General features: G+C 35.8%; 53 protein-coding genes and 1 pseudogene (1 of these 54 only partly in view). 40 read left to right on the top strand and 14 right to left on the bottom strand.

Going from position 1 to position 57671, the window contains the following annotated elements; translation table 11 throughout:
• Positions 1–44 precede the first annotated feature (44 nt).
• Entirely contained in the window at positions 45–2573 is a 2529-nt protein-coding gene (locus ACP5Q2_RS07540) for an ATP-binding protein (RefSeq protein WP_428098812.1), read from the bottom strand.
• Between the two features lie 164 nt (positions 2574–2737).
• On the opposite strand from ACP5Q2_RS07540, the gene ACP5Q2_RS07535 reads away from it, so the two are divergent.
• From ACP5Q2_RS07535 to ftsZ, 15 genes are read left to right on the top strand one after another with little or no spacing between them, the layout of a single operon-like run.
• Positions 2738–3205 carry a division/cell wall cluster transcriptional repressor MraZ gene (locus tag ACP5Q2_RS07535; RefSeq protein ID WP_424606079.1) on the top strand — a complete coding sequence of 156 codons (468 nt, stop codon included), beginning with the start codon at positions 2738–2740 and terminating at the stop codon, positions 3203–3205.
• 23 nt (positions 3206–3228) lie between these two features.
• Entirely contained in the window at positions 3229–4155 is a 927-nt protein-coding gene (gene rsmH, locus ACP5Q2_RS07530) for a 16S rRNA (cytosine(1402)-N(4))-methyltransferase RsmH (protein WP_428098817.1), read from the top strand.
• Positions 4152–4451 (top strand): hypothetical protein, encoded by a 300-nt coding sequence (locus tag ACP5Q2_RS07525; RefSeq protein WP_424606080.1) that lies wholly within the window; start codon positions 4152–4154, stop codon positions 4449–4451. Before rsmH ends, ACP5Q2_RS07525 begins: the two co-directional genes overlap by 4 nt.
• A 37-nt stretch (positions 4452–4488) precedes the next feature.
• The gene (locus ACP5Q2_RS07520; protein WP_428098809.1) at positions 4489–6102 is read left to right on the top strand and encodes a peptidoglycan D,D-transpeptidase FtsI family protein; all 1614 of its coding nucleotides are present in this window, start codon (positions 4489–4491) and stop codon (positions 6100–6102) included.
• Positions 6092–7546, top strand: a complete 1455-nt coding sequence (locus ACP5Q2_RS07515) for a UDP-N-acetylmuramoyl-L-alanyl-D-glutamate--2,6-diaminopimelate ligase (protein WP_428098806.1) — start codon at positions 6092–6094, stop codon at positions 7544–7546. Before ACP5Q2_RS07520 ends, ACP5Q2_RS07515 begins: the two co-directional genes overlap by 11 nt.
• A complete protein-coding gene (locus ACP5Q2_RS07510; RefSeq protein WP_428098804.1) occupies positions 7533–8873 on the top strand; it encodes a UDP-N-acetylmuramoyl-tripeptide--D-alanyl-D-alanine ligase in 1341 nt (446 codons plus the stop codon). Before ACP5Q2_RS07515 ends, ACP5Q2_RS07510 begins: the two co-directional genes overlap by 14 nt.
• A complete protein-coding gene (gene mraY / locus ACP5Q2_RS07505; RefSeq protein WP_424606084.1) occupies positions 8863–9948 on the top strand; it encodes a phospho-N-acetylmuramoyl-pentapeptide-transferase in 1086 nt (361 codons plus the stop codon). Before ACP5Q2_RS07510 ends, mraY begins: the two co-directional genes overlap by 11 nt.
• A gap of 2 nt (positions 9949–9950) precedes the next feature.
• Positions 9951–11201: a Mur ligase family protein gene (gene murD / locus ACP5Q2_RS07500; protein WP_428098801.1), complete on the top strand. Its 1251-nt coding sequence runs from the start codon at positions 9951–9953 to the stop codon at positions 11199–11201.
• The gene (gene ftsW, locus ACP5Q2_RS07495; RefSeq protein ID WP_428098798.1) at positions 11195–12280 is read left to right on the top strand and encodes a putative lipid II flippase FtsW; all 1086 of its coding nucleotides are present in this window, start codon (positions 11195–11197) and stop codon (positions 12278–12280) included. Before murD ends, ftsW begins: the two co-directional genes overlap by 7 nt.
• Positions 12277–13320, top strand: a complete 1044-nt coding sequence (locus ACP5Q2_RS07490; RefSeq protein ID WP_428098795.1) for a UDP-N-acetylglucosamine--N-acetylmuramyl-(pentapeptide) pyrophosphoryl-undecaprenol N-acetylglucosamine transferase — start codon at positions 12277–12279, stop codon at positions 13318–13320. The genes ftsW and ACP5Q2_RS07490 overlap by 4 nt, the downstream gene beginning before the upstream one ends.
• Positions 13313–14695: a UDP-N-acetylmuramate--L-alanine ligase gene (gene murC, locus ACP5Q2_RS07485; protein WP_428098792.1), complete on the top strand. Its 1383-nt coding sequence runs from the start codon at positions 13313–13315 to the stop codon at positions 14693–14695. The genes ACP5Q2_RS07490 and murC overlap by 8 nt, the downstream gene beginning before the upstream one ends.
• Positions 14688–15584 carry a D-alanine--D-alanine ligase gene (locus tag ACP5Q2_RS07480; RefSeq protein WP_424606089.1) on the top strand — a complete coding sequence of 299 codons (897 nt, stop codon included), beginning with the start codon at positions 14688–14690 and terminating at the stop codon, positions 15582–15584. The genes murC and ACP5Q2_RS07480 overlap by 8 nt, the downstream gene beginning before the upstream one ends.
• The gene (locus ACP5Q2_RS07475) at positions 15577–16251 is read left to right on the top strand and encodes a cell division protein FtsQ/DivIB (protein ID WP_428098790.1); all 675 of its coding nucleotides are present in this window, start codon (positions 15577–15579) and stop codon (positions 16249–16251) included. Before ACP5Q2_RS07480 ends, ACP5Q2_RS07475 begins: the two co-directional genes overlap by 8 nt.
• Entirely contained in the window at positions 16241–17476 is a 1236-nt protein-coding gene (gene ftsA, locus ACP5Q2_RS07470; protein WP_428098787.1) for a cell division protein FtsA, read from the top strand. The genes ACP5Q2_RS07475 and ftsA overlap by 11 nt, the downstream gene beginning before the upstream one ends.
• 20 nt (positions 17477–17496) lie before the next feature.
• Positions 17497–18627 (top strand): cell division protein FtsZ, encoded by a 1131-nt coding sequence (gene ftsZ / locus ACP5Q2_RS07465; RefSeq protein ID WP_428098784.1) that lies wholly within the window; start codon positions 17497–17499, stop codon positions 18625–18627.
• A 34-nt stretch (positions 18628–18661) separates the two neighbouring features.
• Here the strand turns inward: ftsZ and ACP5Q2_RS07460 are convergent, their stop codons facing one another.
• The 8 genes from ACP5Q2_RS07460 to ACP5Q2_RS07425 all read right to left on the bottom strand — a co-directional run bounded on the left by ACP5Q2_RS07460 (position 18662) and on the right by ACP5Q2_RS07425 (position 25798).
• Positions 18662–18964, bottom strand: coding sequence for a hypothetical protein (locus ACP5Q2_RS07460; RefSeq protein ID WP_424606093.1), 303 nt, complete (start codon positions 18962–18964; stop codon positions 18662–18664).
• A complete protein-coding gene (locus ACP5Q2_RS07455) occupies positions 18961–19782 on the bottom strand; it encodes a sulfite exporter TauE/SafE family protein (protein ID WP_428098780.1) in 822 nt (273 codons plus the stop codon). Before ACP5Q2_RS07455 ends, ACP5Q2_RS07460 begins: the two co-directional genes overlap by 4 nt.
• Positions 19783–19789: 7 nt before the next feature.
• Complete coding sequence (locus tag ACP5Q2_RS07450; RefSeq protein WP_428098777.1) at positions 19790–20626, bottom strand: zinc dependent phospholipase C family protein; 837 nt, start codon at positions 20624–20626, stop codon at positions 19790–19792.
• 67 nt (positions 20627–20693) lie between these two features.
• Positions 20694–21395, bottom strand: a complete 702-nt coding sequence (gene mtgA / locus ACP5Q2_RS07445) for a monofunctional biosynthetic peptidoglycan transglycosylase (protein WP_428098774.1) — start codon at positions 21393–21395, stop codon at positions 20694–20696.
• Between the two features lie 68 nt (positions 21396–21463).
• The gene (gene mscL, locus ACP5Q2_RS07440; RefSeq protein WP_428098772.1) at positions 21464–21853 is read right to left on the bottom strand and encodes an MscL family protein; all 390 of its coding nucleotides are present in this window, start codon (positions 21851–21853) and stop codon (positions 21464–21466) included.
• Positions 21854–21907: 54 nt separating this feature from the next.
• Positions 21908–23107: an OmpA family protein gene (locus tag ACP5Q2_RS07435; protein ID WP_428098769.1), complete on the bottom strand. Its 1200-nt coding sequence runs from the start codon at positions 23105–23107 to the stop codon at positions 21908–21910.
• An 85-nt stretch (positions 23108–23192) separates the two neighbouring features.
• Positions 23193–25313 (bottom strand): L-lactate dehydrogenase (quinone) large subunit LdhH, encoded by a 2121-nt coding sequence (gene ldhH, locus ACP5Q2_RS07430; RefSeq protein ID WP_424606100.1) that lies wholly within the window; start codon positions 25311–25313, stop codon positions 23193–23195.
• A gap of 2 nt (positions 25314–25315) precedes the next feature.
• Positions 25316–25798 carry an LUD domain-containing protein gene (locus tag ACP5Q2_RS07425; protein ID WP_428098766.1) on the bottom strand — a complete coding sequence of 161 codons (483 nt, stop codon included), beginning with the start codon at positions 25796–25798 and terminating at the stop codon, positions 25316–25318.
• A 141-nt stretch (positions 25799–25939) separates the two neighbouring features.
• On the opposite strand from ACP5Q2_RS07425, the gene ACP5Q2_RS07420 reads away from it, so the two are divergent.
• The 8 genes from ACP5Q2_RS07420 to ACP5Q2_RS07385 all read left to right on the top strand — a co-directional run bounded on the left by ACP5Q2_RS07420 (position 25940) and on the right by ACP5Q2_RS07385 (position 34117).
• The gene (locus tag ACP5Q2_RS07420; RefSeq protein WP_424606102.1) at positions 25940–26647 is read left to right on the top strand and encodes a FadR/GntR family transcriptional regulator; all 708 of its coding nucleotides are present in this window, start codon (positions 25940–25942) and stop codon (positions 26645–26647) included.
• Positions 26648–26717: 70 nt separating this feature from the next.
• Positions 26718–27506, top strand: a complete 789-nt coding sequence (locus ACP5Q2_RS07415; protein ID WP_424606103.1) for an IclR family transcriptional regulator — start codon at positions 26718–26720, stop codon at positions 27504–27506.
• A 167-nt stretch (positions 27507–27673) separates the two neighbouring features.
• Positions 27674–27943, top strand: a complete 270-nt coding sequence (rpsT, locus tag ACP5Q2_RS07410) for a 30S ribosomal protein S20 (RefSeq protein WP_424606104.1) — start codon at positions 27674–27676, stop codon at positions 27941–27943.
• A 170-nt stretch (positions 27944–28113) separates the two neighbouring features.
• The gene (locus ACP5Q2_RS07405) at positions 28114–29574 is read left to right on the top strand and encodes a glycogen synthase (RefSeq protein WP_424606105.1); all 1461 of its coding nucleotides are present in this window, start codon (positions 28114–28116) and stop codon (positions 29572–29574) included.
• Between the two features lie 8 nt (positions 29575–29582).
• Entirely contained in the window at positions 29583–30953 is a 1371-nt protein-coding gene (locus ACP5Q2_RS07400; protein WP_428098761.1) for a diguanylate cyclase domain-containing protein, read from the top strand.
• Positions 30954–31257: 304 nt separating this feature from the next.
• Positions 31258–32241, top strand: coding sequence for a TRAP transporter substrate-binding protein (locus ACP5Q2_RS07395; RefSeq protein ID WP_428098759.1), 984 nt, complete (start codon positions 31258–31260; stop codon positions 32239–32241).
• Positions 32242–32310: 69 nt separating this feature from the next.
• Positions 32311–32832, top strand: coding sequence for a TRAP transporter small permease (locus tag ACP5Q2_RS07390; RefSeq protein WP_428098757.1), 522 nt, complete (start codon positions 32311–32313; stop codon positions 32830–32832).
• Position 32833: 1 nt separating this feature from the next.
• A complete protein-coding gene (locus ACP5Q2_RS07385; protein WP_424606109.1) occupies positions 32834–34117 on the top strand; it encodes a TRAP transporter large permease in 1284 nt (427 codons plus the stop codon).
• Positions 34118–34143: 26 nt separating this feature from the next.
• On the opposite strand, the gene ACP5Q2_RS07380 is transcribed toward ACP5Q2_RS07385, so the two are convergent.
• The 3 genes from ACP5Q2_RS07380 to ACP5Q2_RS07370 form a co-directional block, all read right to left on the bottom strand.
• Positions 34144–35346: a hypothetical protein gene (locus ACP5Q2_RS07380; RefSeq protein WP_428098753.1), complete on the bottom strand. Its 1203-nt coding sequence runs from the start codon at positions 35344–35346 to the stop codon at positions 34144–34146.
• 295 nt (positions 35347–35641) lie between these two features.
• Positions 35642–36619, bottom strand: coding sequence for a TRAP transporter substrate-binding protein (locus tag ACP5Q2_RS07375; RefSeq protein WP_424606111.1), 978 nt, complete (start codon positions 36617–36619; stop codon positions 35642–35644).
• Positions 36612–37955 (bottom strand): sigma-54-dependent transcriptional regulator, encoded by a 1344-nt coding sequence (locus ACP5Q2_RS07370; RefSeq protein ID WP_424606112.1) that lies wholly within the window; start codon positions 37953–37955, stop codon positions 36612–36614. The genes ACP5Q2_RS07375 and ACP5Q2_RS07370 overlap by 8 nt, the downstream gene beginning before the upstream one ends.
• Positions 37956–38093: 138 nt before the next feature.
• Here ACP5Q2_RS07370 and ACP5Q2_RS07365 point away from each other — a divergent pair, with 138 nt between their 5' ends.
• From ACP5Q2_RS07365 to ACP5Q2_RS07315, 11 genes are all read left to right on the top strand, one after another.
• A complete protein-coding gene (locus ACP5Q2_RS07365; protein WP_428098748.1) occupies positions 38094–38357 on the top strand; it encodes an ArsR/SmtB family transcription factor in 264 nt (87 codons plus the stop codon).
• On the top strand, positions 38358–39665 hold the full coding sequence (locus tag ACP5Q2_RS07360; protein WP_424606114.1) for a TolC family protein: 1308 nt from the start codon (positions 38358–38360) through the stop codon (positions 39663–39665). It abuts the gene before it with no gap.
• A gap of 37 nt (positions 39666–39702) precedes the next feature.
• Entirely contained in the window at positions 39703–40875 is a 1173-nt protein-coding gene (locus tag ACP5Q2_RS07355) for an efflux RND transporter periplasmic adaptor subunit (RefSeq protein ID WP_428098745.1), read from the top strand.
• Entirely contained in the window at positions 40876–44112 is a 3237-nt protein-coding gene (locus tag ACP5Q2_RS07350; protein WP_428098742.1) for an efflux RND transporter permease subunit, read from the top strand.
• A 17-nt stretch (positions 44113–44129) separates the two neighbouring features.
• Positions 44130–44321, top strand: coding sequence for a YgaP family membrane protein (locus tag ACP5Q2_RS07345; protein ID WP_013451814.1), 192 nt, complete (start codon positions 44130–44132; stop codon positions 44319–44321).
• A 284-nt stretch (positions 44322–44605) separates the two neighbouring features.
• Entirely contained in the window at positions 44606–45517 is a 912-nt protein-coding gene (locus tag ACP5Q2_RS07340) for a selenium metabolism-associated LysR family transcriptional regulator (RefSeq protein ID WP_428098738.1), read from the top strand.
• 357 nt (positions 45518–45874) lie between these two features.
• A complete protein-coding gene (locus ACP5Q2_RS07335) occupies positions 45875–46969 on the top strand; it encodes a hypothetical protein (RefSeq protein WP_428098736.1) in 1095 nt (364 codons plus the stop codon).
• Positions 46970–47275: 306 nt separating this feature from the next.
• Positions 47276–48298: a hypothetical protein gene (locus ACP5Q2_RS07330; RefSeq protein WP_428098734.1), complete on the top strand. Its 1023-nt coding sequence runs from the start codon at positions 47276–47278 to the stop codon at positions 48296–48298.
• Positions 48299–48447: 149 nt separating this feature from the next.
• Positions 48448–50103, top strand: coding sequence for an FG-GAP-like repeat-containing protein (locus tag ACP5Q2_RS07325; RefSeq protein ID WP_428098731.1), 1656 nt, complete (start codon positions 48448–48450; stop codon positions 50101–50103).
• Between the two features lie 399 nt (positions 50104–50502).
• A complete protein-coding gene (locus ACP5Q2_RS07320) occupies positions 50503–51891 on the top strand; it encodes a nicotinate phosphoribosyltransferase (RefSeq protein ID WP_428098728.1) in 1389 nt (462 codons plus the stop codon).
• Entirely contained in the window at positions 51869–52405 is a 537-nt protein-coding gene (locus ACP5Q2_RS07315; RefSeq protein ID WP_424606122.1) for a nicotinamidase, read from the top strand. The genes ACP5Q2_RS07320 and ACP5Q2_RS07315 overlap by 23 nt, the downstream gene beginning before the upstream one ends.
• Here the strand turns inward: ACP5Q2_RS07315 and ACP5Q2_RS07310 are convergent.
• Entirely contained in the window at positions 52400–52834 is a 435-nt protein-coding gene (locus ACP5Q2_RS07310) for a DUF721 domain-containing protein (protein ID WP_424606123.1), read from the bottom strand. The two genes, ACP5Q2_RS07315 and ACP5Q2_RS07310, sit on opposite strands and share 6 nt — an antisense overlap.
• Before the next feature lie 196 nt (positions 52835–53030).
• Here ACP5Q2_RS07310 and ACP5Q2_RS07305 point away from each other — a divergent pair, with 196 nt between their 5' ends.
• Genes ACP5Q2_RS07305 through ACP5Q2_RS07280 form a run of 6 tightly spaced genes read left to right on the top strand, consistent with a single transcriptional unit; the run spans position 53031 to position 57559 of the window.
• A complete protein-coding gene (locus tag ACP5Q2_RS07305) occupies positions 53031–53438 on the top strand; it encodes a cytochrome c maturation protein CcmE (protein WP_428098724.1) in 408 nt (135 codons plus the stop codon).
• A gap of 12 nt (positions 53439–53450) precedes the next feature.
• Positions 53451–55349 carry a heme lyase CcmF/NrfE family subunit gene (locus ACP5Q2_RS07300; protein WP_428098722.1) on the top strand — a complete coding sequence of 633 codons (1899 nt, stop codon included), beginning with the start codon at positions 53451–53453 and terminating at the stop codon, positions 55347–55349.
• Positions 55342–56049, top strand: coding sequence for an ABC transporter ATP-binding protein (locus tag ACP5Q2_RS07295; protein ID WP_428098719.1), 708 nt, complete (start codon positions 55342–55344; stop codon positions 56047–56049). The genes ACP5Q2_RS07300 and ACP5Q2_RS07295 overlap by 8 nt, the downstream gene beginning before the upstream one ends.
• Before the next feature lie 2 nt (positions 56050–56051).
• On the top strand, positions 56052–56732 hold the full coding sequence (locus ACP5Q2_RS07290; RefSeq protein ID WP_424606127.1) for a heme exporter protein CcmB: 681 nt from the start codon (positions 56052–56054) through the stop codon (positions 56730–56732).
• Positions 56733–56735: 3 nt separating this feature from the next.
• A complete protein-coding gene (locus tag ACP5Q2_RS07285) occupies positions 56736–57395 on the top strand; it encodes a cytochrome c biogenesis protein (protein ID WP_428098716.1) in 660 nt (219 codons plus the stop codon).
• 14 nt (positions 57396–57409) lie between these two features.
• The gene (locus ACP5Q2_RS07280) at positions 57410–57559 is read left to right on the top strand and encodes a CcmD family protein (RefSeq protein ID WP_428098713.1); all 150 of its coding nucleotides are present in this window, start codon (positions 57410–57412) and stop codon (positions 57557–57559) included.
• A 10-nt stretch (positions 57560–57569) separates the two neighbouring features.
• Here the strand turns inward: ACP5Q2_RS07280 and ACP5Q2_RS07275 are convergent.
• Positions 57570–57671 (bottom strand): annotated as a pseudogene (locus ACP5Q2_RS07275) (PD-(D/E)XK nuclease domain-containing protein); its annotated part runs 552 nt beyond the window's last position; the annotation flags it as partial.

The following is a 57671-nucleotide window of genomic DNA, read 5'->3' as shown; positions in this document are numbered from 1 at the left end:
GGAACCAGCTAATAGTAAAAAGATATTATTAAAAAAGGCCAATCTTATTTTAAACATTCCTTTATGGCTCTTGATAGATCATCCAATCCATAAGGCTTTTTTAATGCAGAACAGAATCCATAATCTATATATTGGGAGAAAACGGGGGCATCAGAATAGCCACTAGAAACAATTGCTTTTATTTTTTTATCGATTTTTAAAAGTTCTTTTATTGTGTCCAGTCCTCCCATACCCCCAACTATTGTTATATCCAAGATAATTATATCTACATTAATACCGCTACTTTTTAATTCCTTATACTTTTGCAGTACCTCTTCCCCTTTTTTACATTGATAGACAGTATGTCCTAAAGATTCAAGCATAATTGATGTGGAATCAAGAATGAGTTCCTCATCATCCATCAAAATTATCTTGAGGTTCCCATCAGCATTCATTGGTTTGATATCTGATACACTTTTATCTATCTTTTCTTTGGTGGCAGGTAGGTAGATTATTACGGTAGTGCCTTTGTTTAATTCTGATAGAATCTCTATATCTCCGTTGTGCTTTTTTACAATATTGTAACATATGGCAAGTCCAAGGCCTTTCCCCTTCTTTTTTGTGGTAAAAAATGGCTCAAAGACCTTCTTCAGATGATCTTTGGGGATACCGTGTCCTGTATCTTTTATCGATATCTTTATGTAATCCCCTTCCGGGATTAACAAATTGCTATTTGCATCTTTGTGATGTTTATAGTTTTCGGCTTTTATGAAAAGCTCTCCTTTATCGGACATGGCCTGTCTTGCATTTATCACCAGATTTTCTATTACCTGAGATATCTGATGTTCATCAGCAAAGCAATTTAGCAAATCGTCGTTGATATCTAAATTTAGCTTCACAGAGGAACCGGTTAAAGAGAAACTTGCGACTGTTTTAATAATATTTTTGATGTCCACGACTTTAATTAGAGGATCTCCACCTTTTGAAAATGTCAAAAGTTGATTGGCGAGTGCTTTTGCTCTATCCAGGGCATTCAAGGTTTTTTCCAAACAGGAATCAAGTATGGTTGGATCGTTTGTGATTCTAATAAGTTCGATATAGTTTTTTATCCCGGCTAAAATATTGTTAAAATCGTGGGCTATACCACCCGCCAGGATACCTATTGATTCAATTCTCTGGGCATTCTGGACAGCTTCTTCGTATTTGATTATCGGTGTTATATCCTTCATTGTGCCTATGATATGTTTTTCTCCATCTATGGTGATGTATACCCCCTGGTCACTGATAAAAAGGTATGTGCCGTCATCCTTTCGCAATCTGTATTTCACATCAAATCTGATATTATCTCCCTGATATGATTTAATGATGGAATAGGTTTTTGCCGTATCTTCCGGATGAAGACGGGCGACAAAATCTGTGATATCCGTTTCCTGGAATCTTTGGGAGCTTATACCAAGCATCTTTTCAATAGCCCCACTTCTTTTTACTTTTCCCGTCGTCATATTGTAATCATATGCTATCTGATTGCTATTTTCCAATATGATATCATAGAGTCGATTTATTTCAGATAGTTTTTTTGAATTCTGTTCATTTTCTATCAACTCTTTCTTTAAGATCTCATTCTTTCTGTCTATTATTATAAAAAATATTACTACAGTAAGAGTTAGAAGAGAAAAAAGGATCGTGATGATAATTCTAAATCTTTTATTGGTTGATAAAAAAGTATCTTTTTCAACCTTAATTGCATACCCTAAAAAATTATTATCAAAAGTGTATATCGGCAGTAGTATCATTGATAGATTGTTTGGTAAATTGTAAACCTTGTTTTGGGGAGGTAGTAGAACAATGTTATTTAATATCTTAATAACATTATGATTAAATTTTGGAGATTCTGTGCTTATATAAAAATTACCATTTGGCAACAATTTTTTATATTTCCTTTTTAGATACTCATCTTTCATACTCTTTACTGAGCTACTTTGTATTATGTAATAATATTCACTATTGAGCTCTTTATTCATGTAATCTAAAATAAAGTCATAATTTAATGCCAAATCTAATAGACCTAAAAAAACACCTTTATGAAATATCGGGTAGATTGCTCTGTAGGCTATCTCATGTCTTCCCACTTCCAAACCGATTATTTTTCTTTTTTCATTTAGTGCTTTTACGATTAGACTTCTAAAAGGTTTAATATCATCGCTATGAATATCGGGCAGATGAAGTCTCAGGAAACTAAATCCCCTATGGTCAATTATATGTATCTGGCTGTAACCTTTTAGTATGGTTTTTTGAAATATTGGTAAAAGCTTTGAATATATTTCGTTTCTGTTTTCATCAGTTTTTTTATTTTCTACTACAGCTTCATATAGTTTGTCTAATATTTCGGGTTTATTGTATAGATATGCATCCACTATGAAATCTGATAGATTGTAGAAATCTTTAACGATCGTATTAAATTCCAGTAGAAATTTACCTGACAGATCATCGTTGTGATAGTTCAGCTCTTTTTCGGAGGTGTGGAGTATTACCAAATAAAACGAAAAATTAAAGATCAAAAAGAAGAGAATGTATAAAACTACTTTTTTCCTCATGATTAATTATAGAGAAAAAAAATAAAATTTGCAAATGTAAATATTTTTGCAACTGTCTGATTTTCAAGATTATTTTCTTTTTTAGAAAAGAATAATTTTTATTGACATTTTATGGAAAAGTTGTGTATAATTTGCTATGAAATGGTATAAAATGGTATAAAAATATGGGTAGCCAATTTTTGAGTTTCAAAGGTAAGAGTTATCACACAATTAACGATGCCGGTCGTGTCAGTATCCCTGCGAAATTTAGAGATGTATTAAAGAGTAAGTACAATGATGAGTCTCTTATCCTTGTAACACTTGGTAGCCATATCGTTGCTTACCCATATTTAGAGTGGAGTAAGCTTGAGGAATTATGGGAGAGGGAAAGATTAAACGATCCCAAAGTGAATGATTTTCTCAGGTATTTATATTCCACAGCAGAGGATTGTGTTATAGATAAACAGGGTAGGATCCTTATACCACCTCATCTGAGGGAAAGCATCCATCTTAAAAACGAATGTGTAATTATCGGACTTAGAAACAAGATAGAGATATGGCCTAAAGAAAAATGGGAGGAAAAGTACGAAAAGATAGCGGTAGAAGAGCTTTTTTCAGAGCTGAGTTCTAAGTTTCCTGAAATTAATTTATAATAGGGGCAATTATGGCACACAAGGTGGAGATGGCACACATCCCTGTTTTATTGGAAGAAGCTCTACATTATCTTAATGTCGTTAGTGGTGGTGTGTACGTCGATTGCACCGGTGGAGGTGGTGGACATTCAGCTGCCATACTTGAAAGGCTTAATGGTGGTAGATTGATCATATTGGATAGAGATCCGGATGCATGCGAAAGACTTTTTGATAGATTTAAAGGTGTACCAAATGTTGATATTATAAATGAAAATTTTTCAAATATAGAAAAGATTTTAAACAGCATTGGGCTTAAAGCAAACGGTATAATTGCGGATTTTGGGATATCTACATTTCAGATATCCAATACCGGCAGGGGCTTCTCCTTTAGATATGAAGAACCTCTTGATATGAGGATGGATAAAAAAACAGATCTATCAGCATACGATGTGGTAAACAACCTTTCTCAGGAAACACTTGAAAATATAATCAAAAAATATGGAGAGGATCCTTTTGCTAAGAGGATTGCTTATAGTATCGTCAAATATAGAAATTTGAAAAAGATTACCAACACTAAAGAGTTGGCTGAGATAATTGCCAATGCTGTTCCGGCTAAATTCCATAAAAAGGGTATTCATCCAGCCACCAGAACGTTTCAGTCGATAAGAATTTTTGTGAATAAAGAGCTTGAAGCCATTGAATCCCTTCTGAAATCACTTGAAAATATTTTAGTTTCTAAAGGGAGGGGTGTATTTATATCTTTTCATTCCCTTGAAGATAGGATGGTAAAAGATTTTCTAAATTACTACGCAAAGCAGTGCGTATGTCCACCGGGGCAGCCCATCTGTTCATGTGGTAAAAAGCAGACATTTAAGGTATTGACCAAAAAACCTGTCTTACCTTCAAAGGATGAGGTTATAAAAAACCCATATAGCAGAAGTGCAAAACTGAGGGCAGGGGAAAGGATATGATAAACATATCTATACAAAGGATCAAGCCACTTAATTTCGCAATAGATGTTTTTTTTATCCTTGAACTGTTAGTTGCATTGATAGTGGTATTTTTGATTGTTACGATAAAAATGGAATGTGTGAAAATAGGTTATGAAATATACAACCTTTCGCAGGATATAGAGGTGAAAAAACTCAAAATGCAGGAGCTTGTGGAGCTGAGAGACTCTATGATGCAGCCGGAGAAGTTGTCTCAATATTCAAATAGTTTGGAGCTTTATCCACCAAAGCCTGATAGGGTATTTTATGTGGAGTGAGAAAAATAGATTAAGATTAACACTTCTTGTCATTTTTTTGTTTGTTCTAGGTATAATTGCTCGTCTTGTTTATCTGCAAATTGTAAAATATGATTTTTATTATAATATTTCTTTAAATCAATCATCAAAAGAGTTTACAATTGTCCAAAACAGGGCTGTAGTTACCGATAGAAACGGTGTGGTGATTGCCAAAAATAAAAAGGTTGCATCCCTTTATACATTTTCAAAGCAGATTGATGACCCAAAAAGTCTTATAGCAGAAATGAGAAGTAAAGGGATATTGTTAAGTAAAAAAACTACCCAGAAGATATTGAATCAAGAAGGGTTTGTGTGGATTAAACGGGGCGTTGATATCGATACGGCGGAGTATTTTTCCAAGAAGTACAAATCTGTCGGGTATATCGTTGATGAAGGAAGGTACTATCCTTATAATAACCTTTTTTCCCAGATTGTTGGTTTTGTAGGGGTGGATAATCAGGGGTTGTATGGTGTGGAAAAATTGTACGATGAAGATCTAAAAGGGGAAGAGATTTCAATTATAGCTTTAAAGGATAGCACAGGGAAGTATATTCTTTTTCATGATAAAGAAGAGATTATTGCAAAGGAACGGAGCTTTTCTATTACGATAGATAAGAATATGCAGATGATAGCAGAGCTAAGTCTTATGGAAGGTGTTCAGGAATTTGGTGCAGACAAGGGGATAGCTATTGGTATGGATGTGAAAAATGGCGATATTCTTTTTGCCGTGACATATCCGGGTTTTGATGCAAACAGATTCAGCAATTACTCCCAGGATTTATGGAAGAATTACTCAACCTTTTACCTTTTTGAGCCTGGTTCCATCATGAAGCCTTTTACGTTTATTTATCTGTTAGAACATGACATGATAAATTTAGATGAAAAAATATTCTGTGAAAATGGAAAATATGATATATACAATCATACCATAAAAGATGTTCATCCTTACGGAACACTTACTGCGGCAGATGTTTTAGTAAAGTCAAGCAATATTGGTACTATTAAGCTTAATTCTAGAATACAGGCAAAAGATTTTTATGAATATTTAAAAAGCTTAGGCTTTGGTAGTGCCACACAAGTTTTGGGAAGTGGTGAGGAGAGTGGACTATTGAGGATTTATAAAAAATGGTCTGGTCTTTCACAACCGTCGATATCGATTGGACAGGAGATCCTTGTTACACCTATTCAGATTGTAAGATTGTATGCTGCAATTGCCAATGGTGGGTATCTTTTTGTCCCTAAATTTGTCAAGAGTAATGAAAAACCTCTTGCCACAAAGGTGTTTGGTGAAAAAAGTCTTTCAGTAGTGAGACCGCTACTGAGGGAAGTAGTGGAAAGAGGTACCGCCACGACTGCAAAGAGTGAATATGTCCCGATTGCCGGGAAGACTGGAACTGCGCAGAAGTTTGACAAGCGTTTGGGGAGGTATTCCAATACTGAATATACGGCAAGTTTTGCAGGATACTTCCCTTATGACGACCCAAAGGTGTCTATGGTGGTAATTTACGAAAATCCTAAAAAGTCTATCTATGGTGGTACTACTGCGGCAGTTACTTTTAAAAAAATTGCCGAGCAGGTTGCCGTATTGTTGGGATATAAAATAAAACATTTGAGGATAAAGAATGTTGGTTAGGGAACTTCTTAAAGGGATATCAGTTAAAAGGATATCTGATGATAATTTATACGATATCAACGTTGAAAATATATCTTTCAATACAAAGGATATCAAACCGAATTCTGCTTTTGTCCTTGTAAAAGGGATCAACTTTGATCCATATGAAAAGGTAGATGAGATTTTTAATTCGAAAAATGTTAGATTATTCATTACGGAAAAACCATTACCTGAAAAACCATATGTATTAGTGGAAAATACGAGAAAAACATTTGGTATTATATGCAGGAATTTTTTCAATATCGATTTTATTAAAATGAAATTTATTGGTATCACAGGTACAAATGGCAAGACCACCACAAACTATCTAATCGACAGCATATTGAAGGTTAGCGGACATAAGACCATAAGAATCGGTACTACAGAGTATATGATCGTGGATGAAAAGATTGAGGCAAACAATACTACACCAGGGATTTACGATATTTTTGAAATGATTGCAAAAGGTGTAAAAAAAGGAGCTACTGCTGTATGTATGGAGGTTTCCTCACATGCCCTTGATCAGGATAGGGTTTATGGGCTGAACTTCGATGTGGCAATCTTCACAAACCTCACCGGAGATCATCTGGATTACCACAAAACCATGGAACATTATTATCAGTCAAAGAAAAAGTTGTTTACAAAAGAGTACTCTAAGAATGCTGCAATCAATATCGATTACGATTATGGCAAGAGACTTTATAATGAGGTGGAAATAGCTAAATATTCTTTTTCGAAAGGGAAAGGGGACGTTGGTGTAATAGACGTTTTGTATTCCCTCGATGGTATTAACTTTAAGGTAAATATTGGTGATGAAATTATTTCGTTAAATTCTCACCTTGTGGGGAGACATAATCTAGAAAACATACTTGGTGCTATAACAGCTTGTCATATTTTGGGTATCAGTAAAGAGGAGATAATAAGAGGGGTGGAACAGTTTAAAAATGTTCCGGGAAGGCTTGAAAAATTTGAGAAGAATGGTGCCTATTTTTTTGTGGACTATGCCCATACTGATGACGCCTTAAAAAATGTTTTGGAAGCTTTAAAGGGGTTCAAAAAGGGGAGACTTATTACAGTTTTTGGTTGTGGTGGAGATAGAGATCGCACCAAAAGACCAAGGATGGCGAAGGTTGCGGAAGTTTATTCAGATATTGTGATTGTGACAAGTGATAACCCCAGAACTGAAGACCCAAATGCCATTATAGATGAGATATTAACAGGTTTTGAAGACAGGAGTAAAGTGTTAGTGGAGCCAGACAGGAGAATAGCCATCAAAAAAGCCTGTGATGAAGCAAAAGCCGGGGATATTGTTTTGATAGCTGGCAAAGGGCATGAGGACTACCAGATAATTGGTAAAACTAAATATCATTTTGACGACAGGGAAGAGGTTGCAAAAAATCTGGGGGTTACCTTTGAAAAGATTTAGTATTATAGAGCTTTTTAAAGATGTAGTAAAATCCAATGTTGAATACATAGACTACAACAGTATTACTATAGATAGTAGAGATGTGAAAGAAGGTAGTATATTTTTTGCTTTCAAAGGTGCAAAGACGGATGGACATTTATACATCGATCAGGCTCTTTCAAAAGGTGCTGTTTGCTGTGTGATTACCGATGGAAACTATTATGATATAAACAAACCTATAGTGCTTGTGAAAGATACTTTATCCGCCATGAAAGAATTGGGACGATGGAATCTCAATCAATATAAAGGTAAAAAGATCGTAATTACAGGTAGCGTGGGGAAAACCTCCACCAAGGCTATTTTGTCTCTTGTTTTATCCCAAAAATTAAAGATTTATGAAGCTTTTAAAAATTTCAATAACGAATTGGGCGTATCCATAGTTACTTCCAATATGGATCTGGATGCTCAATATGCAATTTTCGAAATAGGTACAAATAACCCTGGTGAGATTAAGAGTTTAGCAGAATTTCTAAAGCCCGATGTGGGGATAGTTACCGGTGTGGGGCATTCCCACATAGGAAGGTTTGGAAGTATTAAAGAGATAACAAAAGAGAAGCTTTCGATCTCTGAAGGGGTTAAAAAAGGTGGTGTATTGTGGATAAATGATGGGGTGGATACTTCAGATTATAAGTTTCCTGAAGGGATTGTCATAAAGAAATTTGGATTTTCAAAAGATTCCGATATATACATCGAAGAGTTGAATGTGGAAAAAGACCTGAATTTTATCGTCAATTTTAACAATTTTAAATATTGTTTTAAGATAAATCATCCATTTTCACATTTTGCAATAAACGCATTACCCGCAATAGCCATAGCCTTTGAAAACCAATTCCACTACGAAGAGATATACAGAGGATTGGATAAGTTTGTTCCTGTGGAAGGTAGAGGGGAGATCATAAGGACTAATAATAAAATTATCATAAATGACACTTATAATGCTGGTTTCGAGGCGGTTTTAAGTGCGGTGGAGAATCTAAGTAGAATTGATGCAACTAAAAAAATCGCAATTTTAGGGGAGATGGCTGAGATTGATGGATTTGAGGAGAAACTATATCCCAGATTGAAAAAAGAAGTGGAAAAAAGAAAGGATATTCATTTCTACCTTGTGGGGGAAAGTTTTGAAGATTTTAATTCGCTTGAAAATGTGTCTTACTTTAAGGATAAGTCGGATCTTATCAATGCTGGTATCTTAAAAGGTGATGGGGTCTATTTAGTCAAAGCTTCCCGTAGTAAAAGATTCGAGGAACTGGTGGAGTATCTGAAAAAAGGAGAAGACAATGCTATATAATTTATTGTACCCTCTGAGTAAGTATTTTAGCTTATTCAATGTTTTCAAATATATCACTTTTCGTACTGCCTATGCTATAATTACCGCTCTTATAATAAGTCTTTTTATCACACCTCTTTTAATAAAATTACTCAAACAGCTTCAGCTTTCCCAGAAGACAAAAGGGTATGAGCCAGAAAGACACAAAGAAAAAGAGGGGACACCAACAATGGGGGGGCTGGGGATACTTATGAGCGCTCTTATATCAACGCTGTTGTGGGCGGATATTACAAATAGCTATATATGGATAATAATATTTGTAATGGTTGGTACCGGTATTTTGGGTTTCATGGACGACTATATAAAGACGATCAAAAAGAACCCAGAAGGATTGCATCCTAAGGCAAAGTTTTATGGACAATTAGTTGTGGGGACGATAACAGTATTATTGATAAATTATGTTGATAGCTCAAATGTATCAAGCAAATTAGCACTGCCATTTTTCAAAAATCTTGTGGTCGATTTAGGGTATTTTTACATAATCCTTGGGGTATTTATAATTGTGGGGACATCCAATGCGGTAAATTTGACGGATGGTCTGGATGGACTTGCCATTATGCCAACTGTGATAGCGTTTGGGACATTTATCATATTTGCCTATGTATCCGGACATGCAAAAATTGCAAACTATTTGCAGATTTTAAATGTGAAGGGGGCAGGTGAAATCTCTGTATTCTGCGGTGCGATGGTTGGATCAGGTCTTGGATTTTTGTGGTTTAATGCATATCCCGCATCACTTTTTATGGGGGATGTGGGCAGTCTCCCTCTGGGGGCAACGTTGGGAACAGTGGCTGTAATCGTTAAACAGGAGATCGTTTTAGCGATTGTGGGGGGGGTATTTGTACTCGAAACAATCTCTGTAATACTTCAGGTGGGTTTTTTCAAAGTGACAAAAGGGAAGAGGCTTTTCAGGATGGCACCGATACACCACCATTTTGAGTTGAAAGGCTGGAGTGAGCCAAAGATTATAGTAAGATTCTGGATTATCTCATTTATTCTGGCACTTTTAGCGCTGAGTACATTGAAGCTGAGGTAAAAATGAAAGTAGCAATATTAGGATATGGAAAAAGCGGACAAACCGCCAAAAGATTGTTGGAAATTAAGGGCGTACAAGCAATAGAAATATTTGATGATAAGATGGATGGCTTTGAAGGGATAAAAGATTTTAATTATGCAGAATTCGATACCGTAGTGGTAAGTCCGGGGATAGATTTGACAAATCTGGAGATACCTATAGAGAGGATAACGAGTGAACTTGAGATTGCTTTTGAATTTATAAAGGATAGAAAAATAATAGGTATTACAGGGACTAATGGTAAATCCACTGTAACATTTTTAACCTCACAGATATTGAAAAATATCGGTGTAAATGCAGAGTTTTGTGGGAATATAGGCGTTACGGTGGGGGATACCTACCTTTCAAAAAATCCAGATGTTTACGTTGTGGAGGTAAGCTCATTTCAACTGGATTTACTTAAAAAATTTAGATTTGATACATCTGCAATTACCAATATTACTCCTGATCATCTTGATAGATACAAATCTATGGATAGATACATTTTGTCCAAAAGCAGAATTGTGGAGTTTACAGAAGGGGTAAGTTTTCTTGAGAAAGGGGACTGGAATGGAATTTTTATGAAATATGAGAGTGTCAAATATGTTGATGGCAAGCTAAAAAACTATCCTTTACTCAATGGGAATCTACTTAAATTTGAAGATTTTCATGTTGATATAGATAGATATAAGTTATTTGGATTTCATAATATCGTAAATCTGAGTTTTGCACTTTTACTTACAGATCAGATATTTAGACTAAAAGGAGATGTGACAAAACTTGTGGAGAATCTTACTCCGCTTGAGCATAGATGTGAATTTGTGACAGAGATAAATGGTGTAAGGTATATAAATGATTCAAAGGGGACAAACGTGGATTCCACTTTGACTGCACTAAAAAGCTCATCTTACCCCACCACCCTTATCCTTGGGGGAAAAGACAAAGATGGTGATTTTACAGCTCTTGCTGATGAAATAAACAGAAAAGCCAAACTGGTTATCTGTTGTGGTGCCGCCGGAGAGAAAATCTATAATGCTCTCAAAGATATTATAAAGGTGGAAATTGTCAGGGTTGACCTGCTTAAAGATGCAATATCCCTCGCTTACAGAGAAACAAAAGAGGGAACGGTACTATTTTCTCCTGCCTGTGCAAGTTTCGATGAATTTAACAACTTTGAAGAAAGAGGGAGATTTTTTAAAAATTATGTTAACAATCTAAAGGTGAATGGATGTTGACTTTTCGGGATGAAAGGATTCAAATTATTTTTGTGTCATTTGCACTTATAGTTTTAGGTTTTGTTTATATCTATTCTATAGGTGCACTCCAGGCGAACCGTATAGGCAAAATGGAGTATTTCTTTCTTTTCAAACAGTTAACATCTGCTATGGTAGGTATCTTTATTATGTATATAGGTTATAGAATACCACTTGATAGGTATAGAAGCTGGATTCCATTTTTATATTTACTTACATTGATATTACTTGTTTTAGTATTTTTCTTTAAGCCGGTAAATGGGGCAAATAGGTGGATCCCTTTCCCAATATTCAGTTTTCAACCATCTGAACTGGCTAAAATTGTTATGGTAATATATTTTGCCCATTATCTTGATAAAAAAGAGGACAAAATTCAACTATTCAGTAAAGGCATATTTCCTGCCTCAGTGATGCTTGGAGTAATGATTTCATTAATACTATTAGAGCCTGATTTTGGAACAACTATTTTGATTATTACGGTTAGCTTCATACTTCTATTCATAGGTGGCATGGATAAGAAATATATAATTGTGGGTGTTTTGATAGTGATACCTGTGGCATTAACGTTTATTCTTATGGCAGGATACAGAAAAGCAAGACTGGTGAGTTTCCTGAATCCATGGGAGTATAAAAACACATTTGGATATCAGCTTATTCAGTCCCTTGTGGCGATAGGAAGTGGTGGAGTGACTGGCAAAGGACTTGGTAATAGTTCACAGAAACTGTTCTTTTTACCTGAAGCCCACACAGATTTCGTTTTTGCCATTATAAGTGAAGAGCTAGGGTTTATTGGATCGTTATTTTTTATAATTCTTATTTTATATCTATTTATACTTATATATAGAATTGCTATGAGACATTACGATAAATATAAAAGATTTTTAACACTGGGTTTTGGATTTATGATATTGATACAATCTTTTATACATATTGGTGTTACCGTTGGGATTCTCCCCACCAAAGGGATAACATTACCTTTTGTTAGCTATGGTGGAAGTGCATTGATAGCTCAGATGTTCATTGTGGGGATTCTGATGAGAAGTGCTGAGGAGACGAAATGAAGATAGTTATAGCTGGTGGTGGAACAGGTGGACACCTTTATCCCGGAATAGCAATTGCGGAGAAATTAAAAGATAAGGGGATAGAACTGCTATTTATGGTTTCAAACAGAGGGATAGAAAAAAGGATACTTACTCCATTGGGTTATAAATTTATAGAGCAGGAAGAGACACCTTTAAAGGGGGTATCTTTTGGTAGAAGGATTAAAAGTGTAGGAAAGATAATTGAAAATATAAAGATTGCTATGAATAACGTTGATAAAAGTGATAAGGTTCTGCTGTTGGGAGGTTTTGCCTCTTTCAGCGCTGGAATGGCAGGTATGATGAAATCGGCGGAGATATATATTCACGAACAAAATTCGGTAATGGGTTTGAGCAATCGTTTTTTTGCTAAGAGAGCAAAAAAGGTTTTTACTAGCTTTGAAAAGACTCTCAGGGCACCTGAAAATAGCATTGTGGTGGGTAATCCGGTTAGATCTGTTTTTGCTTTATCGAAATCTAAAATATCACCTGAAAAGAATATCCTGGTTGTGGGGGGTAGTCAGGGGAGTAGATTTTTGAATAATCTTATCATATCCGCTGCAGAGGAGCTTATATCAAATGGATTTGATATTATGCATCAAACGGGGGAAAGATTATATGATGAAGTAATTGAAGCTTATAGAAATAGTGGTATAGATACAAACAGATTGAATATTGTGAGATATATAGATGATATAGCATCTGCTTATAATTGGGCGGATTTGGTGCTGTCAAGGGCTGGTTCTGGCTCTGTTTTTGAGATAATCTATTCCAGGCGTTTTGGAATTTTTGTGCCCTTTCCGGATGCCACCGATAACCATCAGTACTACAACGCACTTTTTGCCGAAGCAAAGGGGGTTGGGGTGGTTATAGAGGAAAAGGATGCAAAAAAAGAGGTTTTTATTAAGGCTGTAAATGACTACTATGAAAATTTTGAGAAATATAGAGAAAATATAGAGAAGATTACATATGTTGACAGTGCTGAGTTAATTTTAAGAGAAATGGAGATGGAATATGTTTAGAAAATTTAAAAAGATTCACTTCGTAGGGATTGGTGGTATCGGTATGAGCGGTATAGCGGAGATATTGCATAATCTCGAATATAAAATAACTGGTTCGGATATATCTGAGAATGCAAATGTTCAGCGTCTTAAATCCCTTGGTATAAAGATATTTTTAGGACATTCCGAAGAGAATGTAAAAGATGTGGATCTTGTGGTTTACTCCTCAGCGGTAAAACAGGACAATCCAGAATTGAAGTATGCCTTAGAGAATTACATCCCTGTTATACAGAGAGGTGAGATGCTGGCGGAGCTAATGAGGATGAAATATTCTGTGGTTGTTGCCGGAAGCCATGGCAAAACTACTACATCTTCAATGATAGCTGAGATTTTTAACGCTGGTGGACTCAATCCAACGGTGGTTATCGGCGGTAGGTTAAATAGGAATGAAAATAATGCGATTGTTGGAAAAAGTGATATTATGGTGGCGGAAGCTGACGAGAGCGATAGATCTTTTCTGATGCTCTATCCTACTGTTAGTGTTATCACAAATATCGATTTTGAACATATGGAAAGTTATAAAGATTTTGACGATGTGAAGCAATCATTTGCGGAATTTGCGAATAAGGTACCTTTTTATGGTGCAAATATTATCTGTCTGGATGATCCAAACGTTGCAGATATAATTCCCCTTTTAAAGAAAAAATTTGTTACTTATGGGTTTAGTGCAAGGGCTGATATAAGGGGAACGGATGTTAAAATGGAAGGGTTTGGAAGTAGTTTCAATGTTTCTGTTCATGGTAAGCCCTGGGGTAGGATAAAACTTTCGGTACCAGGGGAGCATAATGTGCTAAATGCGCTTGGGGCTATAGGAGCTGGTCTTGAATTTGACATCCCTTACGAAGATATCAAAAAAGGATTAGAGGATTTTAGTGGTGTCCAGAGGAGACTCACCGTCAGGTATGATAAAGATGAGATAAAGGTGATAGACGATTATGGTCACCATCCAACTGAGATTATTGCCACATTAAAAGCAATAAGGGATGCATACGACGATCATAAGTTAATAGTGATTTTTCAGCCCCATCGCTACAGCAGAACAAAGCTTTTGATGAATGAATTTTCAAAAGCATTTTTTGATGCGGATGAGCTTTTTATCACAGATATCTATGCGGCGAGTGAGAAACCAATAGACGGAGTAACGTCGGATGCTTTGGTGGGGGAAATTAGAAAAAGAGGATTTAAAAGCGCATATCATATAAATAAACCGGATGATTTTTTAAGTTTTGTGGATGACAAACTTGAAAGAAAAACGATTTTTCTGACGCTTGGGGCTGGAAATATTACAAATCTTTCCAGAGAGATAGCAGATTATCTGGAGAAAAAATATGCTTAGTGATAAAATAGCTGTTCTCTACGGCGGATTGTCAAGTGAAAGGGATGTATCCATAAAAACAGGTAATGGGATATATAATGCCCTGTTAAGGAAAGGGTTTAAGAATAGCTTTTTGCTTGATGCCGATTGGTCATTACCTGAAAAATTGATCAAGCATAAGCCAGATTTTTGCTATATAGCCCTACATGGTCGATATGGAGAAGATGGAACAGTTCAGGGTTTACTTGAATATATGAGAATCCCCTATAATGGTCCTGGAGTAACTGCAAGTGCCATATCTTTTGATAAAGTAATTACCAAAAAGATACTTAAATCGGCAAACATACCAACGGCTGATTATTTTGTATATAAAAATGAACAGTCTTCACCTTTTTATCCCTGTGTGGTCAAACCTGCCAGAGAAGGCTCCACCATAGGGGTAACGATAGTGTATGAAGATAAAGAGTTTTTGCAGGCTATAGATGATGCAAAAAAGTACGACAACAAAATAATAGTAGAAAGATTTGTAAAAGGGAAAGAGCTCACCATCTCAATCATAGATGACTTAGTATTACCGATTATATGGATAAGACCTAAAAAAGGATTTTACGACTATACATCGAAATATACCAAGGGGATGACAGAATATTTTTTTGAAACGGGGCTTACTCCAAAAGAAGAAGAGATGGTGAAAAAAGTAGCAAAAGATGCTTATGACGTTGTTGGTTGTGAAGGGGCTTCAAGGGTTGATATAATTTATGACGGTGAAATTCCAAATGTATTGGAGATCAATACATTACCAGGAATGACAGAAACGAGCCTGCTGCCAAATGCTGCTGCTAAATATGGGATAGCTTATGATGAGCTGGTGGAAATGCTCTATCTTAAGGGTAAAAATAGATATGAGTGAAGTATTAAAAATATTTTTGAGGATGATGGTTGTGTTGTCTGTATTATCATTTATATTTGGAGTTTGTTATAGTATTAAACTGTTTAAAGAATCGAAATTTTTTACAGTTAATACTGTGCAGATAAATGGTGTTGTGAATGCAAACATAAAAAAAATAATGCCCCAGACGAAGGATTTTAAAGGTAAGCATATATTTCAAATAGACAGTGGTCTGGAAGGGGTACTGGATGACCCATGGATAAAAAAAGCAAGTATTAAGAAGATATATCCAGATAAATTAGAGATTGATATATATGAGAGAAAAACTGTAATGAAAATTAAATCGAAAAACAATTGCTACTTTTATTCTATAGAAGGTGATCTTATTGGAACTGATTGTGGGAATGTAAAAGTATATGATAATACAAATCTTAATAATGATAAGCTTTTTGTTGTGGCGGAGATTGTAAAATATCTCAATTATAGGTTTACAAGTATAGTTATCAATAATTCTCATTTTGTTATAAATAGAGATGATCATCAGATTCTTGTTTCATACGATATGGATGAGTTTAAAAAAAGTTTAAGATATGCCGAGGGGTTGGCAACATTATATAAAAAAATAAATTATATAGATTTGAGAGTGCCAGGAAAAATATTTATAAACGGAGTTAAAAATGAAGCATGACAATATTTTCGTTGGGCTTGATATTGGTACAACAAAAACCTGTGCAACTGTTGTTAGAAAAAATGAAAACGAAGAATTGGAGCTTATCGGTGTTGGCTTAGCCCCCAGCACTGGGATTCGAAAGGGTGTGGTTATCAATATTGAGGCTACAGTAAATTCCATTAAAGAGGCTATTGCGAATGCTGAAAGGATGGCTGGTGTGTCGATACACAATGTTACCGTTGGAATCGCTGGTGGACACATTAAAAGCTTCAATTCCAAAGGTATAATTGCTGTAAAGAATCGTGAAGTGACGGATAAAGATATAGAAAGGGTTATTGAATCAGCCTCTGCCGTAGATATTCCAATAGGAAGTGAAGTACTCCATGTAATACCTCAGCAGTACACTTTAGACGGCCAGAGTGATATTAGAAATCCGAGGGGTATGAGTGGTGTAAGGCTGGAAGTGGATGTACATATTATAACTGGTGCGGTTTCAAGTGCCCAGAATATTATAAAAAGTTGCGAAAGGGCAGGGCTTTTAGTGGATGATATAGTTTTGGAACAGCTGGCTTCAGCCGAAGCAGTCTTAAGTGAAGATGAAAAGGAACTGGGTGTTTGTCTCATTGATGGTGGTGGGGGAACCACAGATATGATAATCTTGAAAAAAGGCACCGTATACCATACTGCAGTATTACAGCTAGGTGGACAAAGCTGTACATCCGATCTTGCCATAGGGATAAATGCCCCTGAGGTAGAGGCTGAAAAGATTAAAAAGAGTTATGGCTGTGTATGGATGCCGTATGTTTCTGATGATGAAACAATCGATGTCCCATCGGTGGGTGGTAGACCACCGAGAAAGATTTCCCGAACTGTGTTGACACAGATATTGCATGCAAGATGTGAGGAGATTTTACAGATGTTTTTGGGGGAGCTGTATAAAAAGAAATTCTACGATATGATTGGTGCAGGGATAGTTTTTACTGGGGGTATGTCAAATATAAAAGGGTTGGAAGAGCTTGCCTATTCTATATTTAACTTACCTGTAAGGATAGCAAAACCTGACAAGATAACAAGAGGTCTGGTGGATACGATAAATGACCCTATGTATTCCACCTCTGTGGGGCTTGCCCTTATTGCAGCAAAAAAAGGACACCCAAAAGTAATTATGTCTAAAGGTACAGATGAAACGAAGCTAAACAAAATTATGGAAAAAATGAAAAGTATGATAAAAGAGTTTTTTTAAAAAAATATAAGGGGTGTTAAATGTTTGAATTTGATGAAATTATGACTGGAGCAGTTATCAAAGTAGTTGGCGTTGGTGGAGCAGGTGGAAACGCCATCAATAACATGATCAATGCTGGTATTACAAATGTTGAGTTTATCGCTGCAAACACAGATGCTCAGGCTCTTGCAGCTAATCTTGCCCCAATAAAAATTCAATTGGGCAGCAAGCTCACAAGAGGTCTTGGAGCAGGTGGTAACCCTGAAGTGGGAAGAAAAGCTGCCATAGAAGAGCAGGAGGCTATCGAAGATGCCTTAAGAGGCGCAGATCTTGTCTTCATAACTGCTGGTATGGGAGGTGGTACCGGAACAGGTGCTGCTCCGGTAATTGCAAGTATTGCAAAGGATCTTGGCGCTCTTACGGTTGCAGTAGTATCAAAACCGTTTTATTGGGAAGGGAAAAGAAGAACGGAATATGCAGAGCAGGGATTGAAATTCCTCAAGGAGCATGTGGATACTTACATAGTGGTTCCAAATGATAAGCTTCTGGATGTGATTGACAAAAATACACCATTCAAGGAGGCTTTCAGAATAGCGGATGATGTATTAAGACAGGGCGTTCAGGGGATATCAGATACGATAAATAGCAATGGATACGTAAACGTAGACTTTGCAGATATCAGGACGATCCTTTCCTCAAAGGGGATGGCTCTTATGGGCATTGGGGTTGCTTCCGGAGATAATAGGGATCAGGATGCAGCCAGAAAGGCATTGTCCAGCCCATTGTTGGTGGATTCAAGTATCAAAGGTGCTGATGCTATATTGCTTAATATTACAGGTGGAAATGATATCACTATGACAGAGGTTTCAAATATTGCAGGAATTGTTTATGAATCGGCAGGTGAAGATGCCGCCATTTACAAAGGCGTTGTAATAGATCCTGATATGGAAGGATATATAAAAGTTACCGTTGTTGCTACAGGTTTGGGTAAGGTTAAAGAGGCAAAAGCTGTAAATATAAATGAGTACATTCAACCCAAAGCCCAAGCAATTGATAATACAGTGAAAAAAATTCAGCAGATAAAAAAGAGGGATTTGGGTCTTAAAACACTCGATGATTATGATGATGAAGAGATAAACATCCCTACGTACATAAGAAATCAGGCGGATTAACACCCCAAAAGAAAGTGAAGGGCTATATATTCGATTATGATATATAGCCCTTTATTAAAACAGCTGTTATAAAAATGATGATCCCCAGGGCTGATAGTAAGATGCGGGTGTTTTTATGTGTGTAATAATAAAAGATAGCCACAATGATACCCAAGAAAGGGGTGGCAATGAGCATTGATAGGATTATCCATTCTAATTTTGTAATAACGCTTAATTTTATGTCAAAGATATCTAATATAAATGATACAATAGTTATCAATACCGCTGCATAGATGGTAATTTTTGTGGCAAAACGATATATCTTTGAAATTTTTTGTTTTAATTCATAGCCTTTCATCTCATTAGCCCCTTATAAAGCATATTTAATGAAACAAAAATTAAAAATAAACCGAATAAAATTTTCAGCTTTTTATCTTTTATTTTATTAAATTTTATAAGGGCAACCTTAGAACCAAAAATAACACCCACAATCATATAGATCGAAGCAGCAGGGGATATCTTGCCGTGGATAATATATGGAATAGAGCCGGATGCTGCAGTAATACCTATCATATAGTTACTTGTGGCGATGGCTACTTTTATCGGTATCTTTGATAAGAGATTCATTGCGGGGACTTTTAAGATACCACCCCCAATACCAAGCATTCCGGAGAAGGTACCTGCCATAATTGATACTATCATGGTTTTTATGATATTTATTGGAGAGTAACCTACATATTTTTTCAGATCAAAATCGTAGTATTCATCATAAAAAAAGCTATTTTTGTCTTTAATTATATTACTTTCTATTTTTGGTCGGATACTTTCTTTGATATAGATGAGGGATATTATACTTAAGATGATTCCAAAAATTATTTGCAGTGTATTGTTGTCAAGTTTGTTGCCGATGAAGCCTCCAACTATTGAAGCGATAACAGTAAGAAACTCCAAAATAAGACTTAATTCTAAATTTACTAATCCCTTAAGGATGTTAACATGGGCAACAGATACACTGGTGGCCACAATTGTTAAAAGTCCTATTGCCACAGCAGTATGCATCGGATAGTGTAGAAATGTAACAAGTATAGGAACGATGATGGAACCACCACCTATCCCCAGAAGTGCCCCCAAAAAGCCTGCAATAATACCTATAGCAACAAGTAAGATTATTTCCATAAATATATCATTTTATTTTATCCGGATTGAAGTTTGTCAAACTTATATTTTCTTTATGATGCTTTTTTAGCTTTTTTTTACCAAAAGATGCAATTAGCTCTTTTCTCATATTTCTTGCCTTAGCAATACTATTTTTACCGCTGGGGTCGTATTTAATTAGATCAGAAAAACCAGAATCTATAGTTTTTTTTGCCATTTCAATAGATTTTTCTTCATAAATGGATGATTTAATGTGAAAAGTAGAATCGTTCGATGTTTTTATTAAATTGACTATTTCGGGAATTTTAGCAAAATTCTGCAATCGAATCCCATTCTTTATCAAAAAGATCTCTTTTTTAAAAAATTTTTCATCGATATTAAATGTTTTTAAAAAAATATTTCCATAAATATTTGCTTTCTCGAGTAGTTCTATTAGTGTATATCTAAACCTCTTGTCATTGGTGGCGGTGGCTAATTCCAACATGAAATGGGACAAAAACCTTGATTTACTCACAAGCAGAGTTTGTTGTGGTACAAATTGATTGTGAGCTATTATATCTGCGGCAAGATGTGCTGAATAACCATAAGCAAAAGCCCTTTCTGAGTCTAAAGTTGCGGCATCAAAGATCCTCGATACTGTATTCCATGAGTGAGTGGGAAGCGATTTCTTAAATCTTGAAATATCTTTAAACAGATTAAAAAGATCTGGAAATATATTGCCAGCCAGGAAAAAAGCCTGATATGATTTAATTAGAGAAAAGTTTGTGGTATTTAGAATTTCAAATGCAATTTTAATGTGGGTTTCTGGCCCCCATGCAAAAAGATTTATCGGTAAAAATATGAAAAAAACTGAGATTATCCACATAACAATTAATATACTTTAAATAAAAAAATTTCAATGGCAAATTTATTATAAAATCGTACGAATTATATCATTTTTTGTAGCTTTCAATTTTTGCAATTCTACTCGCTATTATCCTGGTGCGATTAGTGACAAATTTTTGATCGCTGTTAGGATGATATTTTATAGGATTAGGGAGTATTGCTGCAAGTTTTGCAGCTTCATTTACAGTAAGTGCTGATGCTGGTTTGCCAAAATAATATTTTGCAGCTTCTTGTACACCAAAGATTCCATCCCCCATTTCGATAATATTTAGATATATTTCAAGGATCCTTTTTTTAGATACCACCTGCTCCATCCTGTAGGTTAATATTGCCTCTTTAATTTTTCTCAATGGATTTTTTGTGGGGGAAAGGTATACATTTTTGATAACCTGTTGTGAGATCGTGCTTGCACCATACTTAAATCGGCCGGATCGAAAGTTTTCCACAAAGGCATCCTGTATCGCTTCAAAGTCAAAACCATCATGTTTCCAGAATTTGGCATCTTCAGATACAATTACTGCAAGTCTCATATTCCTTGAAATTTGTGATAATGGAACCCAGGTATGTCTGATCTTTTTGTTTATACCATCCCTCTTCCATTGATCCATTCGGTACTTCATAAAAGAGGTAGGGATGGGATTGTTTTTATTTAGCTTATTAACGTCATAAAAAAAAGCTGGTATTATGTATAAAACGGAACCCATAAAAAGTAGTATTGCTGATACAATGACTATTTTCTTTAAATTCATAGAAGCGTGAATATACATCTTATCATTATAAAGTCAATGGGTTCCGATAAATTAATTTGAAATTTTATTTAAACTTTTTGTTTTTTCAGCTCTTCAAGAATTTCTCTTAATAGTTTAACATCTTCTGGAATAGTTGGCTGCTGTTCTGTTTGTTGTTTGGCAGCTTCTTTCTTAGCAGCTATTTCGTTTAGTTTTTTCATAGGTTTTATAATTCCAAAAAAGACCACTGATGAAACTATAAGAAAATTTAAAACAGCATTGATAAATTTTCCAATACCTACAGGACCTATTTTAATACCAGAAAAATCGTGGCTACCGCCTATTAATCCTACCAGAGGGGTTATTACATCTGACACCATTGAATTTACTATCTGATTGAAGGCTGCACCAATGATAACTGCCACTGCCAGATCTACCACATTTCCTCTTAAAATAAATTTTTTAAATTCTTCAAACATATTTTCTCCCTTCTTAAAATTAGGAAGCTGGACTAAACCAGCTTCCCTTAAAGTTTATTTTATTATTACAGCTTCTACTCTTCTATTTTTTTGTCTGCCTTCTTCAGTATCATTATTATCTATGGGTTTGTCTGGACCATAACCTTTAGCAGTTACTCTGTCTTTTGATATACCAAATTTTTCAATCAATATATTTGCCACTGACTCTGCACGAGCCTGCGATAGATGTATATTCTTTTGTCTGTCACCTCTGTTGTCTGTATGTCCGGCTATCTCTATTTTTATGCTTGGATATTGTTTCATGAAGGTGGCAACTTTTTCGATCTCTGCAAGATACTGATCTTTAACCTCTGATCTATTTGTGTCAAAAAAGACCATGAGACTTATTGATATTTCGCAACCATCTTTATCAACTTTTGATCCTGCCGGAGAGTTAGGACATTTATCCAGTCCATCGTAAACGCCGTCTTTGTCAGAATCAAGTGGACATCCGTTTGCATCTACCTTAACACCTTCCGGAGTGTTTGGGCATTTGTCAAGATAGTCATAAACGCCATCTTTGTCAGAATCAAGAGGACATCCGTTTGCATCTACCTTAACACCTTCCGGAGTGTTTGGGCATTTGTCAAGATAGTCATAAACGCCATCTTTGTCAGAATCAAGTGGACATCCACTTGCATCTACCTTAATACCTTTTGGAGTATTAGGGCATTTATCTAAATTGTCGTTTACACCATCTCCATCTGAATCAAGGATCGGTTTACTCTTTTTACCAACGTAAAAGTTCAGTCCAGCAGATATTATAACATCATTTCCATCACCAAAAAGGTAATTGTCTCTAACTTCTGCAAATAAACCAATATTCTCTTTTATGTTATATTTTGTACCAAGTGCAAAAGATGGACCTATATTCAATCCGTAAGTGATGTCACCAGAAAGACCACCAGATAGATATGGTTCGAAACCACTATAGTTCCCAATATAGTATTTTAAATGTGTTTGATAATTGAAAAGATCGACATCTTTGCCATTCTTTTCTCTTTCCGTAGGTACATAGCCAAGACCTACTTCAAATCCTAAATTTTCTTTTAAAAATCTTTCCACTTTTAGGCCAAGCTCAGGTCTGTCTTTTTTGTCTCTGTCATCACCAAAATAGTGGTACCCAAGATATGGGCTGATGGAATACTTGTAATCGTTTGCAAATAAGGGTGAAACAGTTAAAAGAAACATTGCCAAAAAAATAGCTCTTTTCATAGGCACCTCACTAATATTTGTTTTGAATATCTATTTGATGAATATAAGTCAATAAAATAAATTTAGCAAGGTGTTATATTTTATTTTAGATATAACTATCCAGAAATGTGGATATATGCATTACTTTTATATCCAAATTTTTTTTAAGTAAACCGCCTTCTATCTGCATCACACAACCAGGGCAATCGGTGAGGACAATATCTGCACCTGTTTGGATGATGTTTTCTATTTTTTTGTCTAAAATACCTTTAGAAATACCTGCAAATTCGATGGAATAGCTTCCTCCAAATCCGCAACATACATCACTATCTTTAAGTGGAATAAAGTTTTCACCTAAAATAGCTTTGAGATAGCTTTCGGCTGAGCTTCCCAGACCTCTTCCCTGATGGCAGGGGGTATGGTATGTTACCTTTACATTATTATTTATCTTCAAATCAATTCCCAGCTTCTCTAAATATTCTCTGAAAGAGATTATTTTTTCTGATAATTTGTTTGATAGATTTAATTTTGTATAGTCTTCTTTCATATGTTTTGGAAAATCTTCCTTTATGGCCATACCACAGCTTGGACATAATACGATAATAGCATCATAATTTGACGGATCTGGCATGTAGTCAAGATTTTTTGATATCGTAGCTTTACCTGCATTACCGTCCCCCGCATGAATGGCTGGTAAACCGCAGCAGACCTGTTTTGTGGGTATATCCACCTTAACACCAAATCTATTTAATACTTTTACAAGTGCCTTCCCCATATATGGATAGAAGTATTCCACTGCACACCCGGGGTAAAAAAATATTTTTTTATTCATGCTGTTTTTATTTGTATCTATCTTAGGATAGATCTTGGAAAATGTTTCTCTGGAGATGGAAGGTAGTACTCTGAAATCTTTATCTTTTGGTAGAGGGGATTTCGAAAGATGGATTTTATCTTTTGAAATAATAGGTATCTGGAGGAAGGAACCAATCTTCATCGTTGTTTTAAAGATTGAAGGGTTTGCAATGACTTTTCTATATATAAATTTTTTCGCAGCGGGCAATCCAAATTTTTCGGTAGCTTCAATGTTTAATTCTGAAATAATTGATTGAAGGTCTATGCCGGCAGGACAGAATTTTGAGCAAGCCTTGCATCCTATGCATAATTTTAGCAGTTCATGGGCAGTTTTTTCGTCGTGATACATCCTCGTGAGGATTGAACCTATGGCACCGATGTAAATATGTCCAAATGTGTGTCCCCCCACCATTTCGTATGCCGGGCAGATATTGGCACAGCTTCCACATCTGATACATTTTAAAGCTTCTTTTAATATTGGGTGGTCAAAAAAATCCAATCTTCCATTGTCCAAAAAGACAAAATGGGTTTCCTTTATTCCATGGGGATTTTTGTGGGAACTATTCTGCCCTTTAATCCACGTAACATAGGTACTTATTATTTGACCGGTTGCAGCTTTGGGTAGAAGTTTTATTACTTTTAGAGCTTCATCAAAATCGGCCACAAGCTTTTCATATCCCAGAAGTACAATATGAACTGGTGGTACCGTAGATGTCAGCCTCCCATTACCTTCATTTGTAACAATGCCTATAGCTCCAGCGTTAGCTACTGCAACATTAGCACCTGTAATCCCCACCGTTGCTTTAAAATAGTAATCTCTGAGGTACTTCCGGGCAATTTTGACCATTTTATCTATGTCGTCATCTGCAATATCTTCACCGGTATATCGTCTGAATATCTCTGCAACCTGCTGTCTTGATTTGTGTATAGCAGGCATCACCATGTGGGAGGGATGCTCCCCCGCAATCTGAAGTATCCATTCTCCTAAATCTGTTTCTATCGGCTTTAGGCCTTCTTTTTCAAGATATTCGTTTAACTTTATCTCTTCTGAGGTCATCGATTTTGATTTGGCTATGTACTCAGTATTATGTTTTTTGCAGATTTCGGTGATGTATCTGCAGGCGTCAACTGCGTTTGTTGCCTGGTATACTTTTGCTCCGGAAGAGGTAGCATTTTGCTTGAATAGTTCAAATAATTCATTTATCTGTGCTCTATTTCTGGATTTTTTTGAGCTTAAATCTGCCACCAATTGATCAAAATCAAGCCCATTAAAGGCATTCTTTCTTGATATCTTGTAGGCGGATGCAAAATTTTTTAGATTTTTATAAAGGATCTTATTGTTTAAGCTGTTGCGTATTTTTTGATCTAAATTCATAGCTATTCCCCTCTTTCTGTCAAAATTACTTTCATTCTTACGGGCCCATGTACTCCTATAGTAAGAACCCTTTCAATGTCAGCTGTACGACTAGCGCCGGTGATGAAAGCGATATAGTTGGATTCTTTTCTCATATTAGCTTCAAGAATCGGTGCAATATCTTCAAGATTATTAAAAATTTTATCAGTATACAAGATTACGGTTAATTCTTCGCAGAGGCATGTGGCAAGCCTGAGTTTTTCATCTTCACTCATTACCACGACAGTTCCGGTTTCAGATATACCCGCTTCTGCTTCGACAATGGCTGATTCTATGCCGTTTTCATCTATAACACAATCCCTGAATAGGTTTAAGGAAGGGATGTTAATGTAATTAAATCGAGTTTCTTTTAAGTAAGAGTTTATCTGGCTTTCTTTTAAAAATATATGTTCATTAGAAACCATTGAAGAATATTTTAGAAACCTTTCTAAGGGTGTTTTGTTCATATAAGCCTCGGGTCAAGGTTTTTGGTAATACCAAAATACTTTATTTAACGAATAAAGTCAAGAAAATAGTTGAAAAAAATATAATTATGCTATACATTTTGTATCCATAAATAAAATAATTGATATTACCAAAGGTGATATATGTTTCAGAAGATAAAACCGAAAAAAATCAGTGATGAAGTTTATGAGCAGATAAAGAGTATCATACTTTCTGGAAAACTTAAGCCCGGTGAAAGGTTGCCACCCGAAAGGGATCTGGCGGTTGAAATGGGGGTGAGCAGGACATCCCTCAGGGAGGCTATTCAGAAACTGGAGGCACAAGGTTTTTTGTATCAGGTTCAGGGGGGTGGGACTTTTGTCAAAACCATAACGAATGGTATTCTGGACAGTGCAATTGAGGAGTTTGTCAAAAGAGATGAGGCGATATTCGATTTAATGGAAATTAGAAAAATACTCGAAACTTGGGGTGCACACACCGCAGCCATCAGGGCTACGGCGGAAGAGATTGATACGATGAGTAGATATCTTGATGAAATGAGGGAAGCCAAGGAAAAAGGTCAGATTGGACATATATCAGATGCAAATTTTCATTTTGCTATCTCTTATGGAACGCACAATGTGATGCTCATACATCTTATGAAGAATCTTTTTTATTGGATAGAAAAGGTTAGTTATGAAGTTAGATCAAGGATGTATACGAATCCCGAAAGTCACGAAGCATTGTTTAGACAGCATACCGATATTTTTAATGCTATTTCCGCCAGAGATCCGGAGCGGGCATATGATGCTATGTTGGTGCATATGCACTATATCGTTGGTGAGTTGAAGAGAATTTATAAGAAAAAATAGTTTTTGGTTGACACTATTAAAAATTATTTGTAATATAAAATATGGTTATAAAATTCATTGGAGTTTTGATATGAAAAGAGATAAATCAGAGTATTCAGTACAGGCTGTTGATAACGCTCTTGATATACTTGAATATCTTGGTGATGTTGATGGAGAATTGAGTATTACAGAAATAAGTGCCCGTTTGAATCTTACCAAAAGTAATGTAAATAAATTGTTAACTACCCTCGAATATTTTGGTTACGTTGATATAAACAAATATACTGGAAACTACAAGTTGGGGGTTAAGACATTTCAGATATCTCAAGCCTACTTTAATAAACTAAATCTGATAGAATCATCGATGAAAGTTATGACGGATTTAAGGGATAAAATCGGTGAATCTGTGTATATAAGTGTATTAAGAGGTACAAATGTAGTATATCTTGGGGTTGTTGAGACGTTAAAATCTGTTAGAGTAAGACAGAGGATAGGAAATGTGGGGCCAGCATATGCTACCGCTACTGGGAAAGCTCAGTTAGCTTTTCTGGAAGATTTTTCAGTGGATAAATCTTTTGGGAATAATTTTACCAAATTTACCCCAAATACTATTGACAATGCTGAGATGTTGAAAAAAGAACTTGAAGATATTCGCCAGAAAGGTTATGCTATTGATCTGGAAGAGTATGAAGAGGGTGTTGTATGTATTGGAGCACCTATATTCAACTTTATGAAAAAGGTAATAGCTGGTTTAAGTATTACTGCCCCTTTAATGAGGCTAAACGAAGAAAAGCTTGTGAAAGAGGTTGCTCCTATTCTGAAAAATGCAGCCAAGCAGCTTTCGTTTAAATTTGGCTATAAAGAGAAAACTTCCAAATAGGATTATTAGATAAATGTCCAGCTTTTAAATGGAAAAAATATACTTTTATAAATTTTTTCATCCTTTTAACAATAAGTATGAAGAGATTTGGTAAAAAGATGTTGACATATTTGTTTTTTTGAATTATCTAATATATCCTTTTATGAAATAAAGAAGAGGTGATATAGATGGCTCATACAGCTTCAGCAAAGAAAAGGATTAGGCAAACAGAAAAAAGAAATCTTAGAAATAGGTCATATAAGTCGAGAATGAAGACTTATATCAAGAAGTTTCTTGAAGTCGTAAAAAGTGGGGATCTGGAAAAAGCAGAGTCTGTATTCAAAGAAGCTCAGTCTGTCATTGCTAAAACGGCAAGCAAGGGTGTGATACATAAAAATAATGCTGCCAGAAGAGTTTCCAGATTGTCCGAAAAGCTTTTAACGCTTAAAACAAAGTAGGAGTTCAAACTAAAAAAAATTATCATTACAAAGAATAAAGGTGGCTAACTGCCACCTTTTTTTATTTCCAATAAATTATCTCGAATTTTTTCATAAATTGGTTTATAATAAATCTATAGAATAAACAAAGCGATTTTGTAATTGATAATTTCATATAAGGTGGTGTTTTTATGGATAGATTCAATGTGCTTTTTATCGCCAGTGAATGTGCCCCGTTTGCTAAGACTGGAGGTCTGGGGGATGTGGCGGGGGTGTTGCCCAAATATATTAAAAAATATGGTCATGATATAAAGGTTGTTATCCCAAGGTATTGGATCATAGATAAGGATAAGTATAATCTTGAAAAGCTTATCCCCCCTCTTGGTGTTCCTATGGGGATTGCTGGTGAGTGGTGGTGTGGTGTATATAAGGGTTATTTACCTGATTCGGACGTTGAAATCTATTTTATCGATCATGAAGGGTTTTATGGTAGAAAGGATCTCTATAATTATGAAGACGGTACTGGTTATATTGATAATGACAATCGGTTTATGTTTCTGTCAAAGGCAGCCCTTCAATTGTCCAAAATGTTAGGATTTAAGCCGGATATTATTCATATAAATGACTGGCATACTGCTATGGTTCCTCATATGCTTAAAACATACTATAAAAAAGATTCACATTTCAGCAATGTTTCCACAGTACTAACAATACACAATATGCAATATCAGGGGGTTTTCTATTCTGGTGTCATGGATGTTTTGGGAAGCTGGGAATACTATTTTGACTACGAATTTAAGGGTCAGGTAAATTTTCTCAAAGGTGGGATGTATCTTTCAGATATGGTGACCACAGTCAGCGAAGGGTATGCCAGAGAGATACAGACACCGGAGTTTGGATATGGTCTGGAGGGGGTTGCAAGGGACATTAGCTACAAACTGGAGGGGATTTTAAACGGTGTTGATTACGATGAGTGGAATCCTGAGGTGGATAAATTTATCCCTGCAAACTATTCAGAGCATGACCTGTCAGGCAAAATGATCTGCAAAGAGAGCTTGCAGAGAAGATTTGGCCTTCCGGTAAGGGATGTTCCGTTGTTTGGGGTTGTTAGTCGTCTTGTACACCAAAAAGGGATAGATATACTGGCGGAAGCGATATACAGAATTTTATCTCTGGATATTCAGTTTGTGCTTGTGGGTAATGGGGACCCCTGGGCTCACTTTTTCTTTGGCAAAATAGCCCATGAAAATCCTGAAAAATTTGGATGCTATATCGGATATGATAATGCACTTGCACATCTTGTGGAGGCTGGGGCTGATTTTTTTGTTATGCCTTCAAGGTTTGAACCATGTGGATTAAATCAAATGTATAGTCTGAGATACGGGACGCCACCGGTGGTTCACGCAGTTGGAGGCTTAAACGACACTGTGGAGAATTTCAACGAAGCAACAGGTGATGGGACAGGTTTTAAATTCTTTGGTTTAAATGCCCATAACCTATTTAATACCATTGGATGGGCTACATATACCTATTATAATCTAAAGGATAAACTTCTAAGATTAAGACAGAATGGTATGCAAAAAAGATTTACATGGGATGATGCTGCTACAAAATATCTAAAAGTATACAAGAGGGCAAAAAATAAATTTTAGGACGTTGTATGGTTATTGATGAGAATGTATTAAACTCTATTTTTGAAAGCTGTCTTGATGCGATGTGCGCAGTTGATAAGGATTTAAAATTGATATTTTTTAATACTGCATTCAAAAATTCTCTGAAAGAATTTTATGATTACGATGTGAAAAGAGGTTCTTTTTTAGATTTGCAGTTACTTGGTATAGACAAAGATAAATGGTTTAAATATTTAAAAAAGGCTTTTTCCGGCATCTCCATTAAAAGGGTTTTTTATATTAAGACCAGATATCATTCGAATCTAGCTATTATGGTGAAGTTTTTTCCCCTCAAAAACTTAACCAATGAGTTCACTGGTGCTGTGGTACTGTTTAGAAATATTTCTAAGGAGAGGAAAAAGCAGAAGATTTTAAAGAATAACCTGATGGAGCAGTATTTGATAAATGAGGTATTTAAAACTTTATTTAACCCTAAGGATTTTACTTCAGCTGTCAATAGGGTTTTATCGATCATTGGTAACCATACAAGACTCAGTGTAATTTATGTATATGAAGATTATTTTGACAAAGATTACTGCCATCTGTCGTATATCTGGACAAGATACCCTGAGATGATAGATAAATATGAAAAAGAGTTTAGCTATAAAAGATATGAGGGGTTAAAGGAAGGGTTGTTGGAGAATAATGTCATAATATACAATAAGTACGCCTTTTATAATAACACAGTTTCTAAATTTTTTGAAACCCACGAAGCTAAATCAAGTATTGTTTTTCCTATGATGATCAAAGGTGAGTATATAGGATTTATTGGTTTTGACGAAAATGATTCTGATCGCTTTTTGACGGTCACGGAGATAGATATTTTAAGAGTTTTTGCAAGTATCCTAACCAATGCATTAATCCAGAAGTACACTGAGGAGAAATTGAAGTATGCAAGTACCCATGATCCTCTGACAGGTCTTTACAATAGAGCTTATTTTGATGCGGAATTGGAGAGGTATATCAACGGTAGAGTTTTTCCAGTTAGCATCATAATGGCGGATCTAAATGGCTTAAAACAGATAAATGATACCATGGGACACAAAGAGGGTGATCTCTTAATACAGAAGGCCGCAAAGGTATTGCTTAAGGTATTTAGAAAAGAAGACTGTGTTGCCAGGATAGGTGGTGATGAGTTTGCAATTGTTCTCCCGAGAATCGATGAAGCAAAAATGCAGCTTGCAATTGAGAGGATAAGGCAGGTGGAGATGGAGGTGAATCAGGAAGGGTTACCTCACGTTTCTTTTGCATTGGGTGGGGCAACAGCAATGTCGAAGGATCAATTGCAGAGAGTACTGTCAAGAGCGGATGAACTTATGTATGAAGATAAAAAAAGAATAAAAGCTTCATTAAAACGCTGATTTTTAATCTTAAAAAAGAATTTTTATAAAAAATAAAAAGTTTTTATTTTTAAATGTTTTGTAGGCTATCTTTTTTTAACTATTTTTTAAGTTTTTGTGATTGTGCTGTCTTGCAAAAATGCAACTTGTAATTTATTGATGTAATGTAATTTAATTTAGGTATTGCGTTTGGTGTTGTGTTTTTGCAATTCGATCTTATCTTTTGTTTTGATAAATTGTTTTAAAATGGGATATGTTTTTAATATCATATCTGGCATATTTATTGCATATTAAAGAGAATAAAAAGTAAGGAGGTAGTTTAGCTATGAAACATTTTAAAATCATTTTTGCTCTTATGGCAGTGTTGCTCTTTGCCACAAATATTTTTGCTAGCCAGGTTGTTATTAAGTTTTCCCACGTTGTTGCTGCTGACACTCCAAAAGGTCTTGCCGCAAACTACTTTAAAGATTATGTGGAGAAGACATCTAAAGGTCAAATCAAAGTGGAAGTTTTCCCAAACTCTACTCTGTATGGAGATAGGGAAGAGATTGAAGCACTGAAAATGAATGCAGTGCAAATTATCGCTCCAAGTTTCTCAAAATTTACAGGTTTTGTCCCTCAATTTCAGCTTTTTGATCTTCCATTTCTTTTCGATGATGAAAAACAGCTTCATAAATTCTTGGATGGTCCTGTGGGGCAAAAGATGATGCATCTTGTAGAACCAAAAGGGATGGTTGGTCTTGCATACTGGGACAACGGGTTTAAAGATCTTTCAAACAACAAAAGGGAGATAAAGAAGCCGGAAGATGCTGCAGGTCTTAAGTTTAGGATTATGTCCTCTAAAGTTCTTGAGGCACAATTTAAAGCACTTGGAGCTAACCCTCAGGTACTTCCTTTCAGTGAAGTATACTCTGCTCTTCAGCAGGGTGTGGTGGATGGTGCTGAAAACCCAGTTTCAAATTTTTATACTCAAAAAATGCATGAAGTACAAAAATACTATACAGTTTCAGGTCACGGATATCTTGGATATCTTGTTGTTACAAATAAGATATTCTGGAATTCTCTTTCACCAGAGCATAAGAAGATTATCTCTGATGGTATTAAATTAGCCACTCAAAAAGAAAGAGAATGGGCTGCAAAACTTGATGATGAATATTTTGCAAAAGTAAAAGCCTATGGAAAAGTTAAAATATATACGCTTACACCAGAAGAGAAAAAGATATGGAAGAATAAGCTTATGACAATTTATCCACAATTCTACGATGTAATAGGTAAAGAATATATTGATGCAGCATTAAATACAAAATAGTTTTTAAACAGCTGCCCCACGAATTATAACATGTGGGGCGGTTGTTTTGTTTTTAAAAGGGGTATAATTATGCTGAAAATGTTGGAGATTTTTGATAACTGGCTGGATAAAATAAATATTTTTATTATGTCGGTAATGATGGCGGTGGCTACTGTAGTGGCTTTTATAAATGTAGTATTAAGATATGGCTTTGATATGTCTCTTACCTGGGCAGGTGAGCTGACCTCCTACCTATTTATATGGTCTGTACTGTTTGGGACGGCATATGGTTTTAAAACAGGTCTACATTTAGGTGTTACATTTCTGATTCAACGTTTAAAACCAAATATTGCTAAAAGACTTCTTACTTTCAGTCTTTTTATAGTATTTGTTTTTCTCATAGTACTTATTAAGTGGGGCTATGATTTTGTAAAATTTAACTATGAACTCGAACAGGTTTCTGTTGATTTACATATAAAGTTCTGGATTATTTATCTTTGTGTTCCTATAACGATGGCTATTTCCGCATATCAGATTCTCATGAAGATAGTAAAGATAATCAGAATGCCTGCCGAAGAGTTTTCATACAACTTGGTTATGAAGGAGCATTGATATGGCTACTATAACATTATTCGGTTTACTTTTCCTTTTGCTCTTTATGGGAGTGCCTATTGCCATCTCTTTGGGTATATCCAGTACATTAGTAATCCTATTTTTTACCCAGATGCCCACTCTTGTTATACCCCAGAAGATGTTTACATCCATAGATAAGTTTGCTTTGATGGCTATACCTCTTTTCATCCTTGCCGGGAATTTTCTCTCGCAGGGGGGTGCAGCAAGAAGGATAATTAGATTCGCCAGGGCAATGGTGGGGCACTTACCCGGCGGTCTTCCAATGTCTGCTATATTTGCATGTATGATCTTTGCGGCGGTAAGTGGATCATCTCCGGCTACTGTCGCTGCTATCGGTTCTATAATGATGGGGGCGATAAAGGAGGCGGGTTATAGTGATAAATTTTCCATAGGTTCCATAACCTGTGCTGGGTCTTTAGGGATTTTGATTCCACCATCCATTGTTATGATTGTATATGGTGTTACCGTTGACCAGTCTGTGGGAAAGCTTTTTATGGCTGGTGTTATCCCTGGTATTTTACTGGGTGGCGGTTTGATGCTTGTGACATATATAGCCGCAAGAAGGGCTGGCTTTAAAAGGGAAAAAATGGCTCCTTTAAAAGAGATTTTTAGCAGCTTTATGGATGCTTTCTGGGGTCTTCTTGTTATTGTAATCGTAATTGGTGGTATCTACGGTGGGGTTTTTACCCCGACAGAAGCTGCTGCGGCCTCTGCAGTGTACGCATTTTTTATATCAATGTTTGTTTACAAGGATATAAAATGGAAAGATGTACCACAAATCATAGCTACTTCCGCTTCCACGTCTGCTATGGTGATGTTTATTATTGCCAATGCAATGCTTTTCGCTTTTGTCCTCACATATTTACAGATACCACAGAATCTTGCCCAATGGATAATAGATATGCACTTTAATAAATACGTTTACTTGGTATTTGTGAATATACTCTTATTGATAGCTGGTAACTTTATGGAGCCTTCAAGTATTATTATGATACTTGCACCACTATTGTTTCCGGTTGCCATGAGTTTAGGGGTAGATCCGATACATCTTGGGGTAATCATGACAGTGAATATGGAAGTTGGAATGCTCACACCCCCAGTAGGTCTAAATCTGTTTGTGGCTTCAAGTATAACAGGTCAGAGCATAGAATCGGTCATAAAAGCAACTTTGCCATGGATGTTTGCTTTGCTAATAGGACTGATTATAATAACCTACCTCCCTTCTATTTCTTTATTTTTACCAAACCTCATCTTTGGAGGTTAATCTAAAGGTGGGGTATCCCACCTTTTTTATAAAAAATAGATCATAAAAGAGATAATACATATTAAAAAGTAAACCGGTGTAATTATATCCGATAATTCGCTGAAGGTTATATTGAATTTATCCACAATCTTTTTACCTGCAAGTTCAGATATATTATTAAAAAGCCCCGTTGAAACAAAAAAAGGAAATGATAATGCAAATAAGTATTTATTGATATTAAATGTCGTAAGAAGTGGATTATATAATGGAAATAGTATTAATATAACCCCCAGTGGATCAAGTATATCAGTTATGAAAAAAGCAAGAATATAAAGTATTATAAGTATATAATAACCTTCAGAAAATGAAAGGGTTAGATAGTTTATTACCTGATTACTTGCAAATGTATAGATATGAAAGAATGTTATTACAAATATAAAATAAACCACCCCTATAATTATCCCAATACGAGAGATGGAATGAACTATTGAGATGTTAAAATTCTTAATGAAGTTTTTACGGTCTGAAAGTACACTAATGAAAATGGAGTAGAAAAAGATTATTATTGAAATGATATCTATTGGCAGAGAGACTAAAAACATCAGGTAATAGAAGATTACCACATACCCCGAAATGGCAAATAAGGAGAAGTAGTCTCTTATGGCCGATTTTGGATGGAAATGTTTTGATACAAATATAAAATAATTGATTATCAGAAAAGGGATTGTAAGTAGTAACGAATAAAGGGTTACTGTCTTTAATGAAATTTTAAGTAATGAGGCAAGTAAAATAGATGAAACAGATACCGGGGCTATATAGTTTACAGATGAGATTATGTATACCAATCTTATGTAGCCCCCTTTTGAATCAAACTCTTTTAATGAAAGTATCCTTGAAAATGATTTGACAATTATCATACTGGTGGAAGAAGTAGTTATTACAGGTAATGTAAATATAAGGTAGCTTAAAATATTGTTTCCGAATATATTGAAGACGGTGGATTTGTATCGTTTGTGTAATTTTGAATTGATAAGAATCTCAGAGCTTAGAATAAAAAAGGGGATTGCCGCCACCTCCGGCATGAATATCGTCTCAGATAGTTTATGGGAAAGGAGAAAAATAAAAGATGTGAAATCTAAATGGCTCAAAACGGCATAGGTTATTGAAATCAATAGTAGGATGAGGTTAATGCTAATCCCCATTAAAGAAAGTGTAATCATTCCAACTATAAATAAAAGATAGTAAATCATTTTTTGGAGTACCTTTTTATTATTACTAATATGAGTATAAAGATTGCAAAGAATAAGTTTTGATGGCTAAGAGTAATCAAAAGGATCGAAATTAACAATATCGTCTCAATTTTGGTTAGGTCATATTTTAAAATGCTGTAATTTATTTTATAACTTTTACCGATCAAGTATGGGAATATTATTATAAAAGTTATTGTCAGAAGGAATAATAGATTTATATTTGGGATATTAAAAATATTGAAATATCCAGCAATTCTGTTTAATCCGAATAACAGTATAGAGATCGATATTATCGTTAGTATAGCCCCATTTCCTGTAACTCCTTTGCCATTTCTGAACTTAGATAATTTAAAAAAAGATTTTTATGCCTTTTATAAAATGTAATCCAATAGACTTTTTCTTCCTCTGATAGCTTATGTACAACGAGGTTGGAGTTATGGGATAATCTAAAAAAGTCAGTAAAATTTTTTCTCTGTGCTAGTTCCCTCTCGTAAGCGGTAGTTTTTTTCAAAGCTTCCTTAATCAGTTTCTTTTCTTCTCCTGATAGAGATTCCCAGAATTTTTTCGAAATAACAACAGCATACCCAAGATATCCATGGGATGAAACAGTTAAGTATTTCTGGCTGTTATAAAGTTTTTGAGAATATATATTGTTGAAGGTGTTTTCCTGGCAGTCTATCAACCCCTCTTCAAGGATATGTTTTAAGCTACCAAAAGGATAGGTGTAAGGCATGGCACCCACTATTTTAAACTGGGCATTTAAGATATCACTACCCATAGTGCGTACCTTCAGCCCTTTTAAATCTTCTGGTTTTTTTATGAGTCTTTTGCTGCAGGTGATATGTTTAAAATCGTTGTCCCAAAAGTCTAGTATTTTAAGTCCAAAATTTTCGGTTTCTCTATTTAAAATAGAGATGGCTTTTGAATTATAGAAATTATGTATATCCTTGATATTATTAAACAGGAAAGGTATATCAAAAACCTGAAAATCTCTTATTTTATCGCTAAATTTGGAAAAGCTGGGGGCAGCCATCTGTACGATATTTTTCTTCAATGCTTCTATCACAGGGATATCGTCGAAAAGTGTGCCTTCTGGATATATCAATACCTTTAGCCTGCCGGAAGAGATCTTTTCTAACTCTGTTTTAAATTTTTCAACGGCGATCCCTTTGGGACTATCAACGCTTACGACATGACTGAATCTTATTATTGTTTCAGAATAAGAGAATTTATAAGCCAGTATAAATAATATTAAAGATATTACTTTATACATTTTTGATCTTTGCAAGTTTTCGATGGATTGTGGCAGGATCAAGTCCGGCCAATTTACTTGCCATCTGTATATTATTTCCGGTTATCATCAATAATCTATTTAAATAATCCCTTTCAAAATGTAATTTTGCAGTTTTATAATCGATTATATCACTTTTTAGCTCTGGATTACCAACAATATGATCTTTTATTATGTCAGCTTTTAGCAGATCTCCATCTGATAATGCCACGGCTTTTTCTATAAGATTTTCAAGTTCCCTTACATTCCCGGGCCAATCATAGGAGTACAGTAATTTCATGAATTCTGGCGATATCTTCATCTCGATTTTATTAAATTCTTTGCAAAATTTTTTTACAAAAAATTCCGCAAGATATGGGATATCTTCGAGACGGTCTCTTAAAGGGGGTATTTTTATGGTAATTACGTTTATCCTGTAGTATAAATCATTACGAAACTGTTTAAGCTCCACCTCTTTTGCAAGATCTCTGTTTGTGGCTGAAATTATCCTAACATCAACATCAATCGGTTCAGATGAACCTAATCTCTTGATATTTCTTTCCTGAATGACTCTTAAAAGTTTAGTTTGGAGACTTATGGAAGCTTCGCCTATTTCATCCAAAAAAATCGTACCATGGTTGGCTTCCTCGAAATAACCTTTTTTGTAGGTATCAGCCCCTGTGAATGCACCTTTTTCGTAACCAAAAAATAGACTTTCTTCGAGAGTTTCAGGGATTGCTGCACAATTTATTGCTAAAAACCTGTTTTTGGATCTGTTACTAAGGTTGTGGATCGCTCTGGCTATAAGCTCCTTGCCTGTCCCGGATTCACCAATCAGAAGTACGTTGCTGTTGATAGTGGCAATTTTTTTTACGATCCCCAAAAGATCTTCCATCTTTTTGCTGCGGGCAATTATATTTGGTATTCCATATAGTTCGTTTATGTTTTTTTGTAAGACTTTTAGATCCGTTTTCAACTTGGAATTTTCAATGGCTTTTTTTATTTTAATGTTTAATTCTTCGATATTATCAAAGGGCTTGGTGATGAAGTCAAAAGCACCTTTTTTGATAGCTTCAACGGCTATGTCGATGCTACCGTAGGCTGTCATTATTATAAATGTTATATCCGGGTATTCTTTGTTGATTACGTCGAGCATTTCAAATCCGGATAGCTCCGGCATTAGATTGTCGCAGATTATAAGATCTGGATATATCTTATCTATTTTTTTTAGTGCTTCAGTGGGGGAACGGAATTTGAATAATTCGTATTCATCTGAAAGCAAACCACTGAAAAATTCGAGAGTATAGATTTCGTCATCTATGACAAAGATTTTATCCATATTTTTCACCTTTAAATTAAATGATATAGATTTTGATTTTTTATGTCAATGGATAAGTTTTGCTGAGTTTTTGATGGTATGAAGCTAACACTTGACAAATATTCATATATATGTATATTTGAAAACTGGGGGTAAAGTATGGATATCAATTATATTGCAGAGCAGTTAAAGGTTTTGGGGCATCCGGTGAGGCTAACTATAGCTATCGGTCTTTTGAATAATGAATGTTCGGTAACTAAGATGAGTGAGGTTTTAAATATGTCTCAGGCGTCAGTAAGCCGACATCTGGCTCTTTTGAGAAATTTTGATATTGTTGAAGGGAAAAGAAATGGTACTCAGATCTGTTATTACCTCAAAGATCCAAAGATAGCGAAAATGGTAAAATCTCTTTTGGAGGATTAGATGTTGAATAAAAAGGCGTTGTTGTCTATTTTTATATTTTCTTCTTTGAGCTTGAATGCTGCCCAACTAACATTTGAGGAAGCAAAGAAGATTTTGCTGGAAAAAAATGGTTTGATAAAGGCTTATAGTGAAGAGGTAACCTCATCACAGTTTAGAGTGGAGCAGGCCAAAAGTGGTTTTATGCCCAAACTTAATATCAGTGAAACATTCATAAGTACCGACGAGCCTGGTTCTGCCGCATTTATAAAGATTTCTCAGGGGAACTTCACTCCGGCGTATATGGCAACGATGTCAGATCCTGATAGGACGAAGAATTTTGAGACGAAGATAGAGCTGGTGCAGCCTTTACTACTTCAGGGAAAGGTATATTTTGGATTTAAGCAGGCAGAAGAGATGAAAAAGGCTTCAGATAAGATGCTGGATGTTGTACGACAGGAGCTGATTTACAACCTTGTGAGGGCTTACTATGGAAAGGCATTGGCGGATAAAAGTGTGGAAGTAACCGAAAAATCGATGGAAAGAACCAAAAAATACAGGGATCTTACCGCAGAATTTTACCGGAATGGTTTACTTGTAAAGAGCGATCTTCTGGTGGCGGAGTCAAGGGTAAATCTGAATGAAAGCTACATTGCAGAGGCAAAAAAGCAGGTGGAGGTTGCCCAGGCGCATCTTCAGAGGTTGCTGGATAACGATGGTGTATTTTCTGTCGTCTGGAACGATCCAGGGCTTAAAGTGGATAAATCTCTTGATGAGTATATAAAAATTGCGATTGAAAATAGAAAGGATTTAAAAGCTATGGAGGATTTTGCCAGAGTGCAGGATCTTGAATATAAGAAAAATATGTGGAGTTATTCACCTGAAATAGTCGCATTTGCTAATTATAAAATGAATGATACATCTTTTTTAGGGGATTCCGGTAAGGGGTTTACGGTGGGAGCAATGATAAATTTTAATATCTTCAACGGTTTTATGAACAAAAATAAAATAAGTGAAGAAAAAAGTAAAAAAATGGCCATTGATTATAAATTAATTGATAAAAGAAACGAGATCAAATCTGAAGTAAAAGATGCCTACTATTCAGTATTAGCTGCTGAAAGTAAGATTGAAGCGATGAAAAAGTCTCTCGAGGCTTCTTATGCAGCTCTCAACATTACTGAAAACAGATTTAAAGAAGGGCTTGCAAGGATTACCGACCTTCTGGATAGGGAGGTGGATGTGAAAAATGCCGAGCTGGCACTTTATATGGCGGAGTATGACCTGATAGAGAGTAAAACAAAGCTTTACAAAGCAGCTGGGATTTTGAAGTAGTAATGATATGATAAAAAAATGAATCAGGAGGATATAGATGTTTAGGTACATTACTTTTTTGATGTTGTTGTTTGTGATATCCTGTGGCAGTAGCAATAAAGATGATATTTCTAAAAAAGAACAGGTGAGTTCACACAAGGTGTCTTTGGCGGAAGTTTCAAAGGTACAGGTGCCTGTACTCAGGGAATTTTCAGGGACTGTTTCTTCAGAAGATATGGTAGCTTTAAGCCCAAAGGTGATGGGATATATCACGAGGATAAACTACACAGAGGGGGCATCCTTTAAAAAGGGTGCAGTGCTTGTGGAAGTAAGTAGCCCTGAAATCTATGAAAAATTGAAATTCGCAGATGCCGCAGTTGCTGAGGCTGACAACGCCATTTCTCAAGGGGAATTGGGATTAAAGGTCGCCCAGAATCAATTAAGACAGGCACAGGCTCAATACGAATTGGCTGAAAAGACTTACAAGAGATATAAAAGTCTTCTGGCTTCCGAGAGTATAAGTAAGCAGGAATTTGATCAGGTGGAGTCACAATACAAAGTGGCACTTGAGGGGAAAAATGCCGCAGAAAGAGCTGTTAAATTGGCAGAAGAGAGGATAAATCAGGCTAAGACAAAAAAGAACCAGGCAATAGCAGGAAAAAATGAGGCTTCGACTTATGTGGGGTATACACGGATCGTAGCTCCTTTTGATGGAGTGTTGTTGGAAAAACTGATCGACGTGGGAAACATGGTGGCTCCAGGGCAGCCTATTCTCAAAATAGGAAGCAACAAGAATGTTATATATACGTATCTTTCCGAATCTATGTTTCATAAGGTAAAAGTGGGTGACCAGCTTGAAGTCAAGGTGGATTCTTTAGGTAAGGAGTTTAAATCAAAGGTGCTGGAGATAGCTCCAAACATAGATCCGGCAACGAGGAATTTTAAAGTAAAGCTTTCGGCTGATAAATCACTCCCTGTGGGGGCTTATGTGAATGTATATGTAAACGATGGTATAAAGGATGCGATATACGTTCCAAAGACTGCTGTTGTCAAAAGGGGTCAGGTGGAGGCTGTATTTATAAATATTAATGGTAAAGCTGATATGAGGATAGTAAAAACCGGTATAGAAAAAGATGGAAAAGTGGAGATCATAAGTGGGCTTTCCGGTGGTGAAAAGATTGTGGTAAATAACCTGGATAATATCAAAGCAGGAGATATACTGGAGGGTTAAATGGAAGTTTTTGATAAAAACAATAAAGCCTGCAATATAGATCCTGAAAAAGAGGTAGAGATCGTTAAATATGGCATAGCGGAAAAACTTGCCAAATCATTCTTGCGATCCAAAATCACACCTCTTCTGGTTATTGCAACGTTGTTTATAGGTATTATGTCGGTTATTTTTACACCCAAAGAGGAAGAACCCCAGATTGTCGTGCCGATGGTTGATATTTTCGTACCATACCCTGGAGCAAAGGCAAAAGATGTGGAAAAAAAGGTTGTGGAGCCTCTGTCAAAGCTGATGTGGGAAATTCCAGGAGTGGAGTACGTATATTCCACAGCCATGAATGACGTTGGGATGGTTACAGTTCGATTTAAAGTGGGGGAAGATGAAGAGAAGAGTATCACAAAGCTGAAAACCAAAATAGATTACAATATGGATAGGATGCCTCAAGGTGTAATGCCTCCAATTATAAAAAAGATGTCGATCGATGATGTGCCTCAGGTGGCTATTACATTTTACTCTAAAGAGCTGGATGGTACAAAATTGAGGGAGATAGCATCAGAGGTGGAACAGAGGGTGAAAGAGATCGATGATATCTCTGAAACAAAAGTGATTGGTGGATATAAACGTGTGATAAGAATCGAGCCGGATCTGACCAGGCTTAAATCCTATAATTTAGACCTATTAAGACTTTATGGCGCTTTATCGATGTCCAATATGGCGCTTAATGCGGGTGAGATTACAAATATTGATAAAAATCTCTACATAACTGCCGGTGGTTTTTTCTCTTCTCTGGATGAAGTGGGTAATGTGGTTGTTTCGGTTTTTGGCGGTAAACCTGTCTATCTAAAAGATGTGGCAACCGTGAAGGATGATGCGGAGATACCGGATCATTATCATATAATAGGTTTCAACGATAAAATAAGCTCAGACAAGATCCAGGCTGTGACCCTTTCCATATCAAAGAGGAAGGGTAGTGATTCCGTAGTTGTGGCGGATAAGATATTAGAAAAGATTCAATATCTCAAAGGTTATGTCATACCTTCAAGCGTGGAGGTGAAGATTACCAGAAATTACGGTGAAACAGCCTACGAAAAAGTAAAAACACTTATGGAGCACCTCATCGGTGCTATTGTGGCTGTAATTATCGTTATGACCATTACTATGGGCTGGAGGGCTGGACTTGTGGTTTTTGTGGCTCTTCCGGTGACGTTTGCCCTTACCCTTTTTGTATACTATATGTTTGACTACACCTTAAATAGAGTGACCCTTTTTGCTCTTATTTTTGTTACAGGTCTCGTGGTGGATGATGCCATTATCGTTGTGGAGAATATGGAGAGACACTTCCGTATTGCCAGAACCAATCTTTTAGAAAGGGCCATAAGAGCTGTAGGAGAAGTGGGTAATCCGACGATCCTTGCCACCATAACTGTCATTGTGGCTATATATCCTATGGCTTTTGTTAGAGGGCTGATGGGGCCATATATGAAGCCGATGCCTATAGGTGCATCTCTTGCAATGATATTCTCTCTGCTTGTGGCACTCGTCATCACCCCATGGCTTGCCTATAAGCTACTCGCAGGACATACCAAAGTGGAAGATGAAGTGGATGAAGAAGAATATGTAAAATCTACTAAATTATACAAAATATACAAAAATATTTTGACACCTCTTTTTGATAAACTTTCATACAGGCTGGTCTTGACATTTGTGATGTTGGGGCTATTTTTTGGGGCGTTTTTGTTTATCCCCACAAAAAAGGTTGTTATGAAAATGCTTCCTTTTGACAACAAAAATGAACTTCAGATCATCATAGATATGCCGGAGGGTACTTCTTTGGAAAAAACCACCATGGTGGCAAACGAGATTGGAAATTATCTATCAACCGTTAAAGAAGTGGAAAACTATCAGATATACTCCGGCATTGCAGCCCCATACAATTTCAACGGTCTTGTAAGGCACTACTTTTTGAGAAAGGGTAGTAATGTGGCGGATATTCAGGTGAATTTCGCTGACAAATCAAAGAGAAAATTGCAAAGCCATGACCTTGCAAAACTTTTAAGAGATCCCGTACAAAAGATAGGAAACAAATATGGAGCAAATATCAAGCTTGCTGAGATACCGCCCGGACCTCCTGTATTGTCCACCCTTGTGGCTGAAGTTTATGGACCTACAGAGCAGGATAGGATAGAAGTAGCTAAAATGATAAAAGAGATTTTTGCCAAAACAGATGGTGTGGTGGATATCGACTGGTTTGTGGAAGATGACATGGAGGAATATGATTTTAGTATAAACAGAGAAAAAGCTGCTTTGAGTGGCATATCCACAGAGATGTTGTCAAAAACTGTTTACATGGCCCTTGCGGGAATGAAGGTGGGGGTATTGCATAATAGTGATAATAGAGAGTCTGTGGATATAACCATAAAGCTTCCGGAGAACCAGAGAAATAAGCTTGATCTGATAAAAGATCTGAATATTGTGTCTATGACAGGTAGGGTTGTTCCTATGGGTGAGCTTGTAAATATCAAGAAAAAGATTAAAGACAAAGCTCTTTATGGGAAAAATAACCTGCCAGTGGTGTATGTGGTAGCGGATGTGGCAGGTAAAGAGGAGAGTCCAGTATACGCTATGCTAAAGATGAAAGATGAGATTTCAAGGCTTACCTACAAAGGAGAAAAAATTAAGCAGTACTGGACTGGAATGCCAGAGAGAACTGATAAAGTGTCGATGAAGTGGGATGGGGAGTGGCAGGTGACATATGAGGTGTTTAGAGATCTTGGGCTGGCATTTGCTGCAGTTATTATAATAATGTATTTTGTTCTTGTGGGTTGGTTTAAATCATTTATGACGCCGATAATCATGCTCATCCCGATACCTCTCAGTCTTTTGGGGATAATACCGGGGCATTTCATATTTGGAGAGTTTTTTACAGCCACAAGTATGATAGGATTCATTGCCCTTGCCGGTATTATGGTGAGAAATGCTGTGCTTCTGATAGACTTTATTGAGGCTAGTATAGAAAAAGGGAAAGATATAAGGGATGCTGTGATTGAAGCTGGTGCGATAAGGACGAGACCTGTGGTACTTACCACTGTTGCGGTTATTACCGGTGCATTGTTTATGCTCCCGGATCCAATATTTGCAGGTTTAGGTGTTTCCCTCATCACAGGTGCGGTGGTGTCCACAATATTGACTCTTGTCATAATCCCTATGACATACTATTTTTACTATAGGCTTAGATTATAAATGAATAGGAGGTAGCTATGACAGTTGAAAGATGGGTTAGAGTATTTGCAGGGTTATTTGTGGTGGTATCCACTTTACTTGGATTATTCCACAATAAATGGTGGTTTGCTTTTACAATATTTGTGGGATTAAATCTCTTCCAATACGGATTCACAAATTTTTGCCCTCTGGCTAAGATATTAAAGGCTATTGGGATAAAGGAGCAGTAATGAAAAAAAGGGGGGGATCATACCCCTTATTTTTTTATAAAGAGGTAAATTATATCTCAAAATTTAATATATAGTATATTGCTATTATTGATCAAACAATACAATATTTGTCTTTCCTCCATTTTTTGCACCCCTATGAAAATCAGTAACAACGATTAAATCTGATTATTGTAAACAGGTGTGAAAAAAAGTTTGTTAGTCTAAATCACATAACAATCGATTTACTATTGATTTTATCTATAAAACAATGTATAAAGCTTCAAAAATGGTTTACAGGAGATGTTATGGATTTTAAGCAGATAGAAGCATTCGTATATGTGGCAAAATATAAATCTTTTTCGAGGGCAGCCGAAAAGATGCTCCTCAGCCAGCCCACAGTTTCCACCCATATAAACACCCTTGAAGAGGATCTTGGTATTAAGCTTTTTGATAGACTCTCCAGGGAGGTAGTATTGACCGATGCGGGGCAGGTATTTTTTGACTATGCGGTGGATATGATCGATCTGAGGGAGCGATCTATTGAGGCGATAAAGGAGTTTTTAAACGAAGTAAGTGGCAACGTAAAGATAGGCTCCAGTACTATAATTGCAGAATTTATACTCCCATCCATTATTAAAGAGTTTATTAATAAATATCCCAAGACTTTTTTTACGATGGATATAGCAAGCTCCCAGATGATTATACAGAGAGTTGTGGATGGTGTGCTAGATCTGGCGATAGTTACCAGAAAGATCCCCAAAAAAGACCTCGAATACAAACCTATATTTCGAGACAGAATTGTCCTTGCGGTAAACAAAGACCACCCATTTTATTCAAGAAATAGTGTTTTTTTAGATGAGATTTTAAATGAAAAGTTTGTAATCAGAGAGGTGGGATCCGGCACAAGAGCTGCTGTGGAATATGCGTTGAAGACCAAAGGTTATGATTTTGAAAGCCTCAATGCCACTGCGGTTATGTCATCCACCCATGGACTTTTACATTCAGTCAAAAATGGACTTGGTATAGCATTTGTGAGCGAAATAGCTTTGATAAAAGATATCTGCTCCAATGAGGTAAGGGGTATCCCCATAATAGACCTTGTGGTGGAAAAGGATATATTCCTTGTGTACAACAAACGAAAAACAAGCAAAAAGTTGATAAAAAATTTCCTCGACCTGATACAGGGGTACAATTTCAATAGCTCAATGGGCAGATAAATCATTGCAGTGAGTTTTAGTCAGCACACCTGCTGCCGTATGTTTACTGTATACAAAAACATACACTGTTTTTTGCAATCAACACAACAATTCAAATATCGTTATATATGGGAAATGATATTGTTTAAGATTAATATATGATTTATCAGATAATTACGTTTAAAATTAAATTATGTTTAAAGAGATTCTTGTTTTGGCATAAAACTTGTTTTATTAAATGATAAGTAGTTAAATAAAAAAATGGTTGACAGAATAAAATTTTTTTAGTAAATAAATTAAAACTGGAGCAGGTTTTGGCTCCGATAAAATAGCTAAGGCTATTAAGAAAAACAAATAAAACTAAGGAGGAAGTAACTTATGAAAAAGTTAATCGCACTTTTAGCAATCGGTTTAATTGCAGCACCTGCATTCGCAGCTAGTTGGGATATGTATGGTCAAGTGAGATTGAGGGCTTTTTATGAAAACCGAGATAAGTATTACAGCGGTATTAATGAGTCTGACACAGATCTCTCTTTTGGTAATGCTGCAAACTCAAGGATCGGTGCAAAGGTAAAGGCGGATGATAAGCTTTCTGCTGTGGTGGAATTGGGTCTGGGATCTAATGAAAATGGTGCTAATACTGTTTATACTCGTCTAATCTATGCTGACTACGACTTTGGTGGATTTAAGCTTAGACTTGGACAAGACTATGGTCCTACAGCTACATTCTTCGATTACAACCAGGTATCTAATACTGATAATGATCTTGTGGGCTTTGGTACGATAAACGCAGGTAGATATTCTCAGATCAAGCTTATGGCTGCTGGGTTTGAGCTTGCCCTTTCAAGACCAGGTTTAGGTGCTTCCGATACTCTTAGCAATATTGATGTTTATCTGCCAAGAGTTGAGGCATCTTATAGTCTTGATATTAAGCCTGTAAAAGTAAAGGCTTTTGGTGGGTATCAAATGTACAAGAGATATTTTGATGCTGCTAATGCACAAGTTAATGAGAATTTATCGACAAAAGATGAAAATATTTCAGCTTATGTGTTAGGTGCACTTGTAAAAGCTGATATGGGTGCTTTTTTTGCCACAGCCTCAGGTTACTTTGGGTCTAATACCGGGCTTATGGGGTATCAGGGAACTGCATCTGGTTTAAATAATACCGCTGTACCAGGTTTTTATAACAACAATCTTGAAGATACAACAGATTTTGGTTTTGCTGTAAATGCAGGATTTAAAGTTTCTGACAGCTTGATATTAGAAGCCGGCTACGGTTATGCTCAGACTGATAGGGATGGCTATACTAAAGAAGATGCCGCTCAGTCCTACTATGTAAACGCTACAGTTAAGCTTGCTAAAAACTTCTTCATCGTACCTGAAATCTCTGTAGAAGATAGGATGAAAAACAAATTTGATCAAGATGAAGGCAAAAAAATATATTATGGTGCAAAGTTCCAAGCTAATTTCTAATTGTAAATATCATTCCATTTGAGTTTATAGAGGGAGGCGTAAGTCTCCCTTTTTTTGCGAGAAGGAATCTTTTTGAACTTAAATTTTATACCAATAAAAAATTTCTATTTTTTCATTCCGATTATATAATAGAAGAGTTTTTTTAAGATAAATGATTAATCTCCCTTGGCTTAGCTTATCAGAATGACAGAAACTGTCACGATTAGAATTTATCAGTTAAATTTAAATTAGAGAACTGCGTTTTTTATTGACAAGTTTGTAAAAGACATGTACAATTTAAAGATATAATATAAACTGGAGGTTGTGATGAAAAAACTAGTCGCTCTTTTGGCCATAGGCCTTATTTCGGGATCAGCATTTGCCGCTACTTATGATTTTTATGGTTCTGTAAGGGTGCAAGCATTTTATGGCTCCCCTGACAAATATAAGTCTGGCATTGGGGAATCAGATACTGATCTTGAGTTTGGCACACAGGGTAATAGCAGAATTGGAGCTAATGTAAAGGCAAGTGATAAGCTTACAGCAAATTTTGAATTGGGGCTTGGTACATATGAGGATGGATCAAACAGAGTCTCAACACGTCTTATCTATGCTACCTACGATTTTGGTCCTTTAAAAATGAAGATAGGTCAGGATTATACCCCTACAGAAGCTGAGCCATTTAACCAAGTATATTTCCAGGATAACGCCCTTGACGGTTTTGGTGGGTTTTCTACAGGCAGAAGAAGCCAGATCGCTTTTACTTTTGGAGATTTTGAATTTGCAGTAGTAGCAAATAATCAAACTGATAAGAAAAATTTTGATGTGACCATACCTAAATTAGAAGCAGCATACAACTATAAGTTTGGACCTGCTTCAGGTAAGATTTTTGGTGGATATCAAACGTATAAATATGACAATGCCACATCAGATAAATCTGTAAATGCTTACGTTGCTGGTTTGACTACTGCTGTGGAATTAAATCCTGTAGTATTAAATGCTGTTGCATGGTATGGATTAAATACTGCTGATTATGGTGCCACCACTCAAGGTAGTTATGATGTTGTACATGATAAAGATAGTACTGATTTTGGAGTTTCTGCTGAACTTGGATTTAAAGCCACAAAAGATATTTTGTTAAACGTAGGCTATGGATACCAGAGAAGTGATAGCGATGCATTTATGAAGGCTGATGGTCAGCAATCTTACTATGCAAATGCTATAATTAATATTGCTAAAAATCTCTATGTGACACCAGAGGTGGGTGTATTGGATTATATGAAAAGTGCTACTGATCTTAAAGAAGGTAAAAAACTGTATTACGGTGTACAGGTTAAAGCTAATTTCTAAATTCATGCTTTCAGCTTAAAGATTTCAAGGAGGGGAAACCCTCCTTTTTTTTATATTATTGAACTAAATAGGTCAAAGTAAGTCAATTTAATATAGATTTTTCCACCTATGTATGTTATATGTGTAATAATAAATTAATGGGGTAGTGTATGAAAATGGCTTTGAGATTATCTTTTTTAGTTTTTGTAATGATGACATTTTTTACTCTAAACAGTTATGCTCGATTCGAAGGATTGATCAAATCCCTTGATGAATATTTTACATCCTCTTCTGGGATTGTGGTGGCTGTGGATAAAGAGAATGTGACGATCGATATCGGTGAAACTTCTGGAGCGTTTGTGGGTAAGATCTATAAAGTTTATCGGGATGGGGCGGAGATAAAGCATCCCATCACAGGGGCTATCCTTGGAAAAAAGAGGTCTTATGTGGCCACAATCAAGATTATTGATATATTTGATAAGATGTCAATTGGCAGTGTAATAGATAAAAAAGATGAAATTCATGTGTCCGATTCGGTGGTATCTGAAAGGCCGGTGAAGGTATCTTATGAGTTTTTAAATTTTGAGAAAAGGATTGAATATATTTTGAATGATGAATTGAGTAAAACTAATCTTTTAATTACCGATAAAAACTCTCCCACCAAGATAGTTTTTGAACAGCAGAAAGATGGTATTATAAAAGTTGATATCCTTGTGAATAATAAGACCATAAAAAACATATTCTTTGCTGATGTAAATATCGGAGATGAGAGGGGGAAAGCTTATGGAGCTACATCTGATCTTGTTAGAAGTGATTTGATGAGCTACGATCTTAAAACTATAGCAATTGGCTATGTCAAAAAAGATGGCAAGGAATATATCATAACAGCAGACAAAAAGACAGTATATATTTTTTATTTTGATGGGAAAGGGTTTAACAAAGTGGATGAGATAAAAGGTGATTTTAGTGATATTCAGAGTGTGGAGACAGCTGATCTAAATGGTAATGGTGTGGATGAAATCTATATCTCAAATGTGTATGAAAATAAGGAAGCAAGATCCTACGTATATGAATATTCCGAAGATGGAAAATTTAAGCAGATTGGTAAGACGATACCATTTTTGATCAGATCTATCATGGAAAATGGAAAGAAGAAGATAGTAGTGCAGAGGGTATCAAGAGGTGGCGAGTATCTTGGTGGTATAAGTTATCTAAATTATGCCGGTGGTGAATTTAGCAGAGGGGAAGCAATAGATAATTCAGAAAATCTTGGTATCTATGGATTTGGATATTCAGATATAGATGGTGATGGTAAAAAAGAGCTGATCTGGGTGGATGATGAATTTAGATTAAGAGTTTATAAAGGAAAACAGGAGATCTATAGATCTGTGGAAATATTCAATCAGACACCACTTTATTTCCTTATGAATCAAGAAGTGTTGCTGAAAGAGCAAAAGGGATATGGTCCGGCGGATAATCCGGTAGAGCTTAAATCTTATCGTAAGTATCTAAAAAATAGAATTTTTATAAATGAGAAGAATGAATTGTTTTTATTAAAAAACACCCCTTCATATAAAAATTTGCCAATGTTAGAAAAATTCAATGATTCATCTGTGGGTAGGTATGTATGGCAGGCAAAAATGATAAGAAAAAGCTGGGAATCAGATCTCTTTGAGCCTGTAATTGTTGACTACTATGTGGTGGAGAAATATGGTAAATATTATGCTTATGCCCTAAGAAATACAAATCCTGGAGATAAAGGTGGACTTTTGAAATCTATGTTTAACACTGCAAAAAGTGAAATTATATACATCGAAATCAAATAATTTAAGGGGTGGGGTGACTCACCCTTTTTAATTGCTATGTTACGTATTGCAACTATTATATATGTTTTGATTACCATGGCGCATTATTTAAGATATGGCAATATGATATACGTGTTGCTTTTTGTTTTGTCTGGGGTGGCTATTTTTTTTAGAAATAAATATTTGAATTTTATTGTTATTTTTTTTCTTTATGTGGGTTTGGTGGAATGGGTCAAGACTTTTTATGGCATATTCATCTATAGAATGATGTATCATTTACCTTACTTTAGGCTGACTGTGATATTTTCAGCGATATTGGTTTTAAATATATGGCTTATTTACAAGTATATTAGGCAAATATGGAAATGAAATTATGGGGATAAAAGTTGAATTTTAAAAATTTTGTGATATATTTGTAATATGATTATCGATAGGCATATTGGGCTTTATACAGATCTATACGAGCTTACAATGGCTCAAGGGTTTTACCTGATGGGGCAGGGTGGGAAGACTGCTGTATTCGATTATTTCTTTAGAAAATCCCCCTTTGGTGGTAGTTTTGCAGTATTTGCAGGTCTTGACGATTTACTGGAGCTGATTGAAAACTTCAGGTATGACAGCGAGGATATCGAATATCTTAGAAAAATTGGATTTAAGGAAGATTTCTTAAATTATCTCAAAAATTTCAAATTTACCGGTGATATATACTCTGTGGCGGAAGGGGAGGTGGTTTTCCCGTATGAGCCACTTTTCCGGGTACATGCTCCACTTATCGAGGCCCAAATCCTTGAGACAATCGTATTAAACATTTTAAATTTTGAAACCCTTATAGCCACAAAGGCTGCCCGTATGAAAATTGCCTCAAAAGGGAAGATGGTGATAGACTTTGGGCTTAGAAGGGCACAGGGGTTTGGGGGAATACATGCCAGCAAGGCGGCTGTGATTGGTGGGGCTGAGACCACTTCAAATGTGTATAGCTCGATGCTGTTTGGCCTTACGCCAGCTGGTACAATGGCACATTCCTGGATACAGAGCTTTGATTCTGAGTATGAGGCTTTTAAAACCTTTGCGGATATATACCAGGACAAAACGGTACTTTTGCTTGATACCTATGATACCCTAAAGAGTGGTATTTTAAATGCAGTAAAGGTGGGTAAGTATCTGGAAAATCAAGGAAGAAGATTGTTAGGGGTAAGGCTGGATAGTGGGGATCTTCTCACTTTATCAAAAGAATGTAGAAAAATTCTGGATGAAAATGGACTCGATTACGTAAAAATAGTGGCAAGCAATATGCTGGATGAATACAGAATAGATGATCTAATGCAGAAAGGTGCACCAATAGATATTTTTGGAGTGGGGACAAATCTGGTGGTGGGTAGGTCGGATGCTGCTTTAGATGGAGTTTACAAGCTCATTTCCATAGATGGTGTGCCAAAGATGAAGATCTCAAACGATCCGGAAAAAGTGCTTCTACCTGGTGTTAAAAATATTTTAAGGTATTACGATGAAAACGGTCTATTTAAAAAGGACCTTGTGGTGCTGGAGGAAAAATTAAAAGAACAGGGTGAAGCTGAAGAGATATTGCTCAAGCCTGTTTTATCTTCAGGTAAAAGGATTCATACGAGGAAACCTGTAAAATCGATTGTTGAATACGCAAAAAGTAGGATAGAAAAGTTGCCAGATTCTTTAAAGAATATCTACAAACCTCAGGTTTATAATGTGTCTGTATGTAATAGTGTCTTAAATCTTAGAAATAGTATGATAAAATCTCTTTCAGGGGGGTTTGATGAGAGCACTTTTAATAGTTGATCTGCAAAACGATTTTTGTCCTGGTGGCGCCCTTGCCGTGCCGGATGGGGATAAGATTGTCCCTGTGATAAATTCTATTATGGATAAGTTTGATCTTGTGGTATCCAGTCAGGATTGGCATCCGGATGAAGGGGAACACTTTAAAAAATGGCCACCACATTGCATTCAGAATACCAGAGGGGGAGATTTCCATCCAGATTTAAGATCAGATAAAATAGATATAAAACTTTTAAAGGGTACTGATGGATCTGATACAGGTTATTCCGCCTTTGAAGCTACCAATATCGATCTTGTGAAATTGCTGAAGGAAAAAAATATAGATAAACTCTACATCACAGGACTTGCTACGGAATACTGTGTAAAAGCTACGGCTATTGATGCTGCAAAAAATGGATTTGACACATATTTGATCGTGGATGCCACAAAGGGACTTGATGAAGAAAAATCGAGAAAAACAATCGAAGAATTAGAAAAGATCGGGGTTAAGCCGGTAGTTTCTACGGAAATATTATAGGCTATTTTCTTTTAAAGTTGATAGATAGCTTATAAAGGCCTTTTCAAATCTTTCCCTGAGGGTTTGATCTTTTATCACAGAGGATAAATTTTTAGCCTGTTGGGTCATTTTTTCGGTGATCTCAACCGGATGAGGCAGTTCGTTTTCCTTCTTTCGGTTTAATTTTACCACAAATTTTACATCGATTACAAAATTGTAGCCGTAAGAGTGAAGTCTTTGTAAAAATTCTCCTTTCATAAACGAAAATTCATTCATCCATATATTATCCGACACTGCTATGATAAGCTGATTGTTTGATAATTTTATCGGAATAGAGTTTCTTCCAATGAACTCCCCCATTATCTTTGTCCAGTTTGCAGAAAGTCTAAAAATCTTCAACAAATCCGGAGTTAAAAGATCTTCGCCAAGGATTTCGTGAAATTTTTTCATATCTTTATCTACATCGAAAAAATTAGAATATCAAGGGGGATGATTTCATATATTTTTATCTGAAATAAAACGAACTTATTTTGAATTATAAAGTCTAAAAAATAACTGTAAAAATTGTAAATACTGGTCAATTAGATTGACAACTTGCTAAATGTTTGTTAGTTTGAATTAATTAATTTTTTTGAGGTGAAAAAATATGAAGAAAAAAAAGATTGTTGTAGTGGTTGGTCTAATTATTTTATCTGCCATTATTTTTATAATGGTTTCTGGTTTTAAACAGAATACGATTTATTACATAGAGGTGCATGAGCTTCAGCAGAATCCAGATAAATTCACAAAGAAAGGGATTAGAATAAGTGGTGATGTCCTTGATGGGTCTGTGAAAAAAGATGAGATAAACAAACATCTCGAATTTATTATGATTGACAAAACTGGTGCAAAAATGAACGTAGTATACAATGGGATTATTCCGGATGCCTTCAAAGAGTCTATTCAGGTGATAGTTGAAGGTAAATACGACAAGAATACAAATACATTTGCGGCAAATACACTACTTGCAAAATGCCCATCAAAATATGAGGCGGAAGTAGAAAAACAGAAATAGAGGGGTATATTAATGGGAAAAATAGGTTTTTTATTGCAGTTTTTTAGCTTTCTGGCAGGTTTATCTGCTATATTCTTTTTGGTATCAAATCTATTAAACAAAAAAGATTCAAATAAGAAGTATGCTGAGTATTCTATCATCCTTCAGGCTTGTTTGACCACTATGGCTTCAATTGTTTTGGTTGTGGCTCTTGCCAAAAGCGATTTTACTATCGAATATGTTGCCCAGTATACCGATAGAAGCCTACCTTTTATCTACAAGATAAGTGCATTTTGGGCGGGGCAGGCGGGATCACTGCTATTCTGGGGATGGCTGGTATCCCTTGCCGGAACAATAGAAGTTTTTAGAATAAAGAATAAAGATGATTATAAAACTGCTGTACTGCTTATGGTAAGTGTTACTACGACATTCTTTCTTATACTGACAAATTTTTTAACGAACCCATTTAATACACTCGACTTTGTGGTGCCTGATGGAAATGGGATGAATCCACTTCTACAAAATCCAGGCATGCTTTACCATCCTCCCACATTGTACCTTGGATTTGTTGGGTTGACAATTCCATTTGCCCATGCTTTTGCAGCCCTTGTGTCTAAAAATTTGGGGCCAAATTGGGTCAAAGATGTTAGAAGTTGGACAATTATCAGCTGGGTGTTTTTAACAATAGGTATTGTATTAGGTGGACAGTGGGCTTATGTGGAGCTCGGCTGGGGTGGTTATTGGGCATGGGACCCAGTGGAAAATGCATCCCTTTTGCCATGGATAACTGCCACCGGATTTCTCCATTCGGCCATCATTTATGAAAAAAGAGACAAACTAAAATTATGGACTTTCCTTCTTGCCTGGATCAGCTTTGAATTGTGTATCTTAGGGACATTCATCACACGTAGCGGAATAATAGATTCCGTCCACAGTTTTGGTAAGTCATCTCTTGGTATATTTTTTGTGATCTTTATTATTGCTACTTCTGTGGCTTTTTTCTATTATATATGGAAAAATAAAGCCAGAGTGGATGAATCTTCTGAAATAAATTTAGTATCAAAAGAGGGGTTATTCTATTTTTCCAACTGGATATTTTTTGGTTTAATGTTTGTTATTCTTTTTGGAACTACCATGCCGATTTTTACTCAGATTTTTGCAAACAAATTTACGGTTGGGATTCCTTACTACAATATGGTTTCAACCCCATTCTTTATGGTAATGCTTATTTTAAGCGGTATCGCCCCACTTATGCCGTATGGGCAGTCAAATCTTAAGGAGTTGGTAAAGATATCTCTACCATCTTTTATATTTGCGGTTGTCTGTACAATTGGGATGTATTTTATGGGGTATAAAAAAATTGTACCTTTACTTCTTTTTATGTTTACCTTTTTCTCATTTTTTACTATTCTTATACAGATAGTAAAAGGTATAAAGAAAAATGGCTTTGGTGCTATTTTCAAACATAGAAGGTTTTACGGCGGGCTTGGGACACACTTGGGTGTGGTAATAATGGCTTTTGCAATTATTGCGTCATCATTTTATCGATATGAAATAGAAAAGGTGGTAAAACCTGGGGAAAGTTTTAATTTTGGACCCTATACACTTCAGGTGGGTGATTTTAAAGTTGTGGAAAAAGAAAATTATACCTCAGTGATGACTCCCACGAAAGTTTTAAAAGGTAGTAATTATATAGTGACCATGATCCCTGAAAGGAGATTTTACAACAACAATCAGGAGGCTTTTGCTGAGGTGGGTTTATATACACAGCCAGTGGGGGATCTTTATTTAATCCTTGCATCCTATTCAATGAACGAGCAGGTGATCGGGCTGCAGGTGGTGTGGGAGCCTTTTGTCGTATGGATATGGATTGGGTGTGCAGTTATGGTGCTATCCGCACTACATGGGGTATTTGGGCGTAAAAGTGAATAGTAGTCTTATTACTGTCGATCAGCTAAAAAAGAAATACGGTGAAAATGAAGCCCTCAAGGGGGTTTCATTTTCCCTTGCGGAAGGGGATTTTTTATCGATATTTGGCCCAAATGGTGCTGGTAAATCAACCCTTTTAAAACTTCTTTCAGCACAAACAAGGCCAAGTGGTGGTAAGATATACTACGGTGAAACTGAAATAAAGGATCTCACCGATGATTTTAGGACAAAATTCGGTGTGATTTCACATCTCCCTTTTCTATACGATAGCCTATCCGCTTATGATAATTTGAAATTTTATGCTAAACTTTACGGTGTGGAAAATATAGATTTCAGGATTAAAGAGATCCTTGACATTGTGGAGCTTACACATAGAAAAAATGATCTGGTGAGGAATTTTTCAAGGGGGATGTTGCAACGGCTTTCAATTGGAAGAGCTCTGATACATAATCCGGATATCATCTTTCTTGACGAACCTTATACTGGATTAGATCAACATGCTTCAAATATTCTTACACGAATTCTCAAGGAGCTTTTTGCTCACAGAAAGACGATTTTAATGGTAACCCACAATCTTGCTAAAGGTTATGAACTATCATCCAAGCTTGCAATAATCAGAAGCGGTGAAATGGTATTTTTTAAAGATAAAGATGATGTGAATGACTATGAGTTTGAAGATATTTACATTTCTTTGGTGTCGTAAAAATGGTGAGATATTTTAAAACGGTTTATCATATAATAGAAAAAGATCTTTTACTTGAACTTAAGAGTAAAGAAGTAATAAATTCCATGCTTATCTTCGCCCTTCTTGTGGTGGTAGTGTTTAGTTTTATCTTTGAACCAGGGGCGGAATATAAAAACGATCTTGCGGCAGGTATTTTGTGGATGTCTATCATTTTTTCTGGTATACTTGGACTTAATAAATCTATGATGAATGAGATTAATGGTGGTAATTTAAATGCACTTCTATTAGCTCCGGTGGACAAAAGTGCCATCTTCTTTGGTAAGGGATTGTCAAATTTCCTTTTTATGCTTATTATGGAAGTGATCATAATTCCGATATTTGTGGTATTTTATGATGTACCGATAATGAATAATTTATTGTTTTCTATTATTACATTGTTGCTTGGAACATATGGATTTGCAATATTAGGGACACTATTTTCTATTATATCTGTAAAGTCAAAGACAAGGGAGGTAATGCTACCTATACTTTTACTTCCCATCATAATTCCAGTGGTGCTTTCTGCCATTCAAGCAATGAATATATTTCTAAAAGGGGATGATATCTCTGAGTCATTTAAATGGTTGCAACTTCTTTTGGTTTTTGATATAGTCTTTACACTTGTGATATATGTTATATTTGACTTTGTGATAGAGGAATAGATTATGAATAGAATAATGAAATCTGTTGATATTCTTGCAATTGTGGGGATAATAATTGCCCTTTATTTTGCATTCATCTATGCACCCACAGAAGCAGTTATGGGGGCTGTCCAGAGGATATTTTATTTTCACGTTTCATCGGCGTGGATAGCATTTTTTGCATTTTTTGTTACATTTATTTGCAGTATAGTGGTTCTCATAAACAATAATCTTTTTTATGATGATATTGCAGAATCTTCCGCAGAAATTGGTGTCATATTCTGTACAGTTGTTTTGATCACAGGCCCAATATGGGCTAAACCGGCGTGGGGAAAATGGTGGACATGGGATCCAAGGCTTACAACTACACTTATACTTTGGTTTATATATATAGGTTATATTATGTTGAGGAAGTTTGTGGAAGAGGAGGAAAAAAAAGCTAAATTTGCAGCGGCGCTTGGGATTATCGGCTTTATAGATGTGCCTATTGTGTTTTTATCTATAAGATGGTGGAGGACTATACATCCCAACGTCTTACAACAGGGTGGTGGTGGGCTTCATCCTGATATGCTCACGGCTTTGATTGTTTGCGTGGTGGCCTTTACCCTTTTATATATAAGTATGCTTATGAAAAGGGTTAATATTGGTGTTTTACAAAGAAAGATCAATTTGATAAAAAGATAGATTACGAGGTAGGTATGAAAAACTTTGAATTTCTCTTTGCAGCCTATGCTGTGATATGGATATTGCTGGGCGGGTATTTTTTTAGATTGAATAATAAATTAAATCAGATCAGCCGTAGATTGGATCAATTGGAAGCACAGAAGGTGGATAAAAGCAAGAATTAAGTCAGTTGTATCAAGATAACTTTTCCCACTCAAAATTTACGATATTCTTCTCTTCAGAGCTAAATTCTATTCCCACAAGGTAAATATCTTTACCTGTATTCAAATACTTCTG

It is taken from the genome of Calditerrivibrio sp. (assembly GCF_049968475.1).
Taxonomy (GTDB): domain Bacteria; phylum Chrysiogenota; class Deferribacteres; order Deferribacterales; family Calditerrivibrionaceae; genus Calditerrivibrio; species Calditerrivibrio nitroreducens_A.
This window is presented reverse-complemented; position numbering and strand designations above follow the sequence as displayed.

Coding starts and splice junctions, on each gene's coding strand:
- ftsW (WP_428098798.1), top strand. CDS start 11,195: ATGTTGACTTTTCGGGATGAAAGGATTCAAATTATTTTTGTGTCATTT.
- ACP5Q2_RS07525 (WP_424606080.1), top strand. CDS start 4,152: ATGATAAACATATCTATACAAAGGATCAAGCCACTTAATTTCGCAATA.
- ACP5Q2_RS07385 (WP_424606109.1), top strand. CDS start 32,834: ATGGCTACTATAACATTATTCGGTTTACTTTTCCTTTTGCTCTTTATG.
- ACP5Q2_RS07330 (WP_428098734.1), top strand. CDS start 47,276: ATGAAAAAACTAGTCGCTCTTTTGGCCATAGGCCTTATTTCGGGATCA.
- ACP5Q2_RS07425 (WP_428098766.1), bottom strand. CDS start 25,798: ATGAACAAAACACCCTTAGAAAGGTTTCTAAAATATTCTTCAATGGTT.
- ACP5Q2_RS07300 (WP_428098722.1), top strand. CDS start 53,451: ATGGGAAAAATAGGTTTTTTATTGCAGTTTTTTAGCTTTCTGGCAGGT.
- murC (WP_428098792.1), top strand. CDS start 13,313: ATGTTTAGAAAATTTAAAAAGATTCACTTCGTAGGGATTGGTGGTATC.
- ACP5Q2_RS07335 (WP_428098736.1), top strand. CDS start 45,875: ATGAAAAAGTTAATCGCACTTTTAGCAATCGGTTTAATTGCAGCACCT.
- mscL (WP_428098772.1), bottom strand. CDS start 21,853: ATGTTTGAAGAATTTAAAAAATTTATTTTAAGAGGAAATGTGGTAGAT.
- ACP5Q2_RS07345 (WP_013451814.1), top strand. CDS start 44,130: ATGACAGTTGAAAGATGGGTTAGAGTATTTGCAGGGTTATTTGTGGTG.
- ACP5Q2_RS07350 (WP_428098742.1), top strand. CDS start 40,876: ATGGAAGTTTTTGATAAAAACAATAAAGCCTGCAATATAGATCCTGAA.
- ACP5Q2_RS07360 (WP_424606114.1), top strand. CDS start 38,358: ATGTTGAATAAAAAGGCGTTGTTGTCTATTTTTATATTTTCTTCTTTG.
- ACP5Q2_RS07315 (WP_424606122.1), top strand. CDS start 51,869: ATGAGAGCACTTTTAATAGTTGATCTGCAAAACGATTTTTGTCCTGGT.
- ACP5Q2_RS07370 (WP_424606112.1), bottom strand. CDS start 37,955: ATGGATAAAATCTTTGTCATAGATGACGAAATCTATACTCTCGAATTT.
- ACP5Q2_RS07460 (WP_424606093.1), bottom strand. CDS start 18,964: ATGAAAGGCTATGAATTAAAACAAAAAATTTCAAAGATATATCGTTTT.
- ACP5Q2_RS07320 (WP_428098728.1), top strand. CDS start 50,503: ATGATTATCGATAGGCATATTGGGCTTTATACAGATCTATACGAGCTT.
- ACP5Q2_RS07380 (WP_428098753.1), bottom strand. CDS start 35,346: ATGATTTACTATCTTTTATTTATAGTTGGAATGATTACACTTTCTTTA.
- ACP5Q2_RS07475 (WP_428098790.1), top strand. CDS start 15,577: ATGAGTGAAGTATTAAAAATATTTTTGAGGATGATGGTTGTGTTGTCT.
- rpsT (WP_424606104.1), top strand. CDS start 27,674: ATGGCTCATACAGCTTCAGCAAAGAAAAGGATTAGGCAAACAGAAAAA.
- ACP5Q2_RS07455 (WP_428098780.1), bottom strand. CDS start 19,782: ATGGAAATAATCTTACTTGTTGCTATAGGTATTATTGCAGGCTTTTTG.
- ACP5Q2_RS07305 (WP_428098724.1), top strand. CDS start 53,031: ATGAAGAAAAAAAAGATTGTTGTAGTGGTTGGTCTAATTATTTTATCT.
- ACP5Q2_RS07405 (WP_424606105.1), top strand. CDS start 28,114: ATGGATAGATTCAATGTGCTTTTTATCGCCAGTGAATGTGCCCCGTTT.
- ACP5Q2_RS07435 (WP_428098769.1), bottom strand. CDS start 23,107: ATGAAAAGAGCTATTTTTTTGGCAATGTTTCTTTTAACTGTTTCACCC.
- ldhH (WP_424606100.1), bottom strand. CDS start 25,313: ATGAATTTAGATCAAAAAATACGCAACAGCTTAAACAATAAGATCCTT.
- ACP5Q2_RS07490 (WP_428098795.1), top strand. CDS start 12,277: ATGAAGATAGTTATAGCTGGTGGTGGAACAGGTGGACACCTTTATCCC.
- ACP5Q2_RS07420 (WP_424606102.1), top strand. CDS start 25,940: ATGTTTCAGAAGATAAAACCGAAAAAAATCAGTGATGAAGTTTATGAG.
- ACP5Q2_RS07325 (WP_428098731.1), top strand. CDS start 48,448: ATGAAAATGGCTTTGAGATTATCTTTTTTAGTTTTTGTAATGATGACA.
- ACP5Q2_RS07310 (WP_424606123.1), bottom strand. CDS start 52,834: ATGAAAAAATTTCACGAAATCCTTGGCGAAGATCTTTTAACTCCGGAT.
- ACP5Q2_RS07515 (WP_428098806.1), top strand. CDS start 6,092: ATGTTGGTTAGGGAACTTCTTAAAGGGATATCAGTTAAAAGGATATCT.
- ACP5Q2_RS07400 (WP_428098761.1), top strand. CDS start 29,583: ATGGTTATTGATGAGAATGTATTAAACTCTATTTTTGAAAGCTGTCTT.
- ACP5Q2_RS07355 (WP_428098745.1), top strand. CDS start 39,703: ATGTTTAGGTACATTACTTTTTTGATGTTGTTGTTTGTGATATCCTGT.
- ACP5Q2_RS07280 (WP_428098713.1), top strand. CDS start 57,410: ATGAAAAACTTTGAATTTCTCTTTGCAGCCTATGCTGTGATATGGATA.
- ACP5Q2_RS07450 (WP_428098777.1), bottom strand. CDS start 20,626: ATGTGGATAATCTCAGTTTTTTTCATATTTTTACCGATAAATCTTTTT.
- mtgA (WP_428098774.1), bottom strand. CDS start 21,395: ATGAATTTAAAGAAAATAGTCATTGTATCAGCAATACTACTTTTTATG.
- ACP5Q2_RS07285 (WP_428098716.1), top strand. CDS start 56,736: ATGAATAGAATAATGAAATCTGTTGATATTCTTGCAATTGTGGGGATA.
- ACP5Q2_RS07365 (WP_428098748.1), top strand. CDS start 38,094: ATGGATATCAATTATATTGCAGAGCAGTTAAAGGTTTTGGGGCATCCG.
- ACP5Q2_RS07540 (WP_428098812.1), bottom strand. CDS start 2,573: ATGAGGAAAAAAGTAGTTTTATACATTCTCTTCTTTTTGATCTTTAAT.
- ACP5Q2_RS07415 (WP_424606103.1), top strand. CDS start 26,718: ATGAAAAGAGATAAATCAGAGTATTCAGTACAGGCTGTTGATAACGCT.
- ACP5Q2_RS07480 (WP_424606089.1), top strand. CDS start 14,688: ATGCTTAGTGATAAAATAGCTGTTCTCTACGGCGGATTGTCAAGTGAA.
- ftsA (WP_428098787.1), top strand. CDS start 16,241: ATGAAGCATGACAATATTTTCGTTGGGCTTGATATTGGTACAACAAAA.
- ACP5Q2_RS07375 (WP_424606111.1), bottom strand. CDS start 36,619: ATGTATAAAGTAATATCTTTAATATTATTTATACTGGCTTATAAATTC.
- ACP5Q2_RS07535 (WP_424606079.1), top strand. CDS start 2,738: ATGGGTAGCCAATTTTTGAGTTTCAAAGGTAAGAGTTATCACACAATT.
- ACP5Q2_RS07390 (WP_428098757.1), top strand. CDS start 32,311: ATGCTGAAAATGTTGGAGATTTTTGATAACTGGCTGGATAAAATAAAT.
- mraY (WP_424606084.1), top strand. CDS start 8,863: ATGCTATATAATTTATTGTACCCTCTGAGTAAGTATTTTAGCTTATTC.
- ftsZ (WP_428098784.1), top strand. CDS start 17,497: ATGTTTGAATTTGATGAAATTATGACTGGAGCAGTTATCAAAGTAGTT.
- murD (WP_428098801.1), top strand. CDS start 9,951: ATGAAAGTAGCAATATTAGGATATGGAAAAAGCGGACAAACCGCCAAA.
- ACP5Q2_RS07290 (WP_424606127.1), top strand. CDS start 56,052: ATGGTGAGATATTTTAAAACGGTTTATCATATAATAGAAAAAGATCTT.
- ACP5Q2_RS07340 (WP_428098738.1), top strand. CDS start 44,606: ATGGATTTTAAGCAGATAGAAGCATTCGTATATGTGGCAAAATATAAA.
- ACP5Q2_RS07395 (WP_428098759.1), top strand. CDS start 31,258: ATGAAACATTTTAAAATCATTTTTGCTCTTATGGCAGTGTTGCTCTTT.